This is a genomic window from Paenibacillus sp. FW101-FHT12H11 (genome assembly GCF_058790355.1).
The window spans coordinates 1-57671 of the sequence record NZ_JBYTCO010000003.1 but is presented as its reverse complement, the minus strand read 5'-3'; the positions used below and the strand labels follow the sequence as shown (position 1 = coordinate 57671).

Sequence of the window (57671 nt, the reverse complement as noted above, 5' to 3'; positions counted from 1 at the left end):
CCGTCAGCATGCCAGCTGTTTCCCGTGGATTCAACCCTTCACGTTGGATGAAATCATCCATCTCGCGAAGGGGATCAGCCTCGTTATAAAGCCTATGTACCTGCCTATTCATCAACGATCGAAACATCCCGAATCCTCCGCCCCATGGCGAAGAATTCAAGGTACGCATCGGACTATCACTATGAATTAGCACATAACTGCCATATTCGGAATTCACCAAATCCATTTGGATACCGGTGATAGGAACCCTATTCTGATTCATCCGCAGCATCATCCGGTTCAATCAATTCTTGCGGCAGCATATATTCCGGTGGCCGTTCAGCATCATAAGGCTGATAGACATAGCTGCGTGCAAGCTTGACCACTCTGCGATTTTTTTTGCGGATTAGAACACTATCATCATCCCAAGCGACAACAATGCCGCGGACATCATTCCTTGGGTTAACATCGCGAATCACGCGAAGCAATGTGCTTTCAACACGATAAAGATCCAACTGATCTTCTGTTATCATTACTCTTACCTCCAACCATCCAGTTTTACTCCTTAAGCATACACCAATTCCTGCCCAAGTTGAAACATTACATAAATCCGCTAGATCAGGGTTACCTTAATCATAACGAAGCAATGACGAAGCAATAGAACGCCATTATAACCTTGGGGGTTTTCATATTGGACAAAAAAACGTATTACGTGAATGTCGGGACAGGTGAAGTACTGGAAGACAGGACTGCGCTCAATTATGAATTTGAGATTTCCGCTACCGATGAGGAATTTGATCAATTGATGGAGCTCTTTGAAGAGACAGATAACACGTCTCAAGCCAGTTATGCGACCTCTTGGCTGCCTTTGTCGGTTTATTACTCCAATGAGACCAATCAAGAATATGATTATTATTTGACGGAAGTGTATCGCACCTTGCATCGATTAGGGAATGAACAAACCAAAAGGCATATTGAAAGTATGAATATACTAAAAAATGGTGTCTAACGAGATCTCACCGGCAGACTGCCTACGGAATGAAAAAAGGCCAACGAATCCCTAATGGATCCATTGGCCTCTTGAATTTACATTAGCTTACATGTTCCTTGGAATCATTCGTTTCAAACCAGAAATCAAGGACCTTGCTTGACATGACACGCTTCTGAATATATTCCACTTGCGCTGCGGAAAACTGCTGTTCCCATTCAATGGTCAGCTCTGTGCAGAGCTTCACGATCGTTAACAACTCAGACCAAGCGACATAGCGTTTGTACCAGAAAAATTGAGGATGTTCGATCATATACGGATATAGATCATCAAATTCTGTATGCTTACAATCAAGAGCACGTTCAAAATGTGTTTTGGCTTCACCAAGCTTAGTCATGAAATATTCAATGGAACCATTTTCGATACCCATAGATGTCAGCCTCCTCTCTTACCTTGTAACCATTATAATGGATAATTGGCAATCAGGGAAGTCAAAGACTAGATGTAAAATCAGTCAAAAGTGATTTGCCCGTTCTCTAGTGAAGCAATTCTTGCTAACGATTCCACCCGAATGCCGCGTTCTCTAATCGAACTGCCGCCGGATTGGAACGATTTCTCCACCGCAATACCGACACCGACGAGTTCAGCCTCCGCCTTCTCAATAATGCGAATTAAGCCGCGAGCCGCGTCCCCATTGGCAATAAAATCATCAATAAGCAGCACACGTTCACCCTTATGCAGCAAATGCGAGGAGACCATAATGTCGGTCACAATGCCTTTGGTAAAAGAAGGCACACGTTCGCTATACGTATCTTGATCCATCGTTAATGTCTTCTTACGGCGCGCAAAAATCATCGGGATCTCAAGATGCAATGCGGTTGTGAAGGCAATTGGAATGCCTGAGGACTCTACAGTTAACACCTTGTCCGGCTTGGTCTCTCTGAAAAGTCTTGCAAATTCCCGTCCCATCTCCATGGTCAAAACCGGATCCACCTGATGATTAAGAATGGCATCCAGCTTAAGTACTTTATCCGATACAACGACACCGACTTCTTGGATACGCCGCTTTAACAATTCCATGATACTGGCCCCCTTAATCCTGTCTATTATGAGTAAGTTACCATAATGATGAAGTAGGTTTCAAGTCCCAATTTGCGAATATCGCTCTTGGAAGTGAAACTTTTCTTGCCGAGTAGGTGTCTATACTTATACAGGATTTAACTTTTTCGAATTTGTTTTAGAAATGCTCACATTTAGGCAGCAAGATCCATTGAGATTGACAACCCGAACGCAGTATGATTAGTAATATTCTTTTTAAGACAACTATTCGGCAGAAAGGAAAGATGATGATGAACAATGCGATGAGACCCGTCATGCTCGGCTTTGTGCCTGTTGCATTTTCCTTGCTTATCGTAGCTGGCTGCCAAGAGTCATCTGCACCTTCCGCTCAGCCTACTATAGATCCATCGGTTCATGTTCAGAAGCAGAATCCAAGCACAACCCCGGTCAGCACGCCTGCCGTGCTGGCTGTAGAGACTCCAGCTGCTTCCTTGGCACCGGAGGATACGATAGCCAAGCATGAAGCGCAAGTTGCAAACACGAACAAAACGGACTTATCGGATCTGCCACAGAGCTCTTCAAACGCCAAGCCAACGTCTAAACCGCGGGTGAAAGCTGAAGATGCTTACCAACAGGAGAAACCGACTCTAATGGGCTTAAAGCTGGGAACGAGCAAAAATTTGGTGCTGGATCGATTCGGCAAAGCCAAGAAACAATTCGTTATGGATGAAGACGATGACGCGATTCAGGTCTACGATTTTGGTGATTTCTCCGTTGGCTTTAATGTCAAGGATGCCCTCGAATTCGTGGATGTACACTCCACGGATATTGATCCGGGACTGCGCGGCCTGCACCTCGGCCAGAAAGTGGAGGATGCCATTAGCATTCTCGGAAAACCGGATTCCAACACAACCTATGTGCTTTCTTACAAATCACAAGGGACGCTGCTGAAGCTCGATGTAGACCCGAATGCCAACACGATCCAATCGATTAAACTTTTCGCAGATCGTTAATACCGCTCAACAAACCGAAGACCATACCGTCATCCACAGGATGGCATGTATGGTCTTTCTTTGCGTTCAGATCGCTCTTCTTTTCCGAAAGCGGAAATAAATCACCGCTCCTATCGCAGCCACAACCACGAGAATAATGAAACTGACACCCATATATTTATGAATCAAATTGAACAAGCCATCCAAATTGCTGCCGATAAAATGGCCCAAGGTCAAGAAAGTTGTACACCACAGCAGCGCCCCTGTCCCCGCATAGAGCATGTATTTGTAGAACTTCACTCCGCTTACCCCGGACAAATAGCAGGTGAAATGGCGGACTCCCGGCACGAAATACCCGAAGAATACGGTCCACAGCCCATATTTATGAAACCAGCCTTCCGCTCTTTCGATCCGGTCCGGCGTCAATTTGAACCATTTTCCATAGCGGTACAAGAAGGGCTTGCCCACCCGGTGACCAATGAGATAACTCACAATCATCCCCGTCATCGTACCGGCATAAATCACAATCAACGTTGTCCCGTACTCAAAAGGACCTCCAGGCGCGGTCAACGAGCCCACGAAAGCCATCAACGTTTCATCCGGTATAGGTACGCCAACGATGCCGGCAGACAACAAAATGTACAGAGCAATATAGCCATAATGTCCAATAAAATCATAAAGAGCTTCTTTCACAAAAGACACACTCCCAATTTCTTACGTCTTTCTGTTCCTAACCATTTTATCAAAAATAAGGGCTTGCCCCAAGTTGCAGTCATGCTACTGTCTCCGCGAACATACCTTGTACTATATCAAACGAAAGAAAGCGGGGCAATCCATGCGAAAAGGGTCACAGATCGTCCGTATTGCCTTTACCTATATCGGGACTGTCGTTGGAGCAGGTTTTGCTTCCGGACAAGAGATTTTGCAATTTTTTACGCGCTACGGATGGATAGCTTCTTTAACAATCGCTTTGTCCACCCTCCTATTTATATGGATTGGCATCAAACTCATGCTAATGGCTCATACATTAAAAGCCACATCTTATGAGGATTTAAATCGGGTCATTTTTGGACCGAAAATAGGAAATGGGATCAGCTTGTTTACGATGATCGTGCTGTTCGGAATCACAACGGTCATGCTTGCCGGCGGCGGAACAGTATTTGAGGAGCAGCTGCATCTGTCCTATCAAACTGGACTTTTGGTCACCTTGGTTCTCTCCTATCTCGTATTATCACGAGGAATCGGCGCCATTATGACCGTCAACTCAATTGTCGTTCCTATCATGCTGCTTTTTAGCGTGGTTATCGTCGTTTATACGTGGCATTCGCCGTCATCGGGAAACTGGCTGAGGATCACAACGGATGATTCGCTTGGTAAAATATGGTTTGCTCCGTTTCTCTACACAGCCTTCAATTTGGCCATGGCACAAGCCGTTCTGGTGCCGATGGGGGCTTCCATCACGAAGCGCTCAGAGCTTTACTGGGGCGGCCTTATCGGCGGGGCAGGCATTGGACTGCTGCTCCTCTCCGCCCACTATGCGCTCTCAGCGCAAATGCCCGGCATCGCGCAGTATGAGATTCCAATGGGGAATATCATTAACAGGCTGGGCTCAGCTCCTCAGATCGCCTATTTGCTCGTAATCTACGGAGAGATTTTCACGACATTTATCGCTGATGCATATGGCTTGTCCTTGCAGCTGCAGCAACGTACCAAATTAAACCCTAAGCTGCTGCTGTTTAGCATTTTAGGACTTAGTTATCTCGTCAGCCAAATTGGTTTCAAAACGCTTCTTGCCGCTCTGTACCCTGTATTCGGCTTAATTAGTGTTGTCTGGCTCGTGCTCATGATCTGGCGCAACCGTAAACGTACGGTGTAGAACGCCGGTTTGTGCGAAGCCGAGAACGACGATCAAACGAACCATCAACAAGAGCATCCCCATCGCGCATAAAATAAGACCGGTAAGCAAATAAGAAAAATGAAAAGCAGCCGTCGTCGCCGTTTGATCTCGCAAGATCGCGAATAGTTGAGCTAACAATAGCAGCAGTCCACTGATAAACAGTCCGATCACCGCATAATCCATCACCGTCCAACGTGAAAAATAGCTCACCGCAATCTCCACTTGGCTCAATGCCTTTGGCGCTGCCGCCTGCTGACGCCAAAGCTGATGAATCATCCAAGCCGTATAAATGGCGACGCCCGTTACAAAAAGACCTAACAACCCGCCAATTATCGCTAATAGCATATTCATGCCTAAGCCCTCCTTCTGAATTGTCGACTATCCATGCCGCAGACCGTAAATGAGGATAAGCGTCAAACCAAAGCAAAGAACCGGGAGCGCATAAAGAAGGGGAAACAGCATCCAGCTTGGGAGATTCATCGCTGGTTTCCATAGAAGCTGAAGTCGCCTTACTTCAGCTTCTTCCGGACTTTCTGCAGGCTTAAGTGATTTAACGGATAGCGCCTCCGCTGCCCCTTCGTTCCACTCGATCTTCCCTTTTTTCCAACCAACCTGGTACGTAATTTCACGGTGTTCTTTCTTCTTCTCGCTTCCTGGCTCCACTTTGATTCCTCCAGCTTTTTTCTTCAACTTATATGAGTGAGAACCGGTTCTCATGCCATGCACGACAACCGGTTTACAAGTTTATTAATTGATAGTTGGGAATAACGCGTGCAGCCGCATCCCGCACATGCCCGTGACACGTAAACAACAGCACTTGATGCCTGCTGCTTAAGTCAGCGAGCACACGCAGACAGCTCTCCATCCGTTCTTCATCGAAATTGACCAGAATATCATCCATAACAAGCGGTAACACCGCTTTGCCGGCGTATTCTTCCACAAGCGCAAATCGCATGGATAGATATAGCTGCTCCGCCGTTCCACGGCTCAGTTGACTCGTATCTACGGACTGTCCATTGGATCTAACCGCAACAAGACGCTGTTCTCCAAATGGCGCTTTGACATGGGTGAAGGCTCCGTTCGTCATCCTGGTCAAATAATCGGATGCTCGTAAAAGCACACCTGGCTGCCGTTCCTGCTCATATACCTCGCGCGCTTTCTTCATGAGCAGGGAAGCAAAAGAAGCCACGGCATACTGATCGACCTGTTCCCGAATCGAAGCTCGGTAAGCTTCGGCCTGAAGTTGGCCGTCGGCTTGCTCAGAACCTTGCTCCAACTGTTCGATGTGTGCCGTCAGTTTACCGGCCGCTTCGCGGAGTTCGTTCGTTAAGGCTGCCGTTTCCGCCATCTGCTGTTCAATCGTCTCCAAACGGTAAGCGATATCGGCTTCCCCTTGCGTCTCCAACAGTTCCGTATAGCTGGCAAGTGACGCACGGCTTAGCAAAGCCTCAAGCGAAGATTCCAACAGCTTCTGTTCATCGGTCAACTTCTTGCGCTCTTCCTGCTCTCTCTCCTGTACGCGCAGCGCTTCGCCATCTTCTGCAGAAGCTTCCTGCAGCAAGATCGCAAACCGCTCACGCGTGCGCTGCTCGGCAGCATCCAGAAGCTGCAGCTCTTCAGCAACCTCTGCATAAAGCGCTTCGCTATGCGTTCTCGCTGCAAGCAGCTTCAACTGCTCTTGCTCCTGCTCTTTCCAGCGTTTGAGCGCAAATAAAGGCTCTTGCGCTGGGGATAGTTGAAGCCGCATTACAATAGCTTCTTCATACTGCTTTACACTTTGAAGCAATGCCGCAAGCCTTGCTTCCAGTTTATGGAGCTGGCGTAGACTCTCCTGCCCCTGCTCAATCGCCTGAATCGTTTCCATCGCGGCATCAGGGGACAATCGCCCGCTTAAGCCGAGGGATACGAGCCAACTGCTCCAATTCCTCTGAAGCTGCTCAGACTCCGCTACGTGCTGTTCATACACAATCCCTCGCTGCTCTTCTTGGAGTTGAAGGGAGTCGCGCATTTCCTTCGCATCTTGCAGCTTGTCCACCTTGCGTTTCTGCTCATCCAGCTGTTGCTTGTTGTGCTCAGCTTCTCTCAGCCAGGCATCCAATTGAGGCTGAAAACTATGAAGAGCGTACGCTTCGGTACGGCTTCTTGGCTGTGAAACGTGCAAAGCGGATGCTGCCGCAGCTTCGTTAAAACCTATCTGTGTCTGACTGGATCTCATGAATGCAGTGATTTGTTCCTGCAAACGGCTTTCCAACTCAAGAAGTTCGCGAGTGGTCGCTTCGTTCGGAGAGGGCTCCTGGCTAGAGGACGCCGTCATCGCGCGGGAAGCCCTGCGATCCGAACCTGATCGGTCGCCGAACTGGATGAAAAGTGCCGCCCCTGCAAATAGCAGGAACGCACAAACAGCTATTGCCCAGCTGCTTTGCCATGCCAGCAGAATTGGAACGATAATCGCCAATGCGCCGAAGAAAAGGACCATTCGTTTTCGAAGCTTCCGCGAGGCCGCTTTCCCTGCCTTGGCGGCTTCCTCCAGGCTGAGCTTGTATTGATTCTGCACAGCTTCTTGTTCTTTGTAATGCTGAACTTCCCTGACCAGCAGCTGCCACTGCGCGTAATCTCTTGCGATTCTTTGCAGCGACGTTCCTGGAACCATCCCTCCTGGAAATGAAGGGGCTAACCGGACATCGGCTTCCAAGAGGCGAATGCTATCCTCCACCCGCAGAAGCTGCTGTTCCAGGCTTTCCAGCTCGGTTCGAACACGCAGCTCATCCGTCCGGCACTTATGGAACTGTTCCTTGAAAGTTCGAATCTGCTCACGAAGAGAGATGGACACGGCAAAGGCGCCAAGATCCATCTGACCTTCCCCGTCTGCGCCGTCTATTTGTTTCAGCAGTCTGTCGATCTGCGCGCGCCCGTGTTCTTGTTCCACGCGCAGCCCGTCCAAACTGCGCTTCTGTTCTTCATACGTCGCTGCTTGCTCCAGCCAATGATTCAGCTCCGTCTGATGCGCGAGCACATCCGGCTGGATGCGGATCGCGCCCAGCTGTTCCGCAAGCGCCTGCTGCCGCAGGCTGAGCCTTGCGCGCTCCGCATGGAGGCGCTCCAGTTCCGTCTCGAGCGCGTCCAGCCTCGCCGAGGCGCGCTCGGGGAAGCCAGCCAGCTCCGGCAGCGCCGCGAGCTCCCGGCCGATCTGCCGCAGCCGGATCCATCCGCTGCGCGCCTTGCCGGCCAGGCTGAGCCGGAGCTGCTCCGCGCGCAGCGCCTCCTGCTGCTCCTCCAGAGCAGCAATGCGCTCCTCCGCGGAGCGGCGCTCTCCCTGCAGCCGATCATAATCGGCTGCCAAGTCACGGCTGCGGCGCAGCGACTGCTCGAGACCCTCCAGCTCCTTCAGGAGACGATTCATCTCCTGATTGCGCCCGCGGGGTCTGTACAGGCCGTCGGCCTGCGCCGTCAGCTTGCGCTCGGCTTCCATAATCGCCGAGCCGCTTACACCGAGCCCAGCGCTATATAGATAGCCGCTGAGCTCGTCCGTCTGCAAGGTGCGAAGCTCTTGCAGCTCAGTTAAACCAAAAGCGAACAAGCTGCGGAAGAGGTCGGCCGATAGGCCGCCCAGCAGCGTGTTCAGCAGTTCTTCGCCGCCGGTGGTGCCATCACCGAGGGTAACCTTGATGTGCCCCGCAGAGGCACGTTTTCCGCCTGAGGCGGGCGCGTCGTAGCGCTCGACGCGAATGAGCTGACCCTGCTCATCCTGCAGGGTCAAAGCGCCGCCATGGGCGCCGCCGCCCAGCGGCTCGTAGCGTTCCGACCGGTTCTGCCGGGTCGGAAAGCCGAACAGCACCGCGCGGACGAAGCCCATGAGCGTGCTCTTGCCCGCTTCGTTGGCGCCGTAGAACAGCGCCAGCGGGCTGTCTGTATCGAGCTGCCGCTGCCGCAGGCTGCCGAAGCCATCTACCTGGATGGATACGATCTTCATCCAGGCCACCCCCCTTCCGCGGACAGGAGATCCGCGGCCATTTCTTCTGCGGCGCGAAGCCATTCGCGCAGCCGCTCGGGATCCGCCGCAGCCGGATCGCCGGCAGCCTGCGGCAAGTTTTGCAGCGCCGCGAGGGCTTCGCCCGCGAACGCTTGCAGCGCAGCGTCGTCTCCGCGCAGCGCTGCCGAGATCCGCAGGAGGTCGCCAAGAAAGCTCTTCTCCTGCTGCAGGGCCTCCAGATCGAGCTCACTAGCCGTTCGGTCCTCGATCGATTCAATCCAGACGAAGCGGCTCCGCTCTGCTTCGTCCGAGCGCAGCTCAGCGATCAGTTCCTGGAGCATCCGCCCTTTGCGGAGCATGCCGGAGACTGCGCTTCGCCCTTCCAGAACGATACGGACGACAGCATCGCGTCCTTCTGCTTCAAACCTGGCCCGTTCAAGTTGGTCCCCAATCTTGTCCTTCAATTCTTGCTCTGTCTGCAAGCCGGCAACAGACAGCCGCATCTGGAACCAGCGCACCTGATCCAGTGCGCGAAAGATGAGATCCGCTCGTCCATTGTCCGACATGTCAACGATATAACAGCCGCGCGGCCCTGTTTCCCGGATATTTCGCCCCTGCAGGTTACCCGGATACACAATTGCCGGCTGCTCATGCAGCACATTTCTAGTGTGAACGTGGCCCAAAGCCCAATAGTGCATACCCGCTTTCAGCAAATCCTGTTTGCTGCATGGCGCGTAGTTATCATGAGCCGGGTCACCTTCGACATTCGTATGTAAAAGCGCAATTTGAGCCGCATCTTCGCGTCCTGGCTTAAACTGCAGCGCCAAGTTCTCCATAACCGCCGCACTGCGATATGAAATCCCATGAATCTGGGCGATGACGCCGCGATCCGGTTTCGTTACCGTCAGCGTCTCGACTTGATCGCACGCAAAAAAATGGACGTCTGCCGGCCAAACCAGCTTTGCGGCGCGTCCATCCTCCGGGTCATGATTTCCATGAATGATATAAGTAGGGATTCCTTGCGCAGCCAACTGCTCCAACGCTTTCTGAAAGCGAATTTGTGCGCGAAGGGAACGATCCGATAAATCGTAGACATCCCCGCTGATAAGTACAAAATCAACCTGCTCTTGAACAGCTGCCGCTACGAGTTCCTTGAGCGCGCCGAACGTCGATTCTCGCATGCGCTCACGAACGCGTTCAGGCAGCGCCGACATGCCTTTGAACGGGGAATCCAGATGCAAGTCGGCGGCATGCATAAACCGCAGTTGTTTCATGTCTCTAACGCCTTCCTGCTTTAGCTATTTTCGTTCTGATCTTCTTTCTTTTCTGCTGTAGGATGCTGTTCCACGATGTGATAGCTCTCATAAACGCTTTTCAGTTGGCGAAGAACACGGTTCAATGAATAAGTTTTCTTCGCTTTTTCCCATGCGGTACGCGCCAGATTGTATCGGAACGTTGGATCAATGACCACCTTCTCCAAAGCGTGGCTTAATGCCATTGCATCTCCGACAGGCACCAGAAGTCCGTTGTGTCCATGTTCAATTTGCTCTGCAATCCCCCCGACATCGGTCCCAATCAGAGCGAGCCAGCATAACGCTGCTTCCGCAAATACCGAACCGAATGCTTCCGCGCGAGACGGCAAGACGAAGACATCAAAAAACGGCATGAATTCTTCCGGATGCAGCATATAGCCATAAAAAATCGTATCTTCATAAATATTATGCTGAATGGCCAGCTTCTCCAGCTCTTCCCGGCTAGGTCCATCCCCGATAATATGCAAAACAAAAGGATGTCCCCGCTTTTTCAGTTCTCCGCATGCGATCAGCAGGGTATCCAGCCCCTTGGCAGGTACCAGACGGCACACCGTAATGAATTGTGTCACTGCATTTTCATGGGAAATCGGGCGGAAACGTTTCTCATCAAAACCGTTCGGGATCACGCCAATCCGTTCGCTATCCTGCACATACTCTGAAATATATTGTTTGAACGAATTCGACACCGTAATGATCTGATCGACCTTTGTTTCAAGCTCCTCATACATCTGAGTGAGAAACTGATGTTCCACACCATTTTCTTTAATGCGTCCGTTCAATACAAGCTCTCTCTCGAAGCTGGAGTGAATGGTCAGAATCACCGGTGTTTCCGGATAAATTTGCTTCATCGCCATTGCCGCAATCGGGTGATGCGCATGAATAATGTCATATTTCTTGGTCACTCGCAGCTTCGTCCACCAAACATAATCCTTGTAAGTCTGAATGTATTTATCAACGATCGGGTTACCGGCATACTTCCGCCAATCGAAAGTGACGAATTCCACTTCCTCTGTGCCTTTATTGCGAATGCGTTTAGGCAGCGAAAATAGTTCCATTTCCCATCCCTTTTTATTAAAGCGGTCCAAAATATAGGGAACCATGGATGACACCCCACCCGGTTGTTCCGGGGGGAAAAATAATGCTTGCAAGATGTTCATTGCATGAGCCCCTCTCCCAAAGCCTTGAGCTTTACCTTCTTATTGTAACTTGTGCGCGCCGAATATAAAAGAGAACAACATTAAGCCGCTTGAAACGATTCTATCCCTCTCTCCCATTTTCCTTTATAATAGAATCACATCTTGTCGAAAAATAGGGATTTTGGGGGAACGCATGAAAGCTGTTGATCTCTTGTTCGGTGATTTAGCTTCATTATTATCGCATGTTATTGTATTGGTTATTGTGACACTAATGTTTGTCATTTCACTACGCTTGTTTCTCGATCGCCGTAAAAAAGGCTACATGTCGATGACCTTCTCCGTTATCTTCGTCGGCATTCATTACTTGCTTAAGATATACGTCTTGCTCACGGCACTGGATACAAGCTTGACCGCGTACGTATTGTTAATGCTGAAAATCGTATCCTTCGTACTTTTGAATTTTGGAGTTTATCAATTATACAACCGAACGCACCGTAAACAGTACATATTTTTTTATGGTTTGATTATTATGGGATTCGTTGTCTCTATTCTTCATTTTAGTGTGCCTCAAATGTACAGCGGCACGCCACAGCAGGTTCGGCTGCTGCAAGACATTGCCCTGGAGCTTTATGTTTTTGTGCTAATCTTCCTGTGCTTTTATATGATACCTCCTTACATTGGTCAACAAGCGAAGTATCAATGGGCGCTCACCGTCTTTTTCCTGATCCAAACCTGTCATTTAATCAATGTGTATATGTATGGCAATGAACAGATTTGGCTCACTCTGGCAGGCAATCTTTTGCCCATCGTCTTTTACTTCTTATTATTTATTATGCTGTTTGATCGTGTCGTTGAGCTGATGCAGGCCATCTATAATTCATCCATCACGGACGGACTTACTCGACTATATAACCGCAAATTTTTCTACAATCGTGTTTCGCAGTATGTTGGGAGGCATCTTCCTATCTCTATTTTGTTCAGCGACATTGACAATTTCAAGAAACTGAATGATACCAAAGGGCATCAAATGGGCGACGATGTGTTGAAACAAGTGGCTCAAATTATGAAGGAAGAAGCCGAGGAATGCGGCATTGCAGGCCGTTACGGCGGGGAAGAGATGGTTGTGATGGTAACGGATCCAAGTGTGAAAATGGATGCTTTCGCCGAACGCGTGCGCAGCCGGATTGAGAAAGAGACCATCGTTACCGCCAGCATCGGGTATAGCAAATACAAAAACGGCGTAAGCGCCGAAGAGCTTATCAAACAAGCGGATGAGGCCATGTATAAGGCCAAAACAACAGGTAAAAACAAGGTTGTCAAGTACGCGTAATAAGCGGCATTGAAACAAGCAAAAAGCTATTCTTTATGTAGATAAAGGGTAGCTTTTTTATTTTGCAGATTAACTTTTCACATCTCGTTTTTGGAGTTTCTGTACTCTCTAACTCTACTATTTCTATCATAATTTGTAATTTTATTCCGATATATGTATGATGTTAAAGAGATTATTACAATTTTTGGGATTATAAACATTATGGAGGGAATCTATGAAACGTTGGATGTGTACACTAGCTGCCATTGCAGTAACGGCCTCGCTGACAGGGTGTAATTTCGCGGAGAAGGCTAGCGGCTCTTCAAGAGAAGCCGGTTCGCTCAAGAAGTTGGGGAAAGACGAGAAAGCTACGATTAAAGTACTCTATTATGATAAGACTTCTTTTTACCAACAGTACGGTAATCTTTTCATGGCCAAAAATCCAAATATTGATGTTGAGGTCATCTCGAATCAAGGCATTTATGGAGCAGGCAAAGATCCACAGGAAGCGCTTATCCACCTCATCGATGAAGAAAAACCGGATGTTCTCCTTCTGAATGGCGGCGACCAACTTGAAAAATTTGCACAACAAGGACGTCTGTATGCTCTGGACGATGTCATCAAGCAGGATAAATTTGATGTGGAACAAATCCTTCCAGCTACTCTGGATGCGATCAGGCTCAAAGGCGAGGGCAAGTTATATGGGCTTTCACCGGACTTTTATAGTCAAGCTCTTTACTATAACAAAGATCTATTCGAGCAGTATGGCATAGAGTTTCCAAGGAATAAGATGAGCTGGGAAGATGCGATGAATCTCGCCAAACGATTCCCGACCGACGGTCAAGGCGATCAGCGAATTTACGGGTTTTCTGCCTATTCTTATATGGGAGAAGGAGTCGCCTATCAATATATGAACAACATCGGCACAACGCTGGGTCTGTCTTTCATCGATCCTGAGCAGATGAAGCTGACCATCCAGACAGATGCTTGGAAGAAGGCTCTCCAACTTACCGTCGACTCTCTGAAATCCGGAGCATTGTACGCACCCAAAAGTCAGACAGATTCTAATGCGCCACGCATGTATGAGGATTATCTCAAACAGAATTTGTTTGCCATGGGCAAGGTTGCAATGACGATTGACGGCAACTACATGATACAAACTCTACAACAGGCCAAAGATGTCTTGAAAGACGTAAAGCCTGTCAATTGGGATATCGTCACGGTTCCCGTTGATCCGCAAAATCCAGATTTTTCTAACACCGTTTCCGTTTCCAATGTCTTCGGAATCAATGCCCAATCCCCCAATACGCGGGCAGCCTGGGAATTCATTAAGTATATCAACAGCGATGAGTTCGCTAGAGTCATGTCTAAATCGTCGAGCAGCCTGATGACGCGCACTACTTACTCGAAAGCTAAGGATGGCCATAATCTTGAGGCATTTTATCTCCTCAAACCAAACCCTGACAAGAACTTTACAGGTTACGAAAAAATCCCAAGCAGCTTCTACCAGCCGTTCTCTTTGCTTGCCAATCAAGAAATCCAGGCTGTCATCGATGGGAAGAAATCAGCGGACGAAGCGCTTAAGACGATCCAAGATAAAGGACAAGAACAATTAGTGCAAGCTAAACAAGCGGACGATGCTCTGAAAGAGTCTCAGTCTAAGCCGAAATAAACAAAAGGCTGTCTTGGGGGTCATCACAAGACCCCCAAAACAGCCCTTCAATCTTTTTACTCGTCGTCCGCTTCAAGCACATGCGCTTTGCAAAATGCTTCTACTGCCGCGACTTCATCATCCTCAAGATCAAAATCCAGATAGATTTGCGTCGTTTTCTCATAAATCTCATACTTCAATAGACCTGATTTGTCTTCGTCAACGTTATAGATCGCACGGATGTACAGTCCGCTTTCGGAGTACAACTCATCATCTTCCTCAACTTCGATATCTATAAGAAATTCGTATCGTTGTCCGCTCAAAATGCCAAACGGATCTTTGATCACTTCAACCGTATAACTCGTAATCGTAAACATCTTATCCCCCCTTTTTCATCTGCAAGGCTATAGTATACCTGATTATGTGAAGAATCGCACATAGCATTAGACCAGCTTCACGATTTGTCCCGCTGGAATTTCGACGGAGTCCCCCTCCACACTAATCCAGACGGAAGTGGCTGTGGGATTATGGACAAGATGGCGATCAACCGAGTAACGTAATTGTTCCACGGCATGCAGATAGGTATAAATCTCCGAGTTCGTCGCGTACCAAATGTTGTTGTGCCCGCCTGCAATCTCGCCAAAACGGTCGATAAGATCCCAATTGTTATCGTTTTCAAATTCATAGCTGTGGCCCCATACATATAAAAGCGCCATCCGTGTGTGCCTTTGCTCAAGCTTGGCGAACTGCTCCCCATACGCTAACATTTGCTTATGATGACAAGTAGGATGCCACCTTAGGAAATCATCGGGAATATGAAATTTCCCGTGACTTGCTACAGTTCTCGCATATTCAACACCAAGTGCTGGCAGAATCGACACAACACGATCACTGTGTGTTCCAAACGGATAGCTCATTCCCTTAACGGGATAGCCGACCAGAGACTCTAGCGCTCTGCGGTCGTCCATGATTTCCATGACGATTTGTTCATTTGAGGATTGCTCCAGGAATGGATGATCGACTGTGTGCGCCGATACCTCATGTCCTGTGAAAAGTGAAGCAACTTCTTCCGCTGTAATATAGTCTTCTTTGCCCAAAAAACCACTGTTCAAGTGGAAGGTTCCTTTGATTCCGTATTCATTTAACTTTGCCACGAATCTACGGTCATGTACTCTTCCATCGTCATAGCTAAGGGTCAGGGCTTTATGAACCCCGCCTGGAAATCGGTCATTACGAATACGCATATGGTTTCCCCCAATAAGTGCTTCATAAAGTTATTCCCATATTTTACTTTTGGTTGTCCGATTTTTGCAAGTGATTTCCTGCACATCTTTGTTTATGGGAACTGCAATCCTCTAATTGGAGAAAAAGCGGACTGTAGTTCCCAATGACTCCGCCTTATTTCCAATGCTTATCAATAAAAGCATCACGCCCGGAAGAAATCCGTTCTTCTTTGTATGCTTTAGGGTTCTTAATATGATAATTCTGGTGATATTCTTCCGCCGGGAAAAAAGTAACCGCCGGCCTGATCTCCGTTACAATCGGCTTATCAAAACGACCGCTTTGCGCAAGCTCCTCTTTCGATTCGTCGGCAAGCTTCCGCTGCTCTTCATTGTAATAAAAAATCGCCGTACGATACTGGCTGCCGCGGTCAATGTACTGTCCTTCATCATCGGTAGGATCTATCTGAGGCCAATATAGCTCGAGCAGTTTTTCGTATGGGAAGATCGCCGGATCAAATGTGATTTCCACAACCTCCAAATGACCGGTTTGCCCAGTCTTCACTTGTTCATAAGTAGGATTCTCTACTGTACCGCCCATATAACCGGACACAATACCGTGAATCCCTGGTTGTTCTTCAAACGGACTTACCATACACCAGAAGCAGCCCCCGGCAAAAGTCGCTTTTTGTAACATAGGTATACCCCTTTCACCATGCTAGACATGATTGTTTGTATAACTATTCATTATAATTATTTACGATTGACAAGTCCATTTTCCGTGCAGCTATGAAGAGTAAATTTTCTTCAATAAAAAACAGGGAGCAACTGTCTGCAACAGTCCACTCCCTGTTTCCTTCACTTCGTTCCATATCTAATTACCACACAAACGTCATTGTAACAATAACCAATAGAATGAACAGAACCAGAATTGCGGCTGCACTTGTACTACCTGCTGTATAACCCATAGATCCCATCCTCCTTTCTTAAAAAACAATCATTCGTTGATGAGGAGGTTTACAACCTTACACACTCACTGCAGTTAGAATGATAACAAGTAAGATGAATAGAACAAGGATAATCGCTGCCGAAGTATTCCCTCCACCATTGCATCCAGCTGTATAACCCATTAACAGATCCTCCTCTTATAAAGAAAAGTGTACCGACTTTATAAAGTACGAATCTATTGGAAAAGTTGCGTGGACGAATCACCCAGTAACATTTTACCTATTTTGTGTACCCGTTACTGCTCGAACGGTTTGCCTCCGATGGTGGAACAAATAATAAACAACAAGCGTTAAAATCATCATACATCCACCGATCAAGAACATTGTATGGTAGTTTGTCTTTGCTGCAATCACCCCGAGCAGATAGGAGCCTACTCCGTACCCAGAGTCAAAAAACACGAGAAACGTGCTGATAGCAACTCCTCTGCGATGACCAGGCGAAGCTTTAACCGCAATGGTCATGAAGCTGGGGAAAATAGCCCCATATCCGATCCCAATTATTCCGGCCGTAATAAGAAACACCGGTGCGGTATAAGCTTGGCTCAACCAGATCATCCCGATAATGAATAAAATAATGCCGGGATAAGCAAGGACATGCTCTCCTTTTCGATCGAACAATCTTCCGGTAAAAGGCCGAGTTAGGAGGATCATCAAAGCAAGAATGATAAAAAAGTAGCTTGCTATGCGCTCTAGTCCCAACGATTTGGCATATACGGAGATAAAGGTAGATAAAGCACCATAAGAAAACGCAAGGACGAAACCGGCTATGGAAATCGGTAGGGCAGATACCTCAAAATAGCGTAGGATCCCCTTGATCACTGCCTCCGAAGATTGGCGGCTGACCTGTTTCGTGAATCTAGTAAGCATCCCGCACAATAAAGACAGCAGCGAAAAAACAGCAACCATAATGAACATGACTCCATAGCTAACATGCGTTGTTATCCATAAGCCTACAAAAGGCCCTATAACCATTGCAAGACTCATAAACAAACTAAAATAACCAACTCCCTCTCCTTTTCGATGTTCAGGAATAATATCCAGAACAATGGCTGAAGTGGATGTCGTCACGATCCCAAAAGCAAAACCATGAATAAACCGCAAGATGAGTAGGACAGAATAGTTGTCAATCCATAGATACGACAAACTACATATCGTAGAGATAATTAATGCAATATTTAAAAGTTTTCTTCTGTTTATCTCTTCTAACCACTTTCCGGTTAAAGGCCTTGAAATGACAGCCGTGATGACAAAAAGCGTAATAACAAGACCAATGCTTTGTTCGCTCCCGCGCAGCTCATCGAGTACAAATTGCGGCAAAGTCACGGCTAATATATAAAAGGTCATGAAGATAAAAAAATGACTACAACTGATCATTAAAAAATCCCGGCTCCATAATCTCTCTTTTTCCACTTCGATCCCTACTTTCTCACCATAGTATCTTTAATTTCCAGATGATTAATGCAACTTTGCTTCTCCACTACATGTAAGCATTGTAGTAAAATAATCATTGATAGATCAATACATATATTTCGATAATAATCATCGAAAATTTCAATGATTGGGAGGGTTGCTGCTCATGGAGTTAAGACAACTGGAGTGTTTCAAAATGATATGCGAGGAACTTCATTTTACCCGTGCGGCTGAAAGGTTAGGCATTACACAACCCACGTTAAGTTATCAGATCAAGCTTCTCGAAGATGAACTGGGCATACCCTTATTTAGTCGGATCGGCAAAAAAATCGCCGTCACCGAAGCCGGCAATATTTTATACAACCATTGCAGCACCATTTTCAGTTCCTTGACTGGAGCACGTGAAGAGATTTTTGAGCTGCAGCACATTGAGCGCGGAACGTTGTCTATTGGCGCACTGATTGGAGAAATCAATGAGTATGTGTCCAGTTTGCTGGTCGACTTCCATCACATGCACCCGAAAATTCAAATCAAGCTAAATGGTGTCGTAGATGTTCTAGAGCCTCTGATCCAAAACGAACTCGACTTCGCAGTTACCATTCTGCCTGTGGAAGATGAACGATTCAAAACCGTGCCTCTTTATATCGAAGATTTTTATTTGGTTGTGAAGTCGGATCATCCCTTTGCTGATCACAAATCCATTTCTATTGAAGAGATTAAAAATGAACCTGTCATTATGTTCCCGACTAATCATCGTTGCCGTAAAATGATTGATTTAGCCTGTTCAAGCCTCGGTTTTGACTTGGACCCCAAAATTGAGACTACAACCATCAGATCCTTGTTGATGTTGGTCCGAGCAGGTGCAGGAGTTTCCATTTTATCGAAAACCCTGTTAGAGATGTATCCTCATCAAGATTTGAAGATGATTCCCATAACGAATCCATCACTGCGCAGGGAAATAGGTGTGATTTACCTGAAAGACCGCTATATGGAGAAAGCAGCGAGGGAGTTTATAGATCTAATGCTAGGGCGTCCGTACCCGCTTTGAACGACGCGGATGCAAAAAAAACAAGCCTTGCGGCTTGTAATTAAGCATTTTTGGCTTCCTTAAGCTGATAATACAGACCGCTGGAATCCGACCATTCCGCGAAAAGCACATGCTCATGATGCGAAATTCCGCTAAGATGCAAAAGCTGATCCACCCAAGCCCGGTCTCGTCCCAAGCGCTGCAATGTATCTTCATTGATGCTGCCGTTTTCAATGATGTAAGCGGGAAGGCTGACGCTGCCCTGCTGGCCTTTTGCATTGCCGTTAATCCCCTCCGGGTCTTTCTGGCGCAGCACACTGATGCTGCCATTCGTCTCGAACAAGGCATAAGCGACTTCGCGCAGCGAGAAAATATTATTTTCCCGAAGCAGCATGCCCAACTGGGCGAAATCAAGATTATTGCGCTTCATCGCCTTGAAATCAACCACGCCGTTTTGGATAATCAGATCGGGCGTTCCCGCGGCATAACGGGACAGTCTGGGGAATCTGGCGATAAACTTTTCCAACCCCAGCGCAAGAAGCGTCCAGATAATCAGAGCGAAAACCAGATGGCTAAGATGAACTTCAGCATCATAAATCGTATTGCCGACCAATTCGCTGAGCATTAAAGAGGAAACGAAATCAAAAGCGGTCAATTGAGAGATCTCTTTTTTCCCCAGCAATCTGGTCATGATTAAAAGACCGATCAAAGCGACTGTAAGTTTGACACCGATGCTTACATATAGATTGGCATTCACGTTCATCTTCCCCTTCGTAAAATCAAGTGACCTGAGCGTTCATCCTTTCAACTCTTTCAATGATTTCTGATATCGCATCCATGCTGATGGGCTTGCTGATGTAAGCATCCATACCCTCGGATAAATATTTCTCGCTATCGCCTTTTATTGCGTGAGCTGTCACTGCCACAATGTACGGTTTTTTCTTACCGTTTAACTGTTCATTGATAAACTTCGTGGCCGCCAAGCCATCCATCCAAGGCATTTGAATATCCATAAAGATGATATCATACGGATATCGCTTGACGGCTTCTACAGCTTCTTTTCCGTTTTGGACCAGGGTCGTTTTGTGCCCGAGTTTCTCTATCATTTTCTTTAACACCAGTTGATTTACTTCGTTGTCTTCGGCAATTAATATTTTCAAAGATTGTTCTTTGGAACTTTCACTGATATCTTCCTGCTCGCGCCAATTATCAAATGGTGATGAGTCGGAGTGATTCAACTGGACCCGAAAGTTCGCTGTGAACAGGAACGTTGATCCGGTTTGATCTATCGCAGCCTCATGCCAGATTTCACCGTCCATGAGCCCAACAAGCTTTTTACAGATAGCTAATCCTAAACCCGTCCCCTCTGTTTTCCGAGTCATAAAATGATCAACTTGATAAAAAGGTTCAAATAAATGGCCTACCTGATCTTTCGGTACACCGATCCCGGTATCCTTGACGGCAAACTGAAGGCGCACCTGATCCGATGCTTGCGACACCGTTTCAACGCTGATCGCAATCGCCCCTTTAGGGGTGAACTTTATGGCATTGCTGAGTAAATTTATCAGAACTTGTCTTAACTTCGTCGTATCTCCGTAAACCAAGTTAGGAACTTTGGGACAGACCGATGTTGTTATCTCCAGATTTTTCTCAAGAGCTTTAGACATGACCATATAAAGCGTTTCTGATAAAACAGTTCTCACACTTAACAGTTCTTCTACTAATTCCGTCCTTCCGGATTCAATTTTGGAGAAATCAAGAATATCATTGATGATCGCAAGCAAAGTGGCGCCACTTTTTTTAATAATTTCTACATATTCGATCTGCTCTTCATTCAAATTCGTCTCTAAGAGTACTTCCGTCATCCCTATAACCCCGTTCATGGGTGTACGGATTTCATGACTCATCATGGCTAAAAAATCACTTTTCGCCTTATTCGTCTTTTCAGCGGCTTCCTTCTCAATGATCAACTTTTTTTGTTCGGTCATGTCTTTCGCTATGATGTAAAAGCCCATAATTTGCGTCTGTATAATGATTGGAGCGAGCGTTACCAACACTTCAACAGAATGACCATTTTTATGTTGAATGAAAGCGATAGCTTTTTCTACGTTTTCGATTGCTTTTTGATTGTTTATATGATTGTTTAAAGCCGAGAGCAAATTGATTGAATTCATTTCGCCGATTAATTTGGACATTCCACTGCCGATTAACTCTTCTATCAGATATCCGGTCATTTGCTGAACCATATTATTGCCGTTCATAATAATGCCGTCCAACCCAAAAGAAATAATAGCATCGTGGTTGTATTTCTTTAACGACGTATACCGTTCAATACTTTCCTGCAGCTTTAGTTCAGCTAGCTTATTTTTGGTCACATCAATAAACTGAGCTATAAAATATAAAGGATTCCCATCCTGATCATCACGAATTAACGAAACATGGACTGAGGCCCAAACGATACGGCCATTCTTATTAAAATACCGATTCTCCAATTCGAATGAAGGAATGCTGCCATCCAATAGTTCTGTTAGCAAACCTCTGCTGTTATTACGATCATCAGGATGCCGGATATCATCCAATGTAAAGTTCCTGAATTCCTCTTCCGAATAACCGAAAATCCGGCAAACCGCCGTGTTCACATTCAGCCATTTTCGTTCCAGAGAGATTAAAGCGATCCCAATCGGCGCATTCGTATATATGTGTCCAAAGATAGCTTCGGGGTCAAAAAACTTCAAATCCTGCATCCACGCACTCCTCCTTTTGACAGCTCCCCCTATTTTACCATAAAAAAGGGGCCTGTCCGCCTGCCTGATGAAAATCGAAATTTTCTTCCTCTGCACTCTGCAACTTTTCCAGTCGGCCCGACGTTTGAGATACTGAATGCATAAACTCAACGAGGTGATAGATCTTGAAATCCCGTAAAAAACTTCTAAGCTTATCCGCAGCTGCCGTTTTGTCCTTATCCTTAGCAGGCCAAAGCTTTGCAGCAACTTCAACGTTCACCGATTTGGAGCAGGTTGCGGCCAAAGATAAAATTATTTCTCTACAATCCCAAGGTCTCGTATCGGGAGTCAGCAGCGATCTGTTTCAGCCGGATGCACCCCTAACAGCCTCCCAAGGCATACAAATGATTGTCAAAGCGCTTGGGTTGAACCTTAACGCGATTAATTTTTTCAAAGCGCCCCGAGCTACCGACTATTTTGCGAAAGCCAACAATGATGCTTGGTATGCGCAAAGCTTAATTATTGCAGCGAATAACGATCTGAAGCTTGATGCTGAACTGGATCCGAACCAGAAATGGACGAAGGAAATGTTTACAAAAGAATTGCTCATTGCCTTGGACGGCCATAATATTATGCACATGATGAAGCTCCCGCCGATCGCCATCAAAGACAAGGACGACATTACCCTTGACGCTCTCGGAGCGATTCAAGCCGCTATTTACAAAGGGATTGCATCGCTTGACGCCGATGGCAATTTCCATCCGCAAGCGGATATTACACGCGCGCAAGCTGCAGAGATGATCTATAACTCGCTTAAGTACATCCACCCTGCTACGGGTCAGACTTCAGCACCCGATTCAACCGGCGATGTTCCAAGGAATGGACAAAGCCAACCGATGATTCCTGCAGATGGTCAAACGGGTCAAGTGAAGGCCGATTCCAACGTCTATGAAAATACCCAATACGGCTTTCGTTTCACGCTGCCTGACACTTGGAAAGATTATTCCATTGTAACGGACAAATGGGAGGGCCTTTCCGTAGCGGATTCACAAGCCGAGAACGTGGTGGAAAGCGGCGCAAAAATTAGCATCCGCCATCCCGAGTGGACATCCGAGCAACCGAGACAGGATATCCCCATTCTCGTCTTTACCGTCGATCAATGGAATGAGCTTCAACAGGACAAATTCCATATCGGCGCCGCTCCAATCGGGCCTAGCGAGCTAACCCGTAATGATAAGTACGTGTTTGCGCTTCCGGCGCGTTATAATTTCGCCTACCCTGAGGGCTACCAAGAGGTAGAGGAGATCTTAAAAAGTAATCCGATTCAACCGATTTCTTAAAAACGTTAAAGAAGGTGCGAATGGTTCGCGCCTTCTTTATTCATTTTTTGATCAATTTACTTTATCTTTCTCTCCAAAGACATGGAAGAAGCTATGTTCACCATAATGCTGGATGGTCTCCACATTCTTCGAATTCTTAGACCAAACATCATGCTGTAACCGATGTAACCACCGGCAAGTATACATCAACCGTAGTCCCCATCCCTTCTACGCTCGATATATTTACGTTCCCCCCGTGCGATTGAATAATTTTTATCGTTGTCATCATACCAAGACCTGTCCCATTCTCTTTCGTTGTATAAAAGGGAGAGCCAATTTTGGCTATTAACTCCTTGGGAATCCCTATGCCCTGGTCAATAACCCGTATTAACATATGCGAAGAACTCGGCCTAGAGGCGATAATTTGGAGAACCCCGCCTTCCGGCATGGCTTCCATCCCATTTTTGATGAGATTAATAAAAACTTGCTTTAATTGCTGCCCAATGCATAAGATGTCGGGCAAGCATTCCAAATTCTCAGTCTTGATTTCAATTCTGTTGATTAAAGCTTGAGAACCAAGTAGAAGCACGACATCCTGAATGATTTTATTCACCTGTTCATTTCTAAATTCATAGGCTTGCGGCTTGGCTAAGAACAACAATTCACTTGTAATGAGTTCTATCCTACCCAATTCTTCCATCATAATCGTAAAATATTCTTTATTGATCCCCGGTACTTTATTTTCGATCAGCTGAACAAAACCTTTGAGTGATGTAAGCGGATTCCTAATTTCATGAGCAATTGAAGCAGCAAGTTGTCCAACGGCAGTAAGTTTTTCAGACTCCACTAACAGCGCTTCATTTTTATTTTCCTGTGAGATGTCTCGCGCAACCCCATATACCCCGACAGGTTTATTGTTCACAATGATTGGCATATTCGTAACTTTAACGTCAAGAATCTTGCCGCTTTTATGGTACGCCCTCGTCTCGAAATGTTGTGTGATGCCCTTTGCAGCTTCCGCAAAAAGTGTTTTCGTCTTTTCCAATTCTTCAGGTGGAATAAGAGGCACAAACGTCATGTTTAGAAGCTCATCTTCGTGATAGCCTAACAAAAGCTCCGTAGCTGGATTAACGCTGAGGTAATTCCCTTTCAGATCAAAAGAAAACACGGCATCGGGGTTATATTTAAAAAGCGACTCGTAATGCTGCTCCTTTCGCAACAAGACCTTTTTCTTGCTAGTAATATCTTTAAAAAATACAGAAAGGCCATTGGAAGATGGATAAATTCTCACATCAAACCACTTTTCTAAATGAGGATAGTAAGCTTCAAATTCCACTGTCACTTGCTCATTCATCGCTTTGTAGTAATGTTCATAGAATGACAAGTTAGAGTCTTCTTGAAATTCATTCCATAGACATTTACCGATCAGGTCCGTTCGCGCGCGAAACAGAAGCCTAGCAGCTTCGTTGTTTATGTATGTAAGTACCCAATCGTTATTAACTGCAAAAAATGCATCTGTGACACGATCAAAAACATGAAATTGCTCAGGAATATCAACCATGTGCTCCCCTCATCTCGAAAAAATGGATTGCAGAAATTCAAAAAAGCCTAAATAAAAGGTGCTTTCGCAACTTAAATTTAGGCTTATGTCCAGCACTTTTCTCTGGCTCATTACCGCCAACTATCGACTCGGATTTAAAATAAATGTGATAACGCTTCTATCGAGATCGAAATCCCAATCAACAAAAACATCCAGCACTCTCAAGTTCAAAATAGCGGAAAAATGACTATTGTTATGCAACCTGCTTTTTTCCAAATTACGTTTCGCCAGCTTCAAACTCTCTTCGTGTCCGATCCGAATTAATTCTTTCTCTATGGAGATTAGAATACCATTGCGAATGACAAGAAGAGTTCTTTCATTGATCATGAAAGAATACAGTTCCTCCGGGCTCTTTTGCACTTGGTAGCTAATCGTATCAATCTCCTTGTGGAGCGCCTCTTTCCCTGTGTAGCTCTCCTCCAAAGCGTTATGTAGACGGCTATCATCTGTTTCAATTCCTACCATTACACCTGAATGATTATGCAGGTTCCAATCATAATAAAACTCACGAATCTGCATGCCTGTAAGTAAGAGCAAATAGGCTTTAATTTCAGGAATTAGCGATTTCATTACGAGATCTCTTGTATTTAGAATAGAAAAAACCTTGTCCTGCTGAAGAAGAATTTTCTCTGTCGCTGATAGAAAGCTGCGCAAATAGATCACTGCAAACGGACGATTAATACTTACGAAAATAGATTCCGGCCCTTTACCGAAAGCTTCTCGAAGCAATCTGCCAACATGGCCTGTGAGTTCGTTGTGCATCTGTTTCTCGGTATTATTCAAATCATTCATCCTCGGTATAGGTAGAAGCGTATTGTCTTTTACCCTTAAGTTGATTTTAATTTCTTTTTGTACATAAAACAATGATTAAGACCTAGAATATATTATTTTCCTTTACATTGTTTTTTATCCTTATATAAAAGATGTGCGAAGAATTTATTGGTTTGGATTCAAAATGAATACAAAGATGCTTTTATCCAGATGAAAATCCCAATCAGCAAAAACATCTATTATTTTTGAGTTTAATATTTTCTGAAAATGTGCGTTGTTGTTATGCAAATGTCTTTTTTCAAGATTGCGCTCGGCTAATTTTAAACTTTCTTCAAATCCAAGTTGAATGAGCTCTTTTCCGATACTAATCAAGATGCCATGACGGACAACCAACAGTGTTCGTTCATTAATCATGCAGGAATATATGTCATCAGGGCTCTTCTGAATTTGATGGCTAATCTGATCGATTTCTTGATGAAGGGCCTCTTTTCCTAGATAACTCTCCTGTACGCTTGCCGCAGAACTGTATTTGTCGTCTGATTCAATCCCGACAAAAACACCTGATTGATTGTGAAGTACCCAGTCGTAATAAAATTCACAAATCTTCATGCCAGAATGAATGAACAAGAAGGCTTTTAATTCCGGGATTAACGATTTCATAACCAGGTCTCTTGTATGCTGTATGGCAAGCAGTTGGTCTTGTTGAAGAAGTATTTTCTCCGTTGGCGACAAAAAATTACGTAAATAAATGACGATATAAGGGCGGTTGATGCTAACAAAAACAGACTGAGGACCTTTACCAAAAGCTTCTCTTAGCAATCTGCCAATATAGCTTGCAATTTCGTTTTGAGCTTGTTTATTATGTTTATCCAAAAAATCCATCCTCGATTTAGGTAAGTCTTGTCTTTTACCTTGATGTAGTAGTTACGAAAAACAAAAAAAGCCTAAATAGAAGTTGTCAGGAGCAACTTGTATTTAGGCTTATGTCCAGCGCTGTCTCTGGTTCATTCATGCCAAACACGATATTAGAAATTTGAAAAAAAACGTTTAAGCTTATTAGGCTAAAGCATTATGTCTTTTGCCCTATTTTTATTGTAATAATATTTAACAAATAAAACAACCATTCTTCGTTTTAAGTTTACAAATTGCAACCTCCTATTCAATCCTTTTGGTCGATGACATTTATGATTTTTGGCTCAATCCAAGGCTGAATAATCAATTTCCCGATCCTTGAAATAATATTTTTTATCATGCTCGGAGACTTCTCGCAGTACCTTGCAAGGATTCCCAACAGCGATTACGTTAGACGGGAGGTCTTTCGTCACGATGCTTCCTGCTCCGATCACGGTATTATCGCCAATCTTGACACCGGGGAGCAAAATAGCACCAGCACCTATCCAACAATTTTTCCCGATCGTTACAGGTGCATTAAATTGATAGGCTTTTTGTCGTAGTTCAGGTAAAATCGGATGCCCTGCAGTTGCCACCGTAACGTTCGGCCCAAACATGGTGTAATCTCCAACATAGATGTGGGTATCGTCAACCATTGTCAAATTAAAGTTCGCATATATGTTTTTGCCAAAATGAACATGCTTGCCACCCCAATTGGAATGAAACGGTGGTTCGATGTAACATCCTTCACCAATCTCCGCAAACATTTCTTTCATTAAAGCAACTCTTTTTTCGTACTCCAGAGGACGTGTCTGATTAAAATCATATAGTCGCTCAAGACAAAGAGTTTGCTCCTTTGCCAGTACTTCATTCCCAGGCAAATACAAGCTACCGTTGTGAAGATTTTCTTTAATGTTCATTTTTGCACCTCATGAAATAGGATTTATTTTGATCAATTTTGAGTAGAAAGATCTCGGGTAATATTGTTTAGCCACTTAAATCGACGATAATGAATGAACGCAATTGGTGCCTTTATAACTTCGTCCAAACAAATAATAGCAAACACAGCTATTGGCGGAAGTTGCCACACAAAAGCACTTAAATATCCTAATGGTAAAATGATGATCCACATGACAATCGTGTCACACCAGAAGCCAAACTTGGAATCACCTCCTGCAACAAAAATTCCTCCAATGGTTACAGAGTTAATGGATTTGGGGATACAGTAGTAGGCACATATAAAAAGCATTCCACTCAGATAATGTTGCGCCTGCTCATCTAAGCTTGTTACTTGAAAAACCAAAGGTTTGATTAATAACGTCATGATCCCCGCCAAGATGCCAAATATAATGGAGTAGGAAGTTATGATATTTCCATATTTTTTAGCTGTTTCTATTTGGCCATTGCCCAAATACTTCCCGATTAAAACCGAACCGCCGCTTGCGATGCCACCACACAATACGATTACTAGATTCTTAACAACGGAAGCTACAGAATTCGCGGCCACCATATCTGTATTGATATGGCCGATTATTGCTGCTGTTACTGTAATAGCACAGCCCCAAACCATATAATTCCCTTGAATTGGGAAGGTATATTTAAAATAATCTCTTTGCAGGTTACGTTGAACCTTATCGTTCTTTGGGAATTTCAACTTAATTTTCCCCTTAACGGAATGAACGATACAACTGCCAAATTCGATGAAACGTGCAAGTACAGTGGATAATGCAACCGCTATAATCGCCTTATCGGGATCATCTGGATATAGAATGAAAATACTGAGGGCATTAAATAGAATGTTGAGAATAAGGCACAGGGAACTTATCCAAGCACTTAAACGTGCATTCTCCATACTCCTGATAACACTAAAATACATCTGTGAAATGCCACCCACTAAGTAGGAAAAGGATAAAACTTGCAGGAATTTGGAACCGTATGAAATCAGATCCCCGTCATTTGTGAATAGCCCCATAAGTACATCAGGCATTAATAGTGATACCGCAAAAAAGAAGAGGGAAACCACTGACGTATACATACATCCTATGCTTAGGACTCTTTCAATAGTTTCTAAATCCTGTTTACCCCAATACTGTGCGGTTAAAATTCCAACTCCGGCACCCAACCCCATATAAAATAACGTCAGTACAAACGTTACTTGACCCGCCAGCGAAACGGCTGACATTGCAGACTGATTGATAAAACCTAACATGACGACATCAACTGTAACGGCTAATGCAGAAATTAGATTCTGTAAGGCAATTGGTATCACTAGACGAATCAACTGCTGATTAAAGTTCTTGTCTAAATAATTTGACGATAGTAAATTACGCCACATATTTTACCCTCTTTCTAGTCGGTTACACTATAAAAATAGAACATTTGTTATTTTGATTCCATAAAAATTGAGTATAATAATATCAAAATCGTATTTTTATAGGGAGCGGCGTAAAATTGCAACTAGACGTATTTTCTGATTTATCCGAACAAATCGGTTACAACTTAACGCACCTCAAACTTAGAGTTGCCAAAGGAACGTTAATTCAGTTCGATAAATTCGCGGCGGCGTGTCATTGGCACACAGATTTAGAGTTCATATCCGTTTTGGACGGATCCATGAATTTTTATGTGCACGGAGAAACAGTGCTCTTAGAAAAAGGTCAAGGGATATTTGTAAATAGCAAGCGATTGCATTATGGATATTCTTCCGATATGTCAGATTGCATTTACATTGTGGCATGTATTCATCCTTCGATAATCGGAACAGAACGTTGGCTTGGAAATGAATATTGGGAAGAGAAATTCGGATCAAATACAGAAGATTTCATTGTTTTAAAGGGAGATATCCCCTGGCACAAAGAGACTCTCCTTTGCTTAGATCAACTTTACGAAGAGATGCACAGCAACCATGGAAACCCTCTTTCACTGCTGTCGCTGGCCGTTTCGTTATGTGCAACAATAGGGCGTCATATTGAAGATAGAAGCCAACAAACAGCGATTGATCACACTTCGTTTTATATTTGGAAAATGACCGCATTTATTCATGGGAATTATGAATCCAAAATCACGCTTGAACATATAGCAACCTCGGGTTCCACAAGCAGAACTCACTGCTGTAAACTGTTTGCGGAATATCTAGGACAAACGCCAAATGAGTATCTGACAAACTACCGTCTGAAGCAAAGTTGTGAATTACTGATTGGAACAGGCAGATCAATTGGCGATATAGCTTTATCTTGCGGGTTTCAGAGTGCTAGTTATTTTTCATTTGTCTTCCGAAAGGAATTTGGGAAGACTCCTAATGAATATCGTAAACGGCAGAATGAATAATGATACCGGAACAGCGGTTAAACGGAAGGCGAATTTAATCATAAAAAATGGAGTAACTGCTGCAAGCAGACTACTCCATTTTTTTCTTTAGGGCTCTCAAGGCGAGAGTGTTACTATTACTTTTCTACGCCCTTCACTCTATCGCTTCTTTTAAACTAGTCCTGTTGCTTCGTCAAAGCCAAGCATAATATTCATATTTTGAATGGCTGCCCCTGAAGCGCCTTTACCTAAATTATCAAATCTCGATACGAGTAATATCTGGTCTTTATGACCAAAAACAAATATATCTAAATAGTTTGTATTATTGCATTTCGTGAGATTGAAGAAACCATCCTCTAAATAGGCCTCAGAGTCGAATGGAGCAACGCGAACAAAACGATCATCTCTATAATAAGAAGCAAGCAGTTCTTGAATATTACTTGCAGTAACTTTTTTATTAAAAATTCTAGGAATTAGAGGAATACTTATTGCATCACCTTGATAATAGTTTCCGACAATTGGAGTAAAAAGTGGTGCTGTGTTTAGACCAGTATATAGTTGCATTTCTGGAAGATGCTTATGATTAAGGTTAAGTGCATAATGTCTTGGGGCCAAGAGCTGTTCACTATGTGAGTTCTGATACTCAGATATTAGTTTCTTACCTCCACCACTATATCCCGTAAGCGCATAACAAGACATAGGGTAATCCCTTGGAATTATTTCTTCCGCTACCAAAGGGTGTATAGCTAAAATAAACCCCGTTGCATGACAACCTGGGACAGTTACTCTAGATGAATTTTGGATTTTTGTTCTTTGGCTTCTATGTAATTCAGGTAATCCATAAGTCCAATCCAGGTTAGTCCTAAAAGCGGTACTTGCATCAATGATTTTGGTTTTATTATTATTTACCATAGCTACAGAATCTCTTGAAGCAGTATCTGGTAGGCAAAGGAAGACCACATCTGCTTCGTTAATTAAAGCTCTACGGGTTTCGTAATCTTTTCGTTTCTCCGACTCAATTGTGATTACATCAATGTTAGAAATCTTGGATAAGTAATCATGTATTTTTAAACCAGTCGTTCCTTCTTGACCATCGACAAATATTGTATATTTCATTATTCCACCTCTTACCAATTATATATGTATTAATATACGTTAATATGCATATATATGCAATTACTGATATTGAGTTAATCAGCCCGATAGTGTAACGCTGCTGCCATTGGATGCCGGCAGCAGCGTCTTAGTTTCAGCTATTTTTTGAAGCAAAGAAGTTATTCATCATTTTTTTGCTTCATTTGGATTTCTTAGCTCTATGAGATTGCCATCTTCATCAAATGAATAGTTGTTTCATTGCACTCTTTCCGTAGCCATTACCCTGGTGATTTTCATCAATCATTATTGCAGGTATCCAGTGGTTTCCATCCGAGTCTGGCCTCTTACAAAAAAAAGAAATCCGATTAAATTATCATCATAATAAATTGCACGCAGCTCAAAATCATCCACCACGCTCTACTGCCCTTTACTTTAATAACAAAAAGAGGAGCTGCCGCGAAGCAAGCCCCTCAACTATCGTTTCTCGTCGTAATGATCTACGACTTGTCAAATTCTTAAATATGTAGATTAATGGAAACCAATCATAATTACATGGAAGAAACTAACTATAACCATAATGAATGCTACAATTTCTATAGCGATTATCCTGGAACAAGAGTTAGCTGCCTGATTCATAAATGGAATAGCCCTCTACATTTGTTCAGCAACGAACAATTCAATTCTCATCACGAACTCTGCGTAATTTTCGGAGTAGTTGATATAACGGACGATTCCCTTTAAATATGCCTACTAATTCGGCACCAGCTAAAGTTAACAGGGCTATCATTAATAACAACATAACGAAGGTGATAGCAGATGTAGATGCTTTTGTCAGTATAATGGCACAGATACCAAGGAATGATGAAATGCCATATAAAGTGTACACCGTGCTACGACGACTAATCCCAATGTCTGTCAGTCTGTGATGAACATGTCCACGATCTGCCTCATACAGTGGACGACCTTGAATACCACGACGCGTCATTGCAAGGAGGGTATCTAATAGAGGAACACCTAAAATTAATAATGGGATGATAAAAGATACAAATACAGCTTGTTTGAAACCAAGTATTGAAATGACTGCCAGTACAAATCCAAGAAATGCAGAGCCTGATTCCCCCATAAAAATCGAAGCAGGTTCAGAATTGAAAATATAGAAACCTGCTAAGCTTCCAAGCAAAATTGCACTTAATACCAGAACCATGATATTTCCAGTCATCCCTGCAATAATACATAGAGTAATACATGAAATTCCCGCGATCCCAGTGGCCAGACCATCTAAACCATCTATCCAATTAAGGGCATTGATTAAGCCGACAATCCATAAAACTGTTAATAATATTGAAACCCATCCTGGGAAATAAATATCTTGAGCAAATGGAATATGTACTTGGTCAACAGTGAACCCCGATAAGGCTACTATCCCTGCAGATAGAATTTGCCCAAGCAATTTCCACTTAGCAGACAACGTGTATACATCATCAAGGATACCTACTGTTTCAATAATAAACGCTGAAACTAGTAACCCCCAATAAGCGGGAAGTGATGGGATTATTTTGGGATACATAATAGCAACGGATGACATAAAGGAAATGAATATAGCAAGTCCCCCAAGGCGAGGCATAATTGTAGTATGCATTGTACGATGATTCGGAATAGCTACAGCACCTATTGAAATTGAAATCCTCCGTATTAAAGGGATTATTAGTACTAATATTATTCCTGAAATAATAAAACCGATCAGTGGTGCAACTAACATGCAGTACCATCTCCTATAATTAAATTAATATTTAATTCACATTTTTTGTCATACCTTTCTCCAAGATTGCATGCTAACGATAATATGAGAATTAAACCAATAGGAACTAACATTCACCGAAAAAGCTTGAGCACTTAAAATGGGGTTCTGGTATGACTTTCGACAGATAGAAATATTTTCCTTCTTTCTTCTGTTTATTTCTTAGTTTAACCGCAAAAAACCTGTCGTATCGACAGGTTGATAATAGATCAGTTGCTAAAGTGCCAGGTACATTTCTGTTAGCTTCGTCCTGGTTTCTTTTTTAAACAAACGTGTCCGTTAATTTACTAGAGATATTTGCGATGTAACCAGCTGTAATTCTATTTGTATTAACGTAAGAGTAATAGCCCTCAACTAGCAATCAGATGGGGGCTATTTTAAACTTGCGACTAAGGCAGTGTGACCAGTCAGTTGTAGGAGCCCAAAGTACTCCTTTTTATTACCGAAGGAGATTGGTTTTCGCCAGTTCGATGACTTCGTTGCCTTGCCCGTTCAAAACGGCTTTCAGCATCCACATCGTAAATCCGCGAGCCTGCTCGAGGTTGATTTTCGGCGGCATCGCCAGCTCCTGACGATTGACGACGACGTCTAGCACTACCGGACCGCTGTGTTCGAGCGTTCGGCGAACGGCGCTTACCAAGTCATTCGGATTCTCGACGCGAATTCCTTCGATTCCCATGGCTTGAGCAAGTGCCGCAAAGTTTGGATTGTCGAGTTCCGTTCCGAATTCTAAAAAGCCGGCTGCTTTCATTTCTAATTCCACGAATCCAAGCGCGCCATTATTAAAGACAACGATCTTGATCGGGAGCTTTTGCTGACGAAGGGTCAATAGATCTCCGAGCAGCATAGTGAGTCCCCCATCCCCAGACAGCGATATGACCTGGTGTCCCGGTTGCGCAACCTGCGCCCCAATCGCCTGGGGCATGGCGTTCGCCATTGTCCCGTGGTTAAACGAGCCAAGTAGCCTTCTTTTTCCATTCATGCTCAAGTATCGAGCAGCCCACACAGTCGGCGTCCCAACATCGCAAGTAAAAACGGCATCCTCATCTGCGAGATCGCTGATTACCTTCATGAGGAATTGTGGATGAATAGGAGCTCGACCAGGAGCTGCAAGGTTGTCCAATTCCTCGCGGACTTTGGCATAATGTGCTGCAAAGTGCTGCAGGTGATCAGGGGAGTGCGGTTCCATTAAGAGGGGTAACAGCATGTCGACCGTCGTCTTTATGTCTCCGCACACCCCGTATGCGAGCGGCGTTCGCCGGCCTAGTCGGGAGGAATCCAAATCAACCTGAAGGATGGTCGCTTCTTGCGGATAAAATTGCCGGTATGGAAAATCGGTACCTAGCATGAGTAAGACATCGCATTCCATCATGGCGTGGTATCCTGATGAATATCCGATGAGGCCAGTTAATCCGACGGAATACGGGTTGTCATATTCCAGATATTCTTTTCCTCGCAGCGCTATGACCATCGGGGACTGCAGTTTCTCGCACAGCTTCATGAGCGAAGCATGAGCTCCCGAGCAGCCAGCACCGCACAGCAATGTGATCCGCTTGCCTTTGTCTAAGTAGTCGGCAAGCGTCTTCAATTCGTCTGTAGAAGGGCAGACAATTGGCCGGGTGGAATAGATGGCGCGTTCTGGAACCGGGCTTTCATCGTATTCGAAAGCGGCTACATCACCAGGAAGAACTAAGACAGACACTCCCGACCTTGCCGTCGCGGTTTGCATCGCCATCGTAACCGCTCGAGGTATTTGCCTCGGTCCGGTTACGACTTCACAAAAGAAGCTGCATTCCTGAAATAACATGTCCGGACGTGTCTCTTGAAAAAAGCCGCTGCCAATTTCACTGCTCGGAATATGAGCGGCAATCGCAAGTACTGGCACCCGGTTTCGATGGCAATCGTACAAACCGTTAATGAGATGCAAATTACCAGGTCCGCTACTACCCGCACAAACGGCGATTCCTCCGCTGAGGGTGGCATCCGCGCCAGCCGCGAAAGCCGCAACCTCTTCGTGGCGGACATGGATCCATTCTATCTTTCCGGAACGACGGATCGCATCGAGCAAGGCATTAAGCGAATCGCCGATAATGCCGTAAATTCGCTTTACGCCGGCGTTCAGAAGGGATTCCACGATGGAATCAGCTATCGTTCTTTTCAAGGGAATCTCTCCTTATTGTTTTTTATTATTTTGCCATAATATGAGCAGTATATTCTTGATTTCACTACGATCGGGTTTGTTGGGCTTTAATCTTTCATTCCTAATTTGTGTCGTGTACATACAATGTGCCCATATTTGTGTCGTTTGCTCGCAGCACAAATACCTTACTTTTGTGACCTAGATAAGACTATATTGATTGATGAGCACACCTTCTGAACGATCGTTCGTAGCCAGGAAACGGCATTTTTATGGTCATTTGCTTTCGCCAAAGCTGACAACTATGATGGAGTTGGGCAACTTATCCTTATACAAGGAGAATTCCGCATGATCAAAGTAGTAATGATCCGCCACGGACAGAGCGAATGGAATCTCGAGAACCGATTTACGGGCTGGACAGATGTGGATTTGTCTCCGAACGGTCTCGAAGAAGCAAGACAAGCCGGAATCATCCTGAGAAAGCAGGGTTACGTCTTCGACGTAGCGCATACATCCGTTCTGAAGCGTGCAATTCGGACGATGTGGATCATTCTTCAAGAAATGGATTTGACGTGGATTCCGGAATTCAAAAGCTGGATGCTGAATGAGCGGCATTACGGCGCCCTGCAAGGATTGAACAAAGCCGAGACGGCCGAGAAATACGGAGAAGAGCAAGTTCACTTGTGGCGCAGGTCCGTCGACGTTCGCCCACCTGCACTGGATCAAAACGATGCCCGATACGAAGCGTCCGCGCCACGCTACCGGGTTTTAAAAGAAGGGGAATTTCCGTTAACGGAAAATCTCGATGATACGGAGCGCAGAGTGTTAAAGTACTGGAAGGAGATAATCGCCCCCGCTCTCACGTCGGGCAAGCACATTCTCATTGCGGCTCACGGCAATACGTTACGGGCGTTGGTGAAGCATCTGGATCGAGTCCCTGCCGACGGGATCGCAGATCTGAACATACCGACCGGCATCCCGCTCGTGTATGAACTGAATGAGCAATTGTTCCCGATCCGGCATTATTTCTTGGGCATTGACGGCGAGATGCCGGAAGGAATGATTCCTTCCCATATGCCCCCCACTATTCATGTCGGGCAGTCACCGTTTCCGTCCGAGTGAGAGGCTCAATCGGAGAAGTGGCCTTGATCGTGTCCATTCAGCACGTCGCGATCCTAATCTATCCCGCACGTTAGTTGAGAAAACGGCAGTTCATATGCGGCTGCCGTTTCTTCGTGTTGATTAATTGTATATATTCTTTTTCTTTGATGATAGCATTATCTTCTGTAAGAATTGGCTTTTGAAATTGATAAGTAAAAAATAGACTTATAGCTATCCGATTTTTTACACATAAAATTGAGCTTGCTCGAGAGATATTACTGTACGTATTGCATATATATGATCACGATTCCTAGATCGGCAAACATATGGCTTATAATCGGAATAAGTACCGATCCCGTACGATGACGAATCCATCCCCATAATACACCTGCTGCAAAAATAGGAACCATAGCGACAGCGTTAAGTGGCCAACTGAATACCGGTGTTATGACGACCAAATGATAAGAAGTAAACCAAAAAGAAGCATGAAGCAAATTTTTCGCAGAACCAAATCTTTGTCCGATCCTGTGATATAAGTATCCGCGCCAATAGATTTCTTCTAAAATCGGATTTAGCAGTACCAATATGAGTAGCAATAGTACGGAGTGGTCACCGGAAAAATTCCACTCTCCTAACAAGTATCTCAATTGCTCGATATCAAACAACATGTCGTGCAAATAATAAGCACCAATTAGGAGCGTAATCATAAAAATGAGCCCCAAGCTAAGTCCAAGTATCATTTGACGGAGGGATGCAGTAAGTCCCCAATCGCCAATCGTACGGGTCAGCCTATTTTTTCCACATACAAGGTAGTCCATAAACGGTATAATGCCTATCCAACTGTAAAAGAGCGCAAACGTAAGTATTACACTGTGTCCAACATGAAGTCCAAGTGCCACTAATACAGATGGGGCTAGTCCTATCACATAGCGGTTCATATTATTCTCCCTATCCGAGAATTTTGCTAAAAATCAGATAGTGATATCATAACGGGAAGAGTTCGCTTAATATAGTACTAACATAATATAGTACCTGTCTAAAGAAAATAAAGTTAATAGACACAATAAAACCTCCTATTAGTCCTATTAAATCTAGGTTTTTCTAATAAGAGGTTCTTCTCTGTTGTCTTGAACGATTTCTACTATTAATAAATCCGAAAAACATCTTCCAAATCCTTCTCCAACAAGTCACTTAATTTCTTCGCGGTTGCAGGACCCACCGACTTCAACGATCTCTCAAGCAAACTGATATAGGAATGACTTAAACCCGAGTGTTTTGCCAGCTCCCTTTGGGAGTACCCTTTGATTATTCGAGCCTTCACAAACGAATCGGTCTTAGCCATGATCCTCATATCTCTGCTCTCCTCCCCTTTTACATATATCTAAAAAAACCTAATAAATCTCATTTAAAAGTTGGATTATTCATGTCCTTATTGAGCTTAAATCTTTTAACAAGTCTAAATGTCCTAAGAGTAGATTAGTATCTAAACTCATTATTCACGATCACTTTAGCCTCGAGAACCACATGTTTACAAAAGTTAACACTCGCTAACCAACTTTTTTCCAAAAAAAGCACTTTATTTTTTGGTAACAATCTTTATTTTCCCAGATTATATATATTATATATATATCCCTGCTCTCCTTCTGTTCTCATATTGTTCCCCTAGTACCTATTATATCACAAAATTTAACTATTGCAACCAAAATTGTTTACTTTAAACAACAATCTTCTTGGCTATTTCCCACCCGCCGCTCAGTGTACTTACTTTTGTATACATGATATTATTAAATTGTTTACTACTGTTTACTTTTCGAATCGCGAGGGTGAAGATACATGTATTTCTATGATAAATTACGAGATTTACGTAAACTAAAAGGTTTTACTCTGCGGGAATTAGCTGATCGTTCTGGTGTTTCTGCGGCATACATCTCCCAGTTGGAAAACGGAAATCGCGGCATCCCGTCTCCGGAAGTTTTGATGAAACTTTCCGAAGGACTCAATACGTCGTATTCTGAGCTTATGGACCTCGCCGGATACTTGGAATCATCACCTTCCACAGAGAAATTCCAGAGCAACCCCGTCAATTTACGGAGGTTTCTGCGCGAGAATGAGTTGATGTTCGATGGTTTTCTTTTAACCGATGAAGACAAAGAATGGGTCGAGCGGATGCTGACCGTTTTATTCTGGAAGCAGCGTCAGGATTCAAAACTTGAGGATGGTCAAACGACTCAGGGATAAACAACTAAAAAAGCCCATTTCATCCTATAAGAATGAAACAGGTCTCTCCAGATAGTTACTCTACTTTATCCCTATTATTCTTCATCATCTGACAGACTACCGTTACCATTGTTCCCGTTCCCGTTTCCATTGCCATTCGTGCCATTTCCATTTCCGTTGCCGTTCCCACTACCGTTACCATTTGGTGCTGGGTCCTGCCCGCCGTTACCGTTCGGTGCCGGCGCCCCATTGCCATTTGGCATCGGAGCTTGCCCGCCGTTACCATTCGGTGCTTTATAACCATTGCCGTTCGGTGCTGGCGTCGGTGCTACATTGCCATTAGGCATTGGTGTCTGGCCTCCGTTGCCATTTGGCGCTTTAAAGCCGTTGCCGTTCGGTGCTGGTGTCGGCACTCCTTGGCCTTGGCCACCGCCTTGACCTTTGCCGCCTTCGAAGCCTTTACCTTCTCCCTGACCTTGGCCTCCCCCCTGGCCACCTTGTCCGCCTCCGGTTCCGCCTTGACCTTTGCCGCCTCCACCAAAGCCCTTACCTTCTCCCTGACCTTGGCCTCCGCCCTGGCCGCCTCCGGTTCCGCCTTGACCTTTGCCGCCTCCGAAGCCCTTACCTTCACCTTGACCTTGGCCTCCGCCCTGGCCACCTTGTCCGCCTCCGGTTCCGCCTTGACCTTTGCCGCCTCCGCCAAAGCCTCTACCTTCACCTTGGCCTTGACCTCCGCCTTGGCCACCTTGTCCGCCTCCGGTTCCGCCTTGACCTTTGCCGCCTTCGCCAAAGCCTCTGCCTTCACCATGACCATGACCACCGCCTTGGCCGCCTCCAGTTCCGCTTTGACCCGCTCCTTTAGCCCTTATATAAGCATATGTGATTGATTCGAGGGTACGATTATCGACCGCGCCAGTTACGGGAAGTCCGTGTTTTTTCTGAAAATACTTAACTCCCCTGACGGTCACATCATCATAATATCCGTTAATTTCACCTGAATAGCTACCCAGTGTCTTCAGCATTCCCTGAATAACATATACGTCAGGACCATGCGCAGGTTTTCCTACTGCCCCCGCTAGGTTTGGCACATACAAGAGAAGCATGACTGACAGTATCACAACACCAAGATATTTTCCCGCAAACCTAGTGATTTTCGTTCTTTGTTTGTCATTTTCCTTCCATTGTTGCACTAGCAGACACCTTCCTTAAGTTGAAAATTATTTTACCGCGGTAATACTTTTCCCAACTCTCTAGCGAGCTACTTCATTTCTATTATGGGAAATAAGGGTAAACGAATGGTCTTTCAATCCTTTAAGGTAACTGGCCTTTTCCTGCAATCGAGTTCCCCCAAAAGCAAAAAAAGGACCGGCAAAAGCTGCCAGTCCCTTCCTATCAATCCGCCAACACTATTTAATAGGGTAATCAATCACAATCACATTATCAATGATACCTTTGAGTGACTGCACAAATTCCTGATGCAGAGGATGGGGACCATATTGCTGTAAAGACTCGCGATCTTGGAAAGTCACCCGCAATCCCAGCGTGTATCCCTGTCTATTCCCCGTTTCTTCCGTCTCATTCACCCCTGCGGTTATTTCAACAATGCCCGGAATCTGGCCTTTGAACGACAGCAATTTCGCTATCAATTCCTGTTCCTTCGACGGAGCTAAAGTCTCCTTAAATTTAAAACAAACCATGTGTTCAAACATCACGTAGATCTAACCTCCTGATTGTAGTTATTCCTACCACAGATTTCATTTTATCATACTTATTTTACTAAGTTGCAATGTTGCAAGGAGAGACCGTTGTTATTGTTAACAAATCTCAATACGGCCAAACACAATCCTCAGCCTTCATATCTAAAAGAAATCCCCGAAACGTCGTTTTTTCCAACTGATGCATATCCGTTCGATCCAGATAATCGATGCGGCAGCATAAGCGCGGCTCCATCCACTGCGTGTTGCCCTCTCTTACCGTGCAGAGCGGTACAGCCAGCGTAAGAAATAATTCCTTATCCGCCATCGTAATACCCGCTGCCACTACGCCAACCGGTTTATGCTTCACCGTCCTGAAATTCAGCCCGATGACCAGCTCGAAAGGATCTATTTTATACCCCAAAATTTCCACATGGATCGATTTCACAACTTTGATCTTTAGCCATTCGCTGCTTCGGCTAGCAGGCACATAAGTCGAGCTCTTCTGCTTGGCCACGATCCCTTCCATCTGACGTTCTTTCATCATTTCGAAAAGCGCGTTCCCCTGCGACTCCACAAACAACGTCGGCATAAGTACCGGTGTAGAATCAATGGAATCCGATAAACGCTTTTTCCGCTCCACTAAAGGCTCATTTAAATGCTCTCTTTCCGTATATAAAAGGTCAAACACAACAAAAGTCACTGGATGCGTATGCACAGCACGGGCTATTTTACCTGATTGACTGATCCGGTCCCGATACATAAAGTCATCAAACGCAGGTATACCATCACGCAGTACAATCCCCTCACAATCCAAAATGGCAGAAGACGTCCTAATTGCTCCTAACGCATCTTGTAACTCCGGGAATTTGTGTGTGACCGCTCTCCCGCTCCGCGTGTAGGCTTCAATGCGGCTTCCCTGCTTATGGATAAGGATTCGAACGCCATCCCATTTCGGCTCAAAAATAAAGTGTTGATCGTCAAACGGCTCCCCACCAGCACTGACAGCCATTGGCTTGATGGCTGAAAACAACATAAAATCCCCTCCTGTTACCAGTTTGGGGATTTCATTAACGATCTAAACACGGTGCAGATCCTGACCAATCGTTTTTCCTATTTTTATTTTGTTCTAAGCATTTACTTAGAACAATAAGAAATATTCGTACATAAAATGATCTTATTATAGAATCATTGGAGGATCAAAATGTATTGGATATATCCAAATCAATATCGTGCCACATTTCAACCAATATGGAATGTAAACTTACAACAAGCTTTAGAATTAGTGAAATCATCTGTACAGGGTGAACGAAACGATGAGTTGTTCTACGATGAACTTATTAAGCTTGCACCAACTGCTGAACAGTCAGCCCTTATTGCCGCCATACGTGATGATGAACGAGGACATAATCAAATGTTTCGTGGTATTTATAAAGATCTTACTGGACAGGAGATCTATGGTGTAAGCAATGAATTATACCCAAAAGTACATTCTTATACTGAAGGATTAAAACAAGCTATCCAAGGTGAGTGGTCTGCAGTTGAGAAATATCGGCTAATATGGTTTGGTCTCCCTCCTGGTATTTATCGTGATACTTTGTATGGCATTATATTAGATGAGCAAAAACATGCAAGTAAATACAACTATTTGCTCACATTGAATCAGAAATAATTGATCTTATGTATATAAAAAGCCAATTTGTTTGTCTAATGACCGACGATATTGGCTTTTTATATTAAACAATACAGAGATTTGTACTAAAGATTTGCTCTTTTGGTTTTCAATAGCGTTATTTTTTCCTCGATCTAACCACCTGATAGGCATTACTAATAAGCAGTCCGATAAATAAGTACATTAGACCACCAAAAATACCATAAATAACAGCACCTACTATTGCGCATAGTACACCAAAAATTACTTGATCCTTATTGGAGACTGGCGAGGTTGGTGGGTCTGTCAGCATAAATAGAGCAAAAAACATTGAAGCGTTTATAAAAGGCGGCCGAAATGCATCGGCAGCTTCTCCGACATGCATGAACCCCATTAGTAGCAATAACAAAAAATACGCACTAAGAAATGCAAACACTTGCGGGAATTTGTTCACGCGATTGGTAACCACATAACCGCCTACTAAAAGAAATCCAATTGTCCACACCGGTAGATCCCCGAATGCTCCCCACCAGCTCTGCCCAGTTTGAAAAAAGAGAATAGACAATAGCAGGCCAAAGGCAGCTGGGTTAAATACTGGTTTTTTCTTAAAAACAATAAGGTGCTTAGATAAAATAGCCATGATTACAGTAATAGCAACCAAATACCACGAAGTTGTTGTGCTTAAAATTAAGCCGATAATGACCCCTGTTATAACAGCACCGTCGACTAGCCATTTTTTTCTTTTGCCCAACAGAAAACAGATCCCATCCATCCCTACTGCTGTTACCAGAGCAATTATAACATTATAAATTCCTTTTATATCTGATAATAATACCTCAGCTATAACTAGAAAGGCTACCAAGCAGATAATAACATAGCTCTTTGGTTTTTTATGCCATGGATGAGTAGACATTTATATCCCTCCAACTCTTTCCACATGTAACTTAGATGTGATCAATATTCCCTTCAATTCCATTTCAATCATCAATTTTTGGCCTTGATCCAGCCCATATAGACATATGACCGTTGAGAAGACATCTGCCATCATGGCATAAGGTGCCACAATGCTGCAGCTAATCAACTCATGAGGCGATTGCTTGCTGTTCGGGTTAATAATATGATGGATCTCTGCACTGACTTTGCTTTTACGTTCGTAGCCACCAGATGTACATACTGCTTCGTTCGATACTTCAATGGTTTCTATGATATGATCCTTGTGTACTGGATGCTGAATGCCAATTCGCCAAGCTTGGCCCATCTCATCTACCCCACCAGCATAAAGATCTCCACCAGCATTTATAACGAAGCCCTGAAAACAAGCCAGCGTCTGGGAGGCGATGTCGATAGCAAATCCTTTCGCAACCGCACCTAAATCAATTACCATTGGTTTATGCAAATACATCGAGCAATCTTGCTCTCGTAAGTCGATATCTCGATAAGTAGCCTTATCTGAAGCTAAATTCGAGCTGATTCCCCCTGTTAAATAATGCCGATTAAATCCATAATCCTCCATTGTTTTTCCGATTGTTGGGTCAAATATCCCCTCTGTCCATTCCGCCATTTCCAAAGCAAACTTCAATGGTTGAAATAACCAGGAGCTGATCTGAACATGAGTTCCAATCTGTTGAGAAGCCATCATTAATTCACTATCCGGAGAGAAACGGCTGCATGCCAGTTCCACATTCCGAAATGCTTCAAATGCTTGCTCGATCACCGGTTCGACCTCAGTCACCGAAAGGGAGCTAACGACCTTTATTTCAACGACCGTATCCATAAATAACTTAGTTTTTTTGAAAATACGAACCATTAGGCATTCCGCGCTTGTGTAAGTGCATTTTCAATAGCATCTTGAAAAGCTTGTGTACTATATGTTGCGCCTGAAACATTCTGTACTTGAGCGCTTTGTTTTTGTATGACTTCTTCTGGTAATCCAACAACGTCTTTTTCGGAATAATGCATAGCAAAGTGACTGATTTCGACGTCGGTTATTTTATCATTTGTAATGGTCACTTTTACTCCAATGGAACCACGCCGATTACTGCCACTTCCCTCGAAGGTGCCACTCTTATATTGGCTTTTGATCTGGCTTTTAACTGTATGAGTATTGGTTTGAATTTGCTGCTGTGGTTGCGATAGAGCTGCTTGCGTTTCTGTCGTTATATATCCAGCACAATACATGACGCCAATGGCTGTCGTACATAGCGCAATCCATTTTTTATCCATTTTGGCCATATTCATTCCTCCAAGTTATACAAGAAGTACTTGTGTTATCCTGCTTTACTTTTCATCTACTTCAAACATGATACATGATGTAAATGAAATTAAACTGAAATCCGCTCAGGCTGGAATTCAATTTCGAATAGACTTCCTTTCCCTTCTTCACTCGTTACATGAATGTAAGCACTGTGACTGTTCAGGATGTCCGCGGCAATAGATAGACCTAATCCAGCGCCACCCAATTCTCGTGAACGTGCTTTGTCTACCCGGTAGAAACGCTCGAATATGCGTGCGAGCTCTTCCTTGGGTATACCAATTCCCGTATCAGCTATTTGTAAAGTTGGTCTACCGTCTTGTGAAGTGAGAAATGTGATCGTTACTTGTCCGCCAGGTGGTGTATACTTAATCGCATTATCAAGTAAGATATAAACTAATTGCTTTATTTGATCGAGGTTCCCGTGAATGAATGTAAGTTCATGTTCAATTACTGGGGCATCCAACTTTAAAATAATTCCTTTGGCAAGTGCCAGCGGCTGTATCGCCTGATACATTTGATGAGAAACTTGAACTATATTAACTTTATCCATCTTTATCGGAAGTGACTTCGAATCACTGCGGGCTAATGTTAGTAATGACTCTACAAGGCGAATCATCCTTTTCACCTCATCCTGCAAACTATCCAGGATATGCTGTTCAAACTCGGGCAAGATATCCTTGCATTCTTCCAATAATTCAACGGATGAATGAATAACACTCAGCGGTGTTCTGAGCTCATGAGATGCGTTCGTTGTGAACTCAACCTGGCGGGCGTAGGATTTTTTGATAGGGACCATTGCTTTGCCAGCAAAGAAATAAGCTAACCAGATCGCAATGGATAATAAAACAACGGTAGAAAGCATTAAAATTAGCCTGATTGTGCGTAGGAGCGCTTCATTTGAGGATATGTCTATGGACATCCAATATACGCCGCCAGCGTCATTTAACATTTGAGAACTAACTAGAAAGGTTTGCCTTATCCCACTTTCATCCACATAAAACCGTTCACCATTCTCACGTTTCATTTCATTTCGTTGTGACCAATTTAAGAGTTGATTGGACATTGCTGTGTAACGACTAGGTGAAATCTGGGTTTTCTGTTCCGGACTCACCCAAACAATTAATTCATCTGAAAGTAGGAATATCCACTCAACATTCTTACGGTTCTCTGGTCGAATTCCTTTTGCTTGCTCCTCTACGCGATGCTCCCATTGCTGGGCCATTTTATTTTTGAGATCATCTAATTTCTGAATTTCATTGTGTTGAAGGGTTTTGTGTAGAAGCAGATAAAAAAACGCAGTGATTAGGATGATAACAACGCCAAGGATACTGCCGAAGAATGTCGTCAGTTGCTTTCTTGTTCGCTCGAACATCATTCTCCTCCTTCTACAACCAAGCGGTAACCAAGTCCACGTACATTTTGTATAATTTTATCTGCAAATGGGTCGTCCAGCTTCTTACGCAGTAATTTAATGGTGGCATCAACTGTATTCAGTGTAATTTCCGCATCTATGCCCCATACGCGGTCACTTAACTGCTCTCTACTTAAGATTTGTTTTGGATGTTGTGACATAAAAGACAACAATTGAAATTCGCGGCGTGAAAGGGGAATCGACACCCCGTTTCTACTCACTTCAAATGTACTATGGTCAATGACAAGTCTATCGCCAAATATTTTCGTATCCGCTTCCCAGTTCGTTTCTTTTCTACGATACAAGGCATGAAGGCGAGCAATCAATTCCTCAAAATCGAATGGCTTCACCAAGTAATCATCTGCACCGGCGTTTAATCCCTGGACGCGGTCGGTAACGGAATCTCGCGCCGTTAGCATAAGGATAGGCGTCCGATTCTTCTTCAATCGGATTTCTTTACACAGTTCAATACCGGTTTTGTGTGGAATCATCCAGTCCAATATATAAATATCGAAGGTGACTCTTTCCATTAAATCCATAGCATACTCCGCATCTAATGCCCACTCCACTTGGTACAGTTGCTTTTTTAGCTTATATTGAATCAGCTCGCCAAGCTTCACATCATCTTCAACCAGTAAGATATACACAGATCTGCCACCAACTTCCTCAGTTTAATCGCTATAAAAAGGCATGAATCAAAAATAACCCAGCAAAGGCTAGTCCACATCTAAGATGCCATTTCTTATCGAGTCTTCTGTATCGTAATAAACCCGATATGGGTACCGGTAACAGGACGATTAGTGCAAGAAGTCCGCTAATGTTGTTGAAATCCCATTTAAAACCATACATAAAAACGGCAACTGCATGGAGTGTAATGAGTGCAAGCGCCAGAATGGCTATTGCAGCATGAAATTTTTTGGCAATGCGAAGTAACATAACCAACCCTTTTTTCATAGCAGCTAATTTCGTCCAAATCCGCTGTTTTATTATAAATGCTAAAACGTAATTCGCTAACACTAGGAATAAGGCTATTCGGGCATTAGAACCATAATCTTTGAATGTATGCTCAAAACTACGATTATGCAACGCTGTTGATGGTAAATGAATCAGACTCCAAATCTGCCATATCACATAGATTGTGGCTACTCCCATCGCACCAAATACCCACAAACGTTCTTTCTTAGGAATCCATGACTGGTTTACTGCTTGATTTTGCTGAGCGCCCATCTTACTTCCTCCACCTTCATTATGAATAGTTGTAATATACCCTATCTTTCTGAAAATGAAATGAAAAGCACAAAACCGAGAATAGTAGTCCGTATTCAATTAGTAATGAAAGGCGTCAACCTTGAGAGGGCTGGAATGCGAAAACTCACGCGGATCCAGGCATGGGTCTTTTTCTTATGACCGTACCCGGAGATGCCTAACTTACAAGCATTTCGCTATTCTATTGCATAAGGTGTAATCATGAAAGGAGTGCCTGAATTGATGAAAATCACAATCGCAGCAGTCGGGGATTTGTTGATGAAAAAGCAGATGATCGCCTCAGCTGCCCGGGAAGGAGGATTCTCCCCTATTTTTTCAAAAGTGAAACCCTATCTGCGAAAATCTGATCTAACGATAGGCAATCTTGAGACGACCTTCTCCGGCAAACATTTCCGCGAAAAGCCCGGAAAACTGTTGTTCAACTCTCCGGACAAATTCGCTGCTACGCTCCGGGAAGTGGGCTTCGATGTAGTAGGCACAGCCAATAACCATTGCATGGACGGGAAACGATCGGGTTTGAGGCGAACATTAAACGTCCTCGATAGACACGGTCTGCGACACACGGGCACGTATCGCTCCGATGGGGAAGCCCGCCGGAAACTGATTGTTAACGTAAAGGGAATTAAGATCGGAATATTGGCTTATACGAAAGGAACGAACGGGATTCGAGTCCCGGAACCTTGGTTAGTCAATCGGCTAAACCATAAAAAAATAATAGCGGACGTGCGCGACTTGAAGAGTCGAACAGATTTTATCATCGCCTGCCTACATTTCGGGAAAGAATTTCGAACTTATCCCGACCGCAACCAAATCCAGCTCATGCAGGTGTTGTTTCATCATGGCGTGAATGTAGTACTGGGAGCGCATCCCCATGTGCTGCACCCGATAAGATTATTTAAGGTGACGGACATCGACGGACTTACTAGAAATCGGGTAGCGGCGTCTTCTCTAGGAAATTTCGTATCCACCGAACTTCCTCGGCATACAGCTAGACTGCGAGGAACAATCTTGATGTTAACCTTGACGAAAAATGCCAAAGGGATCACGGACGTGTTGAAAATATCAAGTGTGCCAACCCGTATTTTACAAAATGTAGGGAAGAAAAACGTTTATCGGGTTGTACCGGATCGATAGAAAGAGTATGAATACTGATGCTTGGGGTGAAGGCATGGTTTACTGGAATAACAAGTTAGGCAAATACAAAGCCTTACTAACAAATGAGGAAATAGCTCTTAGTCTGCCACCAACTATCCTTGCAACCGAGGCAAACGTGGAGGGGATGTTGGAAAAATATCGAATCGTTTATCTAAAGCCGAGTAACGGCACCGGTGGCTATGGAATTTTCAAGTTGTCTCGCACGGATACCCGATATCGGTTGGCGAATGGCACGCGGCACCGTTCATTCTCAACCTTTAAGGGAACGTATCGCGCATTTCAGCATGCCAAAAGGAGGAAAGTCTACTTGGTGCAGAAGGGCATCCCTTTACTCCACTATCACGGACTTCCGTTTGATCTACGCATTATGGTACAGCGAAACCGGCACCGTAAGTGGGAGGTAACCGGAATCGTGGGACGATTAGCGATGCCTAATAAGGTCGTGACCAATTACCATAGCGGGGGCAGGCCGATGCCAGTGGAAAAGCTGCTTTCCCCTTTTATGTCTAAAAAGGAGCAAGTTTCCTATGTGGAGTCGCTTAAGGCCCTAGGCATTAGGATTAGTAAACATATGAGTGGCATTTTCCCGAAATTTCGTTCATATGGGATAGATATAGGCATTGATAAAGAAATGAAGCCTTGGATCATAGAGGTCAATACACGTCCAGATAAATACATTTTTAATGCCCTTTCTGATAAGCGGATGTTTCGTAAAATCATACGATACGAAAGATTCACCAAATTAAGTAGATGATGTAATTCAGTTCTGGACAATAGAGGGGTAAGAAAACCAATTCATGACATTATTTAACTCAGATATTTACCATCAAGCCAAGTGCCCTTTTTCTTGAGTTGCATCTTCTCCCCTCCAGGACAGACGGCCATTGGCTTGATCGCTGAAAATAACATAAAAAATCCCCTCCTGTTACCAGTTTGGGGATTTCATTGACGATCTAAACGCCGTTTTCTCTCATTTGAGCCTCCAACCACGCAAAAGCTTTCTCAAGCTCTTCCTTCGGTACTTGGGCATACCGATCACCGATGGAAACCTCATAACAGCAAGATGTTTCGTTTATTTCATTTACATAATGTGTGAGTCCAACCCCAGTTGCTTCATATAAGTTGATTAACAGGGATTCCATCTTCTCTTTTGGCATATAGATATGTACATGGAACATATTCGTGACTGGCTGAACAGGGTTCGTTACAATGCCAGGAACCTGATTATACCTAGCGGCAAGTTCGACAGCTCCCTCGTAATACTGCTCCATTTTATCCACACGCTGCTTGAAATAGTGACTTGCACTAACGATATACGGGTACAGACTGATTAGGTCGCCGCCGTGACGCCTTTTCCACACTTTAGACTCTTTCGTAAACGTCTCGTCTCCCGCAAGAATAGCGCCGGCAATGCCGCCAATCCCTTTGTAGAACGAAATATACACACTATCAAACAACTCGCAGATTTCACCCGCAGACTTCTTATAGTAAGGAAGAATCTCGTACAGTCTAGCCCCGTCCAAATGTAAGTGGATGCCCCGGCTGCGGCAATAAGATGAGATCTGTGTAAGCTCTTCGTAATCGGGAAGCTGCCCGCCGATTTCCCGCTGTGGCAGTTCCAGCAAGATACAAGCGACATCATCTTTAAGTTGTTGCACATCTTCCAGACGAATTAACCGATCTTTCTCACCAAGTAAAATAGGCTGGATGTGATGAAGTTCTTTTAACCCGTCTTCCTCGTGAATTTCCAGATGGCTGAGCGGGTGATAGGCGACTTTCTTGTTCCCTTTCCGGTCGCACCAGATGCGTAGCGCAATTTGCTGCGCCATAGTTCCACTTGGGAAAAAAACGGCCGATTCTTTCCCCAGAAACGTTGCCATTTCCGCTTGGAAATCCTCAATTAACTTACCATTCCCGTAGGTATCTCCATCCGTAAGGCCATCAACGTCTTGCAAGGCGTCTATCAGAACTTGAATATTTCTTTTGCCATGTCCACCCAATGGGTAGCTAGTTTGTTGGAACGCTGCTAATAATGGATTGATTTTGTTCATTTGTATCGTACTCCTTTGTTTGTCATGGCTCACTCTTGGTCTCTGAAGGGCAGTGGATTATAATCAATCTAACGCTATTTCGAAAAAGGAGATTCAAACATGAAGGAAATCCTCATCGGTTCCATTGAACAATTTACTGCTTTTCCTGCGGAGGTTGAGCTTGACCGTGATCTTTATTTTTTGATGCGGGTTGACGATGACCAGTACACCCTTTACTCAAGTGTTTGCCCTCATGGGGGCTACACTGTGGATCTGATTGACGGTGAGCTGGAATGCCCTTTGCACGGTTGGACGTTTGAAGTGCACACAGGACGGTGTCATAACGTGCCTAGCGCCAGACTCGCCTCCTATAACGTCATCTTTCGTGACAACCAGCTGTTCGCTCAGATGGCATGACCTTACGTATATTTTACCAGTGGTCAAGCTATAATAACAGCTGTTGTTATCAAATGATCGGCTTTAGGAGGCTTCATGTCCGACAAGATGAGTACGAGCAAGTCCCAGGGAATGAAGTGGTGGCAGTTGACTTTGCTCGGAGTCGCCTGCACGATAGGTACCGGCTATTTCCTGGGCTCCGGCATCGCGATTCAAATGGGCGGGGTCTCCGTCCTTTTCATGTTTATACTCGCAGCTTTCGGCACTTATCTTGTTTACGACGTTCTGGCTAAAATGACGGGCAAGGAACCCGAGCAAGGCTCGTTTCAAACCTACGCTGCCAAGGCATTCGGACGCTGGGCAGGCTTCAGCAGCGGTTGGGTCTATTGGTGCTCAGAGCTATTAATCATGGGAAGTCAGTTAACAGCGCTATCCTTTTTTACCCGCTTCTGGTTCCCCGGGTTCCCGATGTGGGTTTTTGCTACGGCCTATGCGCTCCTGGGACTTGGCGTTATTCTTCTAGGGACGAAAGTTTTCGAACGTGCTGAGCATGTTTTTGCCATTATCAAAGTATCCGCCATTGTGATGTTTGTGATTATCGCTGGCGCGGCGGTCTGTGGATTCCTTACAGGCACCTACCCGCCAAAGTTTCCGACTACCCAGCAAGCCTTTCTGCCAAAAGGGGGAGTCGGTATTTGGTCATCCTTCATCTATGCTTTTTATGCGTTTGGCGGCATTGAAATCATGGGCATCATGGCCGCCAGACTTAAAAAGCCTGAAGAGGCCCCGAAAGCCGGGAACTCGATGATTGTTCTTTTAACCATCATCTATATCGCCTCGTTGGCGCTTGCTTTGACATTAATCCCACTGAGCGATCTGCAGGGAAAAGAAAGCCCTTTTCAGGTAGCCTTAGGTTCCTACCAACTCCCGTTTGTTCCTCATGCCTTCAATGCGATATTAATCATTGCGGGGTTTTCGACCATGGTCGCATCCCTGTTTGCGGTTACCACGATTCTTGTTTCACTAGCTCAAGATCACAATGCTCCCGCTATATTTGCTAAACGAACAGAGGGCAAACGCAAAATGCCGTTACCCGCCATCGGATTTACAACCGGTGGAATAACGGCAGCCGTGCTAATGGCCTTATTTCTACCTGAAAAATTGTACGCCTATATCACCACCGCAGCAGGCATCATGCTCCTGATGAATTGGCTCTTCATCCTGCTCTCCTCAGGTCGATTACTTCAATTATCCTTATGGGGGAAAATCAAAAGATACATAGGCATGGTTCTTATCCTAGCCGCTACCACAGGAACAGCCTTTCACCCGACAAGCAGACCTGGCTTCTGGATCAGCTGCTTGTTCATTGGAGTTATTGGCGTTGTAACTTGGGGACTCAGCTTCAAATGGAAGGAGCAGCTTCCTAGGAAGCAAACAGGGCATGAAAGGCTTTTAATCCAAAATGCACGCCAAAACCAATCAAGGATAAACCTGAAACGACGGAAATGACCGAAAGTCCGCGCGGCGACAGGAATTTGCGAAATACGCTGGCTAACGAAGCCATGATGAGATCCCACAGGATAATCCCTACGAACATGATCCCCGTATACAGCAGCACATGATTCCTATCATACTTAGCAATGGTCTCAGCTAACACCGATCCATAGATCCCCAGCCAAAATAGGATGGACAAGGGAGAACTGATGGCCATGAGGAATCCGGTAAAAAAGGATTTGGACAACGTTTCTTCCGATTTATAACCTTCCGTTTTCAACTTGCCAGCACCAATGACGCTTTCGATTCCTGTATAGAGTAAAACAAAACAACCAAAAATCCATAGAAATGTCTTCATAAATGGAGTTGTAAGAAAGTGGACAAGACCGAAATAAATAAGAACGATCATGATGACGTCAGCGAGCATGCCGCCTACGCCAATCATCCATGCATGCACAAAGCCACGTTTGATGCCTTTATCCAGCATTGCGGCATTAATAGGACCAATCGGTGCGGAAAGCGACAACCCCAAAAGTAAAAAACTTAGCATCACATACATTTCAATCACCCATTCGCACTTTATACATACAAGCCTTACGGCTCGTATTATCCTATTCTTGGAATAGGGCTTGTATAACTTTGAACCAGGTTTTGGCAATAAAAAAAGTCATTGACCTTCACGCTGCGTAAAGCTGTAGAGTGAAGTTGTCAGGAGGTGAACAGATGGAATACACCGTACAGAGTCTCGGGAAGTTAGCTGGTGTGAGCACTAGAACGCTTCGATACTATGATGAGATTGAGCTTCTTAAGCCGGCAAGAATCAATTCCTCCGGATATCGCATCTATGGGCAGGCGGAGGTTGATAGACTGCAGCAAATTTTATTTTATAGAGAATTAGGTGTGAATCTGGAGCGCATTAAAGACATCATCACAGCACCCACTTTCCATGGAGCCGATGCTCTTAAAGAACATCATGTACAGCTCTTGGACAAAAGAGCGCAGCTGGATGCCTTGATTGCCAATGTGGAGAAAACGATAGCACTACATGAAGGGAGAATATCCAATATGTCAGATACAGAGAAATTCGAAGGCTTTAAACAACAACTGATTGATGAGAACGAGAACAAGTATGGGAAAGAAATTCGCGAGAAATACGGCGATGAGCAAGTGAATAGATCGAATCAGAAATTGAAAAACATGACACAAGCTGAGCATGATGAGGTTGCGAGACTGAGCCGTGAAGTCATCTCCTCACTTGCACAAGCTTTCAAAACGGGAGATCCGGCCGGAGAGGCCGCTCAAAAAGCCGCGGATTTGCATAAACAATGGCTATCCTATTACTGGAGCGAATATAGCAAAGAGGCACATGCCGGACTAGCCCAAATGTATGTGGATGATGAGAGATTTAAGGCATATTATGATGATAAACAACCAGGAACTGCACAATTTCTGAGAGATGCTATTCACATTTATACCGGTTATAGCGACTAATCGCCCAGTGTACGGGACACTAGCATTTTTTCTATCATATCCTACAAACATCCAGTTATTTAGAAGAAACCTGAATAGAATAGTATTACACCAGCCAGCCACCAGCAGCCATGTGTAGGTCAACCTTCCAAGCCAAAAAAGCACAGGAACCCTTAGGGGCCCTGTGCTTTTTCGGTTATGAGTTGGCTGCTACGCCGCCTCCGGCAGGTTTCACCAGCGCCTTGCTTTCCCATACACGGCTTCTCCACCGCAAATACATAATCAAGCCTCGCAACCATTCGTCGCAAGCAAAGGCAATCCATACACCTAGAAGTCCCATATGCATGTGAATGCCGAGCCAATACGCAAGCGGCACCGCTACGCCCCACATGGAGAGAACACCCATGGCAACTGGAAATCTAGCATCACCCGCCGCACGGAGTGAATTAATAACAACGAGATTAAAGGTCCGTCCAGGCTCCAGAATGACGCTTAGCAGTAAAATCCCCGATCCAATCGCAATAATCTCCGGATTATCCGTAAACAATCCAAGCAGCTCTTTGCGGAATATTGATGCGATACCAACAACCACAAAGGTCAGTAGGAATGTCATTCTCAGACTGCGAATGAGTTTATGGTACGCTGCCTTAAACTCGCCGGCTCCAACCATATGGCCTACGATAATTTCCGTACCCATACCGATCGCCATACCAAGTGCCATAAAATAATTCGTAATATTCATCACATACACATGAGTGCTTAACGCGACTTGACCGATAATATTTACAAAACTGACAATCATCAAATATTGAGATTGCCATGACAGGTGTTCCCCCGCAGCAGGCAGTCCAATGCTCAAGATTTGCTTCACAATACGTTTATCAAACGAGAGATAATCCTTGAAACGAATCGGGAACGGAATCCGGCGATATAAAATCACAAAAAGGACAATAACGCCAAGTAAACGGCTTACGACCGTGGAGACCGCTGCCCCCGTTACTCCCCACTCAGGGAATCCGAGGTTCCCGAAGATAAGCAGGATGTTCCCAACGACATGGACCACGTTCACGCCTAGCGTCACGTACATAACATCTCTCGTCTGACCATTGGAACGAAGTACAGAGGAAACCGCATACGACAGCGCTTCAACCCATATAAAAGCACTGATCAGGTTCAAATATTTCTTAGCTATGGCAATCTGGTCTGGAGCCAGGTTCATTAGCTGCATGATCGATTCGCCAAATACGACCAAGACGATGCTGACTGCGATCCCGAATATTAAATTGATCGTTATCGCCAATGCTGAAATACGGCTCGCTTCCTTCGCCCTGCCTGCACCTAAATTCTGGGCTACGGCAACACTCGTTCCGATTCCGACGAAACCAAACATCAGGATGCAGAATACGATGATTTCATTTACTAACCCGACAGCTCCGGTTACTTCATCCGAGATCCGACTGAGCATGAACACATCCGCGGTACCGAGCATCATTCGTAGAACAGAGTCAATGAAGATCGGCCACGTGATGGCGAATAGACTTAGTTTTTTCCATGTTGCTGTTGACTGAGTGTCTATCATTTTCTTCTGTGCTCCTCAATATTCAAATGCCTTTAGTTTAGGATACGTAAGCGATTTCAGTCAAATGCTACTAATATCCAACAAAACAACCTTGGATTTTCTCTTTCGAGGAAGTCCAAGGTTGTTCTATCATTCATTGCTATTTTACACGAACCCATGCTCCGCGATTATCCGCCGATTCAATTTCAGCTTCTGCAATGACAATGCTATCCATCGTGCTGAAAGGTGTAGCTGTTGCTACGTTTTGTCCGGAAATCAAAGTCTCAACGAAATATTTGAGTTCCTGGTAGTAGCCCATTTCCGCAGAGATTTCAGGCTTGAAGCCAGGACCGTCGTTCAAGTTCACTTTAAGCCCCTCTGCGTTGAAAATGATGTTGCCTTTTTCGAAATTAACGCGGAACTGCATATCGAAGCCATAATCCCCTTGCAGCGTCCAGTCCGCTTGCGCATTGATGACCTTGCCGTCTTCGTACAAATAGTTGGTTGAAACAACATCGTACCCGCTGCCCGGCACTACGTTACGAGCCAAAGTGGATACGGATTCCGGTTTACCGAACAACCAGTTAATCATATCGATGTCATGCACGTGCATGTCGAGAAGTGCCCCGCCGCTTTTCGCATTCTGCAGCAGCCATGGTCCCCAAGTCGGCGTTCCGCCGCCGCGGTAGAAGTACCCAGCGAGAACCTTGCCATATGTTTCGTTTGCAACGGCTTGTTTCAAATACTCGTAGGCTGGCCAGAAGCGCAGGCATTGACCGATCATCAATTGTTTCCCGTTTTGCTCGGCAGCCTCAATCATGTCCTTGCATTCTTCGGCATTCAGTGCCATCGGCTTCTCACACAAAACATGAAGGCCTTTATTCAAACATTGAATGGAAATTTCTCGATGCAAATACGTTGGCAGCGTCATATCTACACAGTCCAGCTGCTCTTTTTCAAGCATCTCTGCAACGCTTGTATACTTATTGTAAACGCTGAAGTCAATGCCGGAAGAACCAGTATCGATGTTCCCTCCGGACGCATTCCCTTCCAGCTTCTCGATATCAATATCGCATAAAGCCACAACTTTAATTGGGACCCCTTCGGCTTCTAGGCGAATGTAGTTTTCCAGATGTGTTCTCCCCATAAAACCTAACCCGATTAATCCAATTTTCAACATGGCTTATTTCCTCCCCAGAATTGCGTCCATTGCACCAGATGTATTATAAATCATTTGCTGACCGTGATGCGTATAGCCAGGAATCATCTCAGCGATCACGTAATCTTCATAGCCAATTGCTTGCAACGCCTTCACGACTTCCGGATAGTTCACATCGCCTGCAAGTAAATCAACAAATCCATGCAAACCTCCCGCGGCGCGGCGATAATCTTTGAAATGAACTTTTTTGATACGCTTGTTTAAAATTGTAACCCAGTGCTCCGGGTAACCGGCAAATAAGACATTCCCTACGTCGAAATAGGAACCTACATATGGCGAATTGATTTTATCAATGAAATCTCTCATTTCCAAAGGTGACAACAAGAATTTATTCCAAACATTTTCAATGCCGATGGATACTTTCAGAGATTCCGCAATCGCAGACAACTCACTGAACCCTTCCAGTGCATGATCGTAGGCTTGATCATATGGCACCACTTCAGCGTCCGGAATGAAATCTACGCCAACCGCACCGGGCACAACCAATATCGTGTCTACGCCCAAAATCGCTGCGCTTTCCAGCTGCTTTTTGATGATATCTTTCGCTTTTTGACGCGTCCCAGCATGTCCACTCGTGATGGGGTACGTCCAATATAAACCGCTGGCTAAGCTCGTTAATTCAATGCCTTTATCGTCAGCCATCTTGCGGTATTCTTTGATTTCGCTTTCATTGCTTTCAAGACTGAGCTCGCCTGTTTCGTTCAAAGCCAATTCGATACCGTCAAACCCGGCATCCTTCGCGACAGCTATACATTCCTCCACCTTCATGAAGCCTGGAAATGACCAAATATTTATCCCTTTTTTCATCGTTATCGCCTCCGTCTCTTACCTTTATTATAAAAGACGCGGGCAGGATAAGATTTATCCAAAAAGCCGATTTATTTGCACTTTTGCCAAAACGAATATGATAAAATAAGGCTGGGTCCTATCACCACTACGACGCTAAGAAAGGACGGACATCATGGAATTCCCACGCATACAGCTTCAAGAATCATTAACCATTCAAAATCTCATTTCCTTTCACTATTTCGAGTATGCAAAGGGATATGTGTTTGACGGCGAACAACACGACTTTTGGGAAATTCTATATGTCGACAAAGGTGAGGTCGAGGTTCGGGCCGATGATCACATCCACACGCTTCAGCAAGGGCATATGATTTTTCATAAACCGGAAGAATTCCATACCGTTAGCGTAAAACATGAACATAAACCGCCTAATCTTATCGTCATTTCCTTCGAATGTGAATCAGAAGCAATGTCTGATTTTGAAAATAAAATTGTGCCGTTGGGCGACAGGGAAAGAAATATGTTATCCCTCATCATCCAAGAGGGGTTTCAGGCCTTTCTGCCCCCCTTTGATCAGCCGTCCGTACATCATCTGGAACGGAATCCGGGAGCCCCTTTTGCCAGCGAGCAGTTGATCAAGACGTATTTGGAAGCGCTGCTTATCACGCTGATTCGCAATCAAAAGTCGGCCGCTTTAACGATAGATCCAACCAACAAGATTAAGCAGTCCTCTCTGCAAAAAGAAAAAGCCGAACAACGCATCGTTCAGCAAATCATCGCTTATTTAAAGGAAAACTTGTCGCAATCTTTCACACAGGATCAATTATGCCAGAGGTTTCACTTGGGAAAAAGCCGATTGAAGGAGCTTTTCCAGTCACAAATGCAGACCGGTGTCTTAGAAGCGTTCAAATCGCTGAAAATCGAACAAGCCAAAACCTATATCAGAGAAGGCCGGTACAATTTCACGGAAATTGCCGCGATGCTCGGATATGCCAGCATCCATTATTTCTCCAGAGACTTTAAGAAAACAGTGGGGATGTCTCCCTCGGATTATGCGAAATCGGTGAAGGCGCGTGTTTAACTGCCTCTCATAGTAAAAAGAAATCACAGTGTTCATTGGACGAATTCCAATGAACACTGTGATTTAAAGGCTCGATTTGCAATCTTATTGGATGAAATCCAATGTGATTGGTACATCGCGGCGCTATTGAACTGAATATGGCCGCTCTATTGGATTTCGTCCAATGAACTGAACCATTTAGATGCGTTATTCGTGTTTTCATTGGATATTATCCACTACGTTTGCATAAAACCTAACATGAAATATCTAGCCAAAACAAAAAAAGTCACCTATTGTAGAAAATGCAGACA

At 44.5% G+C, this 57671-nt stretch carries 59 protein-coding genes (1 of these 59 running past the window's edge); 17 read left to right on the top strand and 42 right to left on the bottom strand.

Annotation, left to right across the window (positions count from 1 at the left end):
* On the bottom strand, positions 1-262 hold the 5' portion of the coding sequence (locus AC3WTJ_RS10430; protein WP_492521722.1) for an adenosylcobinamide amidohydrolase. It extends 461 nt beyond the left edge of the window; 262 of the gene's 723 nt are visible here — the first part of the coding sequence; its start codon is at positions 260-262; the stop codon falls past the left edge of the window.
* Complete coding sequence (locus tag AC3WTJ_RS10425) at positions 249-512, bottom strand: hypothetical protein (protein ID WP_492521721.1); 264 nt, start codon at positions 510-512, stop codon at positions 249-251. Before AC3WTJ_RS10425 ends, AC3WTJ_RS10430 begins: the two co-directional genes overlap by 14 nt.
* A gap of 158 nt (positions 513-670) precedes the next feature.
* Between AC3WTJ_RS10425 and AC3WTJ_RS10420 the strand changes: the two genes are divergently transcribed.
* A complete protein-coding gene (locus AC3WTJ_RS10420; protein ID WP_492521720.1) occupies positions 671-988 on the top strand; it encodes a hypothetical protein in 318 nt (105 codons plus the stop codon).
* 82 nt (positions 989-1070) lie between these two features.
* Here the strand turns inward: AC3WTJ_RS10420 and AC3WTJ_RS10415 are convergent, their stop codons facing one another.
* Complete coding sequence (locus tag AC3WTJ_RS10415; protein WP_079413697.1) at positions 1071-1397, bottom strand: hypothetical protein; 327 nt, start codon at positions 1395-1397, stop codon at positions 1071-1073.
* 80 nt (positions 1398-1477) lie between these two features.
* A complete protein-coding gene (locus tag AC3WTJ_RS10410) occupies positions 1478-2047 on the bottom strand; it encodes a xanthine phosphoribosyltransferase (protein WP_492521719.1) in 570 nt (189 codons plus the stop codon).
* Between the two features lie 263 nt (positions 2048-2310).
* On the opposite strand from AC3WTJ_RS10410, the gene AC3WTJ_RS10405 reads away from it, so the two are divergent.
* Positions 2311-3039: a hypothetical protein gene (locus tag AC3WTJ_RS10405; RefSeq protein ID WP_492521718.1), complete on the top strand. Its 729-nt coding sequence runs from the start codon at positions 2311-2313 to the stop codon at positions 3037-3039.
* 66 nt (positions 3040-3105) lie between these two features.
* Here AC3WTJ_RS10405 and AC3WTJ_RS10400 read toward each other — a convergent pair whose 3' ends face one another.
* A complete protein-coding gene (locus AC3WTJ_RS10400) occupies positions 3106-3711 on the bottom strand; it encodes a DedA family protein (RefSeq protein WP_407871545.1) in 606 nt (201 codons plus the stop codon).
* A 142-nt stretch (positions 3712-3853) separates the two neighbouring features.
* Here AC3WTJ_RS10400 and AC3WTJ_RS10395 point away from each other — a divergent pair, with 142 nt between their 5' ends.
* Complete coding sequence (locus tag AC3WTJ_RS10395; protein ID WP_157325745.1) at positions 3854-4894, top strand: YkvI family membrane protein; 1041 nt, start codon at positions 3854-3856, stop codon at positions 4892-4894.
* On the opposite strand, the gene AC3WTJ_RS10390 is transcribed toward AC3WTJ_RS10395, so the two are convergent.
* The 5 genes from AC3WTJ_RS10390 to AC3WTJ_RS10370 form a co-directional block, all read right to left on the bottom strand.
* Positions 4835-5266 (bottom strand): hypothetical protein, encoded by a 432-nt coding sequence (locus tag AC3WTJ_RS10390; RefSeq protein ID WP_492521717.1) that lies wholly within the window; start codon positions 5264-5266, stop codon positions 4835-4837. The genes AC3WTJ_RS10395 and AC3WTJ_RS10390 overlap by 60 nt on opposite strands.
* Positions 5267-5293: 27 nt before the next feature.
* On the bottom strand, positions 5294-5578 hold the full coding sequence (locus AC3WTJ_RS10385) for a hypothetical protein (protein ID WP_492521716.1): 285 nt from the start codon (positions 5576-5578) through the stop codon (positions 5294-5296).
* Between the two features lie 73 nt (positions 5579-5651).
* Positions 5652-8885, bottom strand: a complete 3234-nt coding sequence (locus AC3WTJ_RS10380) for an AAA family ATPase (RefSeq protein WP_492521715.1) — start codon at positions 8883-8885, stop codon at positions 5652-5654.
* Entirely contained in the window at positions 8882-10159 is a 1278-nt protein-coding gene (locus AC3WTJ_RS10375) for a metallophosphoesterase family protein (protein ID WP_492521714.1), read from the bottom strand. The genes AC3WTJ_RS10380 and AC3WTJ_RS10375 overlap by 4 nt, the downstream gene beginning before the upstream one ends.
* 20 nt (positions 10160-10179) lie before the next feature.
* The gene (locus tag AC3WTJ_RS10370; RefSeq protein WP_492521713.1) at positions 10180-11355 is read right to left on the bottom strand and encodes a glycosyltransferase family 4 protein; all 1176 of its coding nucleotides are present in this window, start codon (positions 11353-11355) and stop codon (positions 10180-10182) included.
* A gap of 172 nt (positions 11356-11527) precedes the next feature.
* Between AC3WTJ_RS10370 and AC3WTJ_RS10365 the strand changes: the two genes are divergently transcribed.
* Both AC3WTJ_RS10365 and AC3WTJ_RS10360 read left to right on the top strand, forming a co-directional pair.
* The gene (locus AC3WTJ_RS10365) at positions 11528-12664 is read left to right on the top strand and encodes a GGDEF domain-containing protein (RefSeq protein WP_407871539.1); all 1137 of its coding nucleotides are present in this window, start codon (positions 11528-11530) and stop codon (positions 12662-12664) included.
* Between the two features lie 214 nt (positions 12665-12878).
* Positions 12879-14315, top strand: coding sequence for an ABC transporter substrate-binding protein (locus AC3WTJ_RS10360; protein ID WP_492521712.1), 1437 nt, complete (start codon positions 12879-12881; stop codon positions 14313-14315).
* 56 nt (positions 14316-14371) lie between these two features.
* On the opposite strand, the gene AC3WTJ_RS10355 is transcribed toward AC3WTJ_RS10360, so the two are convergent.
* From AC3WTJ_RS10355 to AC3WTJ_RS10330, 6 genes are all read right to left on the bottom strand, one after another.
* A complete protein-coding gene (locus AC3WTJ_RS10355) occupies positions 14372-14671 on the bottom strand; it encodes a DUF6509 family protein (protein ID WP_492521711.1) in 300 nt (99 codons plus the stop codon).
* Positions 14672-14737: 66 nt separating this feature from the next.
* Positions 14738-15538 carry a polysaccharide deacetylase family protein gene (locus tag AC3WTJ_RS10350; RefSeq protein WP_492521710.1) on the bottom strand — a complete coding sequence of 267 codons (801 nt, stop codon included), beginning with the start codon at positions 15536-15538 and terminating at the stop codon, positions 14738-14740.
* A 154-nt stretch (positions 15539-15692) separates the two neighbouring features.
* On the bottom strand, positions 15693-16211 hold the full coding sequence (gene msrA / locus AC3WTJ_RS10345) for a peptide-methionine (S)-S-oxide reductase MsrA (protein WP_492521709.1): 519 nt from the start codon (positions 16209-16211) through the stop codon (positions 15693-15695).
* Positions 16212-16392: 181 nt separating this feature from the next.
* A complete protein-coding gene (locus tag AC3WTJ_RS10340; protein WP_157325763.1) occupies positions 16393-16491 on the bottom strand; it encodes a sporulation protein YjcZ in 99 nt (32 codons plus the stop codon).
* 48 nt (positions 16492-16539) lie between these two features.
* Positions 16540-16644, bottom strand: a complete 105-nt coding sequence (gene yjcZ / locus AC3WTJ_RS10335) for a sporulation protein YjcZ (protein WP_492521708.1) — start codon at positions 16642-16644, stop codon at positions 16540-16542.
* Positions 16645-16737: 93 nt separating this feature from the next.
* Positions 16738-17931, bottom strand: coding sequence for an MFS transporter (locus AC3WTJ_RS10330; protein WP_492521707.1), 1194 nt, complete (start codon positions 17929-17931; stop codon positions 16738-16740).
* A 166-nt stretch (positions 17932-18097) separates the two neighbouring features.
* Here AC3WTJ_RS10330 and AC3WTJ_RS10325 point away from each other — a divergent pair, with 166 nt between their 5' ends.
* The gene (locus AC3WTJ_RS10325; protein ID WP_492521706.1) at positions 18098-18979 is read left to right on the top strand and encodes a LysR family transcriptional regulator; all 882 of its coding nucleotides are present in this window, start codon (positions 18098-18100) and stop codon (positions 18977-18979) included.
* A 40-nt stretch (positions 18980-19019) separates the two neighbouring features.
* Here AC3WTJ_RS10325 and AC3WTJ_RS10320 read toward each other — a convergent pair whose 3' ends face one another.
* Positions 19020-19715 carry a DUF421 domain-containing protein gene (locus AC3WTJ_RS10320; protein WP_492521705.1) on the bottom strand — a complete coding sequence of 232 codons (696 nt, stop codon included), beginning with the start codon at positions 19713-19715 and terminating at the stop codon, positions 19020-19022.
* 22 nt (positions 19716-19737) lie between these two features.
* On the bottom strand, positions 19738-21702 hold the full coding sequence (locus tag AC3WTJ_RS10315; protein WP_492521704.1) for a PAS domain S-box protein: 1965 nt from the start codon (positions 21700-21702) through the stop codon (positions 19738-19740).
* 164 nt (positions 21703-21866) lie between these two features.
* On the opposite strand from AC3WTJ_RS10315, the gene AC3WTJ_RS10310 reads away from it, so the two are divergent.
* Complete coding sequence (locus tag AC3WTJ_RS10310; protein ID WP_492521703.1) at positions 21867-23021, top strand: S-layer homology domain-containing protein; 1155 nt, start codon at positions 21867-21869, stop codon at positions 23019-23021.
* 148 nt (positions 23022-23169) lie between these two features.
* Here AC3WTJ_RS10310 and AC3WTJ_RS10305 read toward each other — a convergent pair whose 3' ends face one another.
* The 5 genes from AC3WTJ_RS10305 to AC3WTJ_RS10285 all read right to left on the bottom strand — a co-directional run bounded on the left by AC3WTJ_RS10305 (position 23170) and on the right by AC3WTJ_RS10285 (position 28597).
* Positions 23170-24561: a PAS domain S-box protein gene (locus tag AC3WTJ_RS10305; protein WP_492521702.1), complete on the bottom strand. Its 1392-nt coding sequence runs from the start codon at positions 24559-24561 to the stop codon at positions 23170-23172.
* Positions 24562-24681: 120 nt separating this feature from the next.
* Positions 24682-25383, bottom strand: coding sequence for a Na-translocating system protein MpsC family protein (locus tag AC3WTJ_RS10300; protein ID WP_492521701.1), 702 nt, complete (start codon positions 25381-25383; stop codon positions 24682-24684).
* Positions 25384-25536: 153 nt separating this feature from the next.
* On the bottom strand, positions 25537-26244 hold the full coding sequence (locus AC3WTJ_RS10295; RefSeq protein WP_492521700.1) for a Na-translocating system protein MpsC family protein: 708 nt from the start codon (positions 26242-26244) through the stop codon (positions 25537-25539).
* A 323-nt stretch (positions 26245-26567) separates the two neighbouring features.
* The gene (locus tag AC3WTJ_RS10290; protein ID WP_492521699.1) at positions 26568-27182 is read right to left on the bottom strand and encodes a sugar O-acetyltransferase; all 615 of its coding nucleotides are present in this window, start codon (positions 27180-27182) and stop codon (positions 26568-26570) included.
* A gap of 32 nt (positions 27183-27214) precedes the next feature.
* The gene (locus AC3WTJ_RS10285; RefSeq protein ID WP_492521698.1) at positions 27215-28597 is read right to left on the bottom strand and encodes an MATE family efflux transporter; all 1383 of its coding nucleotides are present in this window, start codon (positions 28595-28597) and stop codon (positions 27215-27217) included.
* 116 nt (positions 28598-28713) lie between these two features.
* Here AC3WTJ_RS10285 and AC3WTJ_RS10280 point away from each other — a divergent pair, with 116 nt between their 5' ends.
* Positions 28714-29589: an AraC family transcriptional regulator gene (locus AC3WTJ_RS10280; RefSeq protein ID WP_492521697.1), complete on the top strand. Its 876-nt coding sequence runs from the start codon at positions 28714-28716 to the stop codon at positions 29587-29589.
* Between the two features lie 150 nt (positions 29590-29739).
* Here AC3WTJ_RS10280 and argC read toward each other — a convergent pair whose 3' ends face one another.
* The 3 genes from argC to poxB all read right to left on the bottom strand — a co-directional run bounded on the left by argC (position 29740) and on the right by poxB (position 34622).
* On the bottom strand, positions 29740-30684 hold the full coding sequence (gene argC / locus AC3WTJ_RS10275) for an N-acetyl-gamma-glutamyl-phosphate reductase (RefSeq protein WP_492521696.1): 945 nt from the start codon (positions 30682-30684) through the stop codon (positions 29740-29742).
* A gap of 655 nt (positions 30685-31339) precedes the next feature.
* Complete coding sequence (locus AC3WTJ_RS10270) at positions 31340-32422, bottom strand: MraY family glycosyltransferase (protein ID WP_492521695.1); 1083 nt, start codon at positions 32420-32422, stop codon at positions 31340-31342.
* 478 nt (positions 32423-32900) lie between these two features.
* Positions 32901-34622 carry a ubiquinone-dependent pyruvate dehydrogenase gene (poxB, locus tag AC3WTJ_RS10265; protein ID WP_492521694.1) on the bottom strand — a complete coding sequence of 574 codons (1722 nt, stop codon included), beginning with the start codon at positions 34620-34622 and terminating at the stop codon, positions 32901-32903.
* 324 nt (positions 34623-34946) lie between these two features.
* Here poxB and gpmA point away from each other — a divergent pair, with 324 nt between their 5' ends.
* Positions 34947-35720, top strand: a complete 774-nt coding sequence (gpmA, locus tag AC3WTJ_RS10260; RefSeq protein WP_492521693.1) for a 2,3-diphosphoglycerate-dependent phosphoglycerate mutase — start codon at positions 34947-34949, stop codon at positions 35718-35720.
* Between the two features lie 254 nt (positions 35721-35974).
* Here the strand turns inward: gpmA and AC3WTJ_RS10255 are convergent, their stop codons facing one another.
* Entirely contained in the window at positions 35975-36637 is a 663-nt protein-coding gene (locus AC3WTJ_RS10255; protein ID WP_492521692.1) for a CPBP family intramembrane glutamic endopeptidase, read from the bottom strand.
* A 206-nt stretch (positions 36638-36843) separates the two neighbouring features.
* Positions 36844-37050: a helix-turn-helix domain-containing protein gene (locus AC3WTJ_RS10250; RefSeq protein ID WP_127454443.1), complete on the bottom strand. Its 207-nt coding sequence runs from the start codon at positions 37048-37050 to the stop codon at positions 36844-36846.
* A gap of 482 nt (positions 37051-37532) precedes the next feature.
* Between AC3WTJ_RS10250 and AC3WTJ_RS10245 the strand changes: the two genes are divergently transcribed.
* The gene (locus AC3WTJ_RS10245) at positions 37533-37937 is read left to right on the top strand and encodes a helix-turn-helix domain-containing protein (RefSeq protein WP_492521691.1); all 405 of its coding nucleotides are present in this window, start codon (positions 37533-37535) and stop codon (positions 37935-37937) included.
* A 74-nt stretch (positions 37938-38011) separates the two neighbouring features.
* Here AC3WTJ_RS10245 and AC3WTJ_RS10240 read toward each other — a convergent pair whose 3' ends face one another.
* The 3 genes from AC3WTJ_RS10240 to AC3WTJ_RS10230 form a co-directional block, all read right to left on the bottom strand.
* Positions 38012-39106, bottom strand: coding sequence for a peptidoglycan-binding domain-containing protein (locus AC3WTJ_RS10240; protein ID WP_492521690.1), 1095 nt, complete (start codon positions 39104-39106; stop codon positions 38012-38014).
* 216 nt (positions 39107-39322) lie between these two features.
* Positions 39323-39625 (bottom strand): Dabb family protein, encoded by a 303-nt coding sequence (locus AC3WTJ_RS10235; RefSeq protein ID WP_492522212.1) that lies wholly within the window; start codon positions 39623-39625, stop codon positions 39323-39325.
* A gap of 115 nt (positions 39626-39740) precedes the next feature.
* Entirely contained in the window at positions 39741-40646 is a 906-nt protein-coding gene (locus AC3WTJ_RS10230; RefSeq protein ID WP_492521689.1) for an ATP-dependent DNA ligase, read from the bottom strand.
* Between the two features lie 168 nt (positions 40647-40814).
* Between AC3WTJ_RS10230 and AC3WTJ_RS10225 the strand changes: the two genes are divergently transcribed.
* The gene (locus tag AC3WTJ_RS10225) at positions 40815-41282 is read left to right on the top strand and encodes a ferritin-like domain-containing protein (protein WP_492521688.1); all 468 of its coding nucleotides are present in this window, start codon (positions 40815-40817) and stop codon (positions 41280-41282) included.
* A gap of 118 nt (positions 41283-41400) precedes the next feature.
* Here AC3WTJ_RS10225 and AC3WTJ_RS10220 read toward each other — a convergent pair whose 3' ends face one another.
* The 6 genes from AC3WTJ_RS10220 to AC3WTJ_RS10195 all read right to left on the bottom strand — a co-directional run bounded on the left by AC3WTJ_RS10220 (position 41401) and on the right by AC3WTJ_RS10195 (position 46153).
* On the bottom strand, positions 41401-42174 hold the full coding sequence (locus AC3WTJ_RS10220) for an RnfABCDGE type electron transport complex subunit D (RefSeq protein WP_492521687.1): 774 nt from the start codon (positions 42172-42174) through the stop codon (positions 41401-41403).
* On the bottom strand, positions 42175-43068 hold the full coding sequence (locus tag AC3WTJ_RS10215) for an FAD:protein FMN transferase (RefSeq protein ID WP_492521686.1): 894 nt from the start codon (positions 43066-43068) through the stop codon (positions 42175-42177). It abuts the gene before it with no gap.
* Positions 43068-43493, bottom strand: a complete 426-nt coding sequence (locus AC3WTJ_RS10210; RefSeq protein ID WP_315954115.1) for an FMN-binding protein — start codon at positions 43491-43493, stop codon at positions 43068-43070. Before AC3WTJ_RS10210 ends, AC3WTJ_RS10215 begins: the two co-directional genes overlap by 1 nt.
* A gap of 89 nt (positions 43494-43582) precedes the next feature.
* Positions 43583-44887, bottom strand: coding sequence for a sensor histidine kinase (locus tag AC3WTJ_RS10205; RefSeq protein ID WP_492521685.1), 1305 nt, complete (start codon positions 44885-44887; stop codon positions 43583-43585).
* Positions 44887-45573 (bottom strand): response regulator transcription factor, encoded by a 687-nt coding sequence (locus tag AC3WTJ_RS10200; protein ID WP_492521684.1) that lies wholly within the window; start codon positions 45571-45573, stop codon positions 44887-44889. Before AC3WTJ_RS10200 ends, AC3WTJ_RS10205 begins: the two co-directional genes overlap by 1 nt.
* 31 nt (positions 45574-45604) lie before the next feature.
* Positions 45605-46153 (bottom strand): hypothetical protein, encoded by a 549-nt coding sequence (locus tag AC3WTJ_RS10195; RefSeq protein ID WP_492521683.1) that lies wholly within the window; start codon positions 46151-46153, stop codon positions 45605-45607.
* Between the two features lie 261 nt (positions 46154-46414).
* On the opposite strand from AC3WTJ_RS10195, the gene AC3WTJ_RS10190 reads away from it, so the two are divergent.
* The gene (locus AC3WTJ_RS10190) at positions 46415-47326 is read left to right on the top strand and encodes a CapA family protein (protein WP_492522211.1); all 912 of its coding nucleotides are present in this window, start codon (positions 46415-46417) and stop codon (positions 47324-47326) included.
* Between the two features lie 34 nt (positions 47327-47360).
* Positions 47361-48101, top strand: a complete 741-nt coding sequence (locus AC3WTJ_RS10185; RefSeq protein ID WP_492521682.1) for a YheC/YheD family protein — start codon at positions 47361-47363, stop codon at positions 48099-48101.
* Positions 48102-48300: 199 nt separating this feature from the next.
* On the opposite strand, the gene AC3WTJ_RS10180 is transcribed toward AC3WTJ_RS10185, so the two are convergent.
* The gene (locus AC3WTJ_RS10180; protein WP_492521681.1) at positions 48301-49398 is read right to left on the bottom strand and encodes a threonine aldolase family protein; all 1098 of its coding nucleotides are present in this window, start codon (positions 49396-49398) and stop codon (positions 48301-48303) included.
* Positions 49399-49497: 99 nt separating this feature from the next.
* Here AC3WTJ_RS10180 and AC3WTJ_RS10175 point away from each other — a divergent pair, with 99 nt between their 5' ends.
* Both AC3WTJ_RS10175 and AC3WTJ_RS10170 read left to right on the top strand, forming a co-directional pair.
* On the top strand, positions 49498-49794 hold the full coding sequence (locus AC3WTJ_RS10175) for a Rieske (2Fe-2S) protein (protein ID WP_492521680.1): 297 nt from the start codon (positions 49498-49500) through the stop codon (positions 49792-49794).
* Between the two features lie 75 nt (positions 49795-49869).
* Positions 49870-51282 carry an amino acid permease gene (locus AC3WTJ_RS10170; protein ID WP_492521679.1) on the top strand — a complete coding sequence of 471 codons (1413 nt, stop codon included), beginning with the start codon at positions 49870-49872 and terminating at the stop codon, positions 51280-51282.
* On the opposite strand, the gene AC3WTJ_RS10165 is transcribed toward AC3WTJ_RS10170, so the two are convergent.
* The gene (locus AC3WTJ_RS10165) at positions 51197-51826 is read right to left on the bottom strand and encodes a LysE family transporter (protein ID WP_157322567.1); all 630 of its coding nucleotides are present in this window, start codon (positions 51824-51826) and stop codon (positions 51197-51199) included. The genes AC3WTJ_RS10170 and AC3WTJ_RS10165 overlap by 86 nt on opposite strands.
* Positions 51827-51990: 164 nt before the next feature.
* Between AC3WTJ_RS10165 and AC3WTJ_RS10160 the strand changes: the two genes are divergently transcribed.
* Positions 51991-52758 (top strand): MerR family transcriptional regulator, encoded by a 768-nt coding sequence (locus tag AC3WTJ_RS10160; RefSeq protein WP_492521678.1) that lies wholly within the window; start codon positions 51991-51993, stop codon positions 52756-52758.
* A 175-nt stretch (positions 52759-52933) separates the two neighbouring features.
* Here AC3WTJ_RS10160 and AC3WTJ_RS10155 read toward each other — a convergent pair whose 3' ends face one another.
* From AC3WTJ_RS10155 to AC3WTJ_RS10145, 3 genes are all read right to left on the bottom strand, one after another.
* The gene (locus tag AC3WTJ_RS10155) at positions 52934-54316 is read right to left on the bottom strand and encodes an MATE family efflux transporter (RefSeq protein WP_492521677.1); all 1383 of its coding nucleotides are present in this window, start codon (positions 54314-54316) and stop codon (positions 52934-52936) included.
* 139 nt (positions 54317-54455) lie between these two features.
* Positions 54456-55475, bottom strand: coding sequence for a Gfo/Idh/MocA family protein (locus AC3WTJ_RS10150; protein ID WP_492521676.1), 1020 nt, complete (start codon positions 55473-55475; stop codon positions 54456-54458).
* Positions 55476-55478: 3 nt separating this feature from the next.
* A complete protein-coding gene (locus AC3WTJ_RS10145; RefSeq protein ID WP_492521675.1) occupies positions 55479-56321 on the bottom strand; it encodes a sugar phosphate isomerase/epimerase family protein in 843 nt (280 codons plus the stop codon).
* A 154-nt stretch (positions 56322-56475) separates the two neighbouring features.
* On the opposite strand from AC3WTJ_RS10145, the gene AC3WTJ_RS10140 reads away from it, so the two are divergent.
* Positions 56476-57381, top strand: coding sequence for an AraC family transcriptional regulator (locus AC3WTJ_RS10140; RefSeq protein ID WP_492521674.1), 906 nt, complete (start codon positions 56476-56478; stop codon positions 57379-57381).
* Positions 57382-57671 lie beyond the last annotated feature (290 nt).

Bases quoted from the DNA above. Each gene is read 5' to 3' on its own strand.
- AC3WTJ_RS10225 (WP_492521688.1), top strand. From the start codon at position 40,815: ATGTATTGGATATATCCAAATCAATATCGTGCCACATTTCAACCAATA.
- AC3WTJ_RS10220 (WP_492521687.1), bottom strand. From the start codon at position 42,174: ATGTCTACTCATCCATGGCATAAAAAACCAAAGAGCTATGTTATTATC.
- yjcZ (WP_492521708.1), bottom strand. From the start codon at position 16,644: ATGGGTTATACAGCTGGATGCAATGGTGGAGGGAATACTTCGGCAGCG.
- AC3WTJ_RS10180 (WP_492521681.1), bottom strand. From the start codon at position 49,398: ATGAACAAAATCAATCCATTATTAGCAGCGTTCCAACAAACTAGCTAC.
- AC3WTJ_RS10190 (WP_492522211.1), top strand. From the start codon at position 46,415: ATGAAAATCACAATCGCAGCAGTCGGGGATTTGTTGATGAAAAAGCAG.
- AC3WTJ_RS10155 (WP_492521677.1), bottom strand. From the start codon at position 54,316: ATGATAGACACTCAGTCAACAGCAACATGGAAAAAACTAAGTCTATTC.
- AC3WTJ_RS10160 (WP_492521678.1), top strand. From the start codon at position 51,991: ATGGAATACACCGTACAGAGTCTCGGGAAGTTAGCTGGTGTGAGCACT.
- AC3WTJ_RS10415 (WP_079413697.1), bottom strand. From the start codon at position 1,397: ATGGGTATCGAAAATGGTTCCATTGAATATTTCATGACTAAGCTTGGT.
- AC3WTJ_RS10380 (WP_492521715.1), bottom strand. From the start codon at position 8,885: ATGAAGATCGTATCCATCCAGGTAGATGGCTTCGGCAGCCTGCGGCAG.
- AC3WTJ_RS10285 (WP_492521698.1), bottom strand. From the start codon at position 28,597: ATGTGGCGTAATTTACTATCGTCAAATTATTTAGACAAGAACTTTAAT.
- AC3WTJ_RS10395 (WP_157325745.1), top strand. From the start codon at position 3,854: ATGCGAAAAGGGTCACAGATCGTCCGTATTGCCTTTACCTATATCGGG.
- AC3WTJ_RS10140 (WP_492521674.1), top strand. From the start codon at position 56,476: ATGGAATTCCCACGCATACAGCTTCAAGAATCATTAACCATTCAAAAT.
- AC3WTJ_RS10235 (WP_492522212.1), bottom strand. From the start codon at position 39,625: ATGTTTGAACACATGGTTTGTTTTAAATTTAAGGAGACTTTAGCTCCG.
- AC3WTJ_RS10175 (WP_492521680.1), top strand. From the start codon at position 49,498: ATGAAGGAAATCCTCATCGGTTCCATTGAACAATTTACTGCTTTTCCT.
- gpmA (WP_492521693.1), top strand. From the start codon at position 34,947: ATGATCAAAGTAGTAATGATCCGCCACGGACAGAGCGAATGGAATCTC.
- AC3WTJ_RS10340 (WP_157325763.1), bottom strand. From the start codon at position 16,491: ATGGGATCTATGGGTTATACAGCAGGTAGTACAAGTGCAGCCGCAATT.
- AC3WTJ_RS10365 (WP_407871539.1), top strand. From the start codon at position 11,528: ATGAAAGCTGTTGATCTCTTGTTCGGTGATTTAGCTTCATTATTATCG.
- AC3WTJ_RS10375 (WP_492521714.1), bottom strand. From the start codon at position 10,159: ATGAAACAACTGCGGTTTATGCATGCCGCCGACTTGCATCTGGATTCC.
- AC3WTJ_RS10185 (WP_492521682.1), top strand. From the start codon at position 47,361: ATGGTTTACTGGAATAACAAGTTAGGCAAATACAAAGCCTTACTAACA.
- argC (WP_492521696.1), bottom strand. From the start codon at position 30,684: ATGAAATATACAATATTTGTCGATGGTCAAGAAGGAACGACTGGTTTA.
- AC3WTJ_RS10410 (WP_492521719.1), bottom strand. From the start codon at position 2,047: ATGGAATTGTTAAAGCGGCGTATCCAAGAAGTCGGTGTCGTTGTATCG.
- AC3WTJ_RS10245 (WP_492521691.1), top strand. From the start codon at position 37,533: ATGTATTTCTATGATAAATTACGAGATTTACGTAAACTAAAAGGTTTT.
- AC3WTJ_RS10425 (WP_492521721.1), bottom strand. From the start codon at position 512: ATGATAACAGAAGATCAGTTGGATCTTTATCGTGTTGAAAGCACATTG.
- AC3WTJ_RS10165 (WP_157322567.1), bottom strand. From the start codon at position 51,826: ATGTATGTGATGCTAAGTTTTTTACTTTTGGGGTTGTCGCTTTCCGCA.
- AC3WTJ_RS10370 (WP_492521713.1), bottom strand. From the start codon at position 11,355: ATGAACATCTTGCAAGCATTATTTTTCCCCCCGGAACAACCGGGTGGG.
- AC3WTJ_RS10270 (WP_492521695.1), bottom strand. From the start codon at position 32,422: ATGTTAGTTGCACCACTGATCGGTTTTATTATTTCAGGAATAATATTA.
- AC3WTJ_RS10230 (WP_492521689.1), bottom strand. From the start codon at position 40,646: ATGTTGTTTTCAGCCATCAAGCCAATGGCTGTCAGTGCTGGTGGGGAG.
- AC3WTJ_RS10290 (WP_492521699.1), bottom strand. From the start codon at position 27,182: ATGAACATTAAAGAAAATCTTCACAACGGTAGCTTGTATTTGCCTGGG.
- AC3WTJ_RS10305 (WP_492521702.1), bottom strand. From the start codon at position 24,561: ATGGTTGATATTCCTGAGCAATTTCATGTTTTTGATCGTGTCACAGAT.
- AC3WTJ_RS10150 (WP_492521676.1), bottom strand. From the start codon at position 55,475: ATGTTGAAAATTGGATTAATCGGGTTAGGTTTTATGGGGAGAACACAT.
- AC3WTJ_RS10210 (WP_315954115.1), bottom strand. From the start codon at position 43,493: ATGGCCAAAATGGATAAAAAATGGATTGCGCTATGTACGACAGCCATT.
- AC3WTJ_RS10405 (WP_492521718.1), top strand. From the start codon at position 2,311: ATGATGATGAACAATGCGATGAGACCCGTCATGCTCGGCTTTGTGCCT.
- AC3WTJ_RS10255 (WP_492521692.1), bottom strand. From the start codon at position 36,637: ATGAACCGCTATGTGATAGGACTAGCCCCATCTGTATTAGTGGCACTT.
- AC3WTJ_RS10170 (WP_492521679.1), top strand. From the start codon at position 49,870: ATGTCCGACAAGATGAGTACGAGCAAGTCCCAGGGAATGAAGTGGTGG.
- AC3WTJ_RS10350 (WP_492521710.1), bottom strand. From the start codon at position 15,538: ATGCGTATTCGTAATGACCGATTTCCAGGCGGGGTTCATAAAGCCCTG.
- AC3WTJ_RS10325 (WP_492521706.1), top strand. From the start codon at position 18,098: ATGGAGTTAAGACAACTGGAGTGTTTCAAAATGATATGCGAGGAACTT.
- AC3WTJ_RS10390 (WP_492521717.1), bottom strand. From the start codon at position 5,266: ATGAATATGCTATTAGCGATAATTGGCGGGTTGTTAGGTCTTTTTGTA.
- AC3WTJ_RS10195 (WP_492521683.1), bottom strand. From the start codon at position 46,153: ATGGGCGCTCAGCAAAATCAAGCAGTAAACCAGTCATGGATTCCTAAG.
- AC3WTJ_RS10315 (WP_492521704.1), bottom strand. From the start codon at position 21,702: ATGCAGGATTTGAAGTTTTTTGACCCCGAAGCTATCTTTGGACACATA.
- AC3WTJ_RS10355 (WP_492521711.1), bottom strand. From the start codon at position 14,671: ATGTTTACGATTACGAGTTATACGGTTGAAGTGATCAAAGATCCGTTT.
- AC3WTJ_RS10145 (WP_492521675.1), bottom strand. From the start codon at position 56,321: ATGAAAAAAGGGATAAATATTTGGTCATTTCCAGGCTTCATGAAGGTG.
- AC3WTJ_RS10250 (WP_127454443.1), bottom strand. From the start codon at position 37,050: ATGAGGATCATGGCTAAGACCGATTCGTTTGTGAAGGCTCGAATAATC.
- AC3WTJ_RS10205 (WP_492521685.1), bottom strand. From the start codon at position 44,887: ATGTTCGAGCGAACAAGAAAGCAACTGACGACATTCTTCGGCAGTATC.
- msrA (WP_492521709.1), bottom strand. From the start codon at position 16,211: ATGTTACAAAAAGCGACTTTTGCCGGGGGCTGCTTCTGGTGTATGGTA.
- AC3WTJ_RS10360 (WP_492521712.1), top strand. From the start codon at position 12,879: ATGAAACGTTGGATGTGTACACTAGCTGCCATTGCAGTAACGGCCTCG.
- AC3WTJ_RS10215 (WP_492521686.1), bottom strand. From the start codon at position 43,068: ATGGTTCGTATTTTCAAAAAAACTAAGTTATTTATGGATACGGTCGTT.